This is a genomic window from Arcicella aquatica (genome assembly GCF_034928825.1).
Taxonomy (GTDB): Bacteria; Bacteroidota; Bacteroidia; order Cytophagales; family Spirosomataceae; genus Arcicella; species Arcicella aquatica.
Genome location: NZ_JAYFUL010000020.1, coordinates 57672 through 108001 on the forward strand (window position 1 = coordinate 57672; position 50330 = coordinate 108001).

The 50330-nt window shown below is 34.8% G+C and carries 42 protein-coding genes and 1 tRNA gene (1 of these 43 only partly in view); 31 read left to right on the plus strand and 12 right to left on the minus strand.

Going from position 1 to position 50330, the window contains the following annotated elements; genetic code table 11:
* A protein-coding gene (locus VB264_RS13245; RefSeq protein ID WP_323250073.1) for an ABC transporter ATP-binding protein crosses the window boundary here: on the plus strand, positions 1 to 404 show its 3' portion. The gene continues 340 nt to the left of window position 1, outside the view; the window shows 404 of its 744 coding nt (coding positions 341–744); its start codon lies off the left edge, out of view; the stop codon is at positions 402 to 404.
* Between the two features lie 458 nt (positions 405 to 862).
* Here the strand turns inward: VB264_RS13245 and VB264_RS13250 are convergent, their stop codons facing one another.
* The gene (locus tag VB264_RS13250) at positions 863 to 1975 is read right to left on the minus strand and encodes a hypothetical protein (RefSeq protein ID WP_323250075.1); all 1113 of its coding nucleotides are present in this window, start codon (positions 1973 to 1975) and stop codon (positions 863 to 865) included.
* 135 nt (positions 1976 to 2110) lie between these two features.
* Between VB264_RS13250 and VB264_RS13255 the strand changes: the two genes are divergently transcribed.
* Both VB264_RS13255 and VB264_RS13260 read left to right on the plus strand, forming a co-directional pair.
* A complete protein-coding gene (locus VB264_RS13255; protein WP_323250077.1) occupies positions 2111 to 3346 on the plus strand; it encodes a M16 family metallopeptidase in 1236 nt (411 codons plus the stop codon).
* 150 nt (positions 3347 to 3496) lie between these two features.
* Positions 3497 to 4078 (plus strand): peptidylprolyl isomerase, encoded by a 582-nt coding sequence (locus VB264_RS13260; protein WP_323250078.1) that lies wholly within the window; start codon positions 3497 to 3499, stop codon positions 4076 to 4078.
* A gap of 217 nt (positions 4079 to 4295) precedes the next feature.
* Here the strand turns inward: VB264_RS13260 and VB264_RS13265 are convergent, their stop codons facing one another.
* A complete protein-coding gene (locus VB264_RS13265) occupies positions 4296 to 4835 on the minus strand; it encodes an NUDIX hydrolase (protein ID WP_323250080.1) in 540 nt (179 codons plus the stop codon).
* A 152-nt stretch (positions 4836 to 4987) separates the two neighbouring features.
* Here VB264_RS13265 and VB264_RS13270 point away from each other — a divergent pair, with 152 nt between their 5' ends.
* Complete coding sequence (locus tag VB264_RS13270) at positions 4988 to 5863, plus strand: DUF2911 domain-containing protein (RefSeq protein ID WP_323250082.1); 876 nt, start codon at positions 4988 to 4990, stop codon at positions 5861 to 5863.
* Positions 5864 to 5958: 95 nt separating this feature from the next.
* Here the strand turns inward: VB264_RS13270 and VB264_RS13275 are convergent, their stop codons facing one another.
* The gene (locus VB264_RS13275; protein WP_323250084.1) at positions 5959 to 7503 is read right to left on the minus strand and encodes a bifunctional metallophosphatase/5'-nucleotidase; all 1545 of its coding nucleotides are present in this window, start codon (positions 7501 to 7503) and stop codon (positions 5959 to 5961) included.
* Positions 7504 to 7769: 266 nt separating this feature from the next.
* Positions 7770 to 9488 (minus strand): sodium:solute symporter, encoded by a 1719-nt coding sequence (locus VB264_RS13280; protein WP_323250086.1) that lies wholly within the window; start codon positions 9486 to 9488, stop codon positions 7770 to 7772.
* A 607-nt stretch (positions 9489 to 10095) separates the two neighbouring features.
* Between VB264_RS13280 and VB264_RS13285 the strand changes: the two genes are divergently transcribed.
* Both VB264_RS13285 and VB264_RS13290 read left to right on the plus strand, forming a co-directional pair.
* Positions 10096 to 10177: transfer RNA gene (locus VB264_RS13285), tRNA-Leu, on the plus strand.
* 153 nt (positions 10178 to 10330) lie between these two features.
* Positions 10331 to 11653 (plus strand): trigger factor, encoded by a 1323-nt coding sequence (locus VB264_RS13290; RefSeq protein ID WP_323250088.1) that lies wholly within the window; start codon positions 10331 to 10333, stop codon positions 11651 to 11653.
* Between the two features lie 182 nt (positions 11654 to 11835).
* On the opposite strand, the gene VB264_RS13295 is transcribed toward VB264_RS13290, so the two are convergent.
* Positions 11836 to 12207 carry a helix-turn-helix domain-containing protein gene (locus tag VB264_RS13295; RefSeq protein WP_323250090.1) on the minus strand — a complete coding sequence of 124 codons (372 nt, stop codon included), beginning with the start codon at positions 12205 to 12207 and terminating at the stop codon, positions 11836 to 11838.
* Positions 12208 to 12464: 257 nt separating this feature from the next.
* Between VB264_RS13295 and VB264_RS13300 the strand changes: the two genes are divergently transcribed.
* The 11 genes from VB264_RS13300 (at position 12465) to VB264_RS13350 (ending at position 22293) form a co-directional block, all read left to right on the plus strand.
* On the plus strand, positions 12465 to 13178 hold the full coding sequence (locus VB264_RS13300) for an ATP-dependent Clp protease proteolytic subunit (RefSeq protein ID WP_309912480.1): 714 nt from the start codon (positions 12465 to 12467) through the stop codon (positions 13176 to 13178).
* A 143-nt stretch (positions 13179 to 13321) separates the two neighbouring features.
* Positions 13322 to 14584 carry an ATP-dependent Clp protease ATP-binding subunit ClpX gene (gene clpX, locus VB264_RS13305; protein ID WP_323250092.1) on the plus strand — a complete coding sequence of 421 codons (1263 nt, stop codon included), beginning with the start codon at positions 13322 to 13324 and terminating at the stop codon, positions 14582 to 14584.
* Positions 14585 to 14692: 108 nt separating this feature from the next.
* Positions 14693 to 15253, plus strand: a complete 561-nt coding sequence (locus VB264_RS13310; protein ID WP_323250094.1) for a hypothetical protein — start codon at positions 14693 to 14695, stop codon at positions 15251 to 15253.
* Positions 15254 to 15348: 95 nt separating this feature from the next.
* Positions 15349 to 16425: a hypothetical protein gene (locus VB264_RS13315; protein WP_323250096.1), complete on the plus strand. Its 1077-nt coding sequence runs from the start codon at positions 15349 to 15351 to the stop codon at positions 16423 to 16425.
* 1 nt (position 16426) lies between these two features.
* Positions 16427 to 17848, plus strand: a complete 1422-nt coding sequence (locus VB264_RS13320; protein WP_309912488.1) for a hypothetical protein — start codon at positions 16427 to 16429, stop codon at positions 17846 to 17848.
* Between the two features lie 165 nt (positions 17849 to 18013).
* Positions 18014 to 18433: a GNAT family N-acetyltransferase gene (locus tag VB264_RS13325; RefSeq protein WP_323250098.1), complete on the plus strand. Its 420-nt coding sequence runs from the start codon at positions 18014 to 18016 to the stop codon at positions 18431 to 18433.
* 39 nt (positions 18434 to 18472) lie between these two features.
* Positions 18473 to 19324, plus strand: coding sequence for a DUF5694 domain-containing protein (locus tag VB264_RS13330; protein WP_323250099.1), 852 nt, complete (start codon positions 18473 to 18475; stop codon positions 19322 to 19324).
* Positions 19325 to 19523: 199 nt separating this feature from the next.
* Positions 19524 to 19901, plus strand: coding sequence for a PH domain-containing protein (locus VB264_RS13335; RefSeq protein WP_309912494.1), 378 nt, complete (start codon positions 19524 to 19526; stop codon positions 19899 to 19901).
* A 125-nt stretch (positions 19902 to 20026) separates the two neighbouring features.
* Positions 20027 to 20569 carry a DUF1599 domain-containing protein gene (locus tag VB264_RS13340; protein WP_323250100.1) on the plus strand — a complete coding sequence of 181 codons (543 nt, stop codon included), beginning with the start codon at positions 20027 to 20029 and terminating at the stop codon, positions 20567 to 20569.
* A 70-nt stretch (positions 20570 to 20639) separates the two neighbouring features.
* The gene (locus VB264_RS13345; RefSeq protein ID WP_323250101.1) at positions 20640 to 21740 is read left to right on the plus strand and encodes a BT_3928 family protein; all 1101 of its coding nucleotides are present in this window, start codon (positions 20640 to 20642) and stop codon (positions 21738 to 21740) included.
* Positions 21741 to 21774: 34 nt separating this feature from the next.
* Positions 21775 to 22293 (plus strand): shikimate kinase, encoded by a 519-nt coding sequence (locus VB264_RS13350; RefSeq protein ID WP_309912499.1) that lies wholly within the window; start codon positions 21775 to 21777, stop codon positions 22291 to 22293.
* Positions 22294 to 22381: 88 nt separating this feature from the next.
* On the opposite strand, the gene VB264_RS13355 is transcribed toward VB264_RS13350, so the two are convergent.
* The 3 genes from VB264_RS13355 to aat form a co-directional block, all read right to left on the minus strand.
* The gene (locus tag VB264_RS13355; protein ID WP_309912501.1) at positions 22382 to 22813 is read right to left on the minus strand and encodes a hypothetical protein; all 432 of its coding nucleotides are present in this window, start codon (positions 22811 to 22813) and stop codon (positions 22382 to 22384) included.
* Between the two features lie 788 nt (positions 22814 to 23601).
* On the minus strand, positions 23602 to 24636 hold the full coding sequence (proB, locus tag VB264_RS13360) for a glutamate 5-kinase (RefSeq protein ID WP_323250104.1): 1035 nt from the start codon (positions 24634 to 24636) through the stop codon (positions 23602 to 23604).
* A gap of 132 nt (positions 24637 to 24768) precedes the next feature.
* Entirely contained in the window at positions 24769 to 25410 is a 642-nt protein-coding gene (gene aat / locus VB264_RS13365; protein WP_323250106.1) for a leucyl/phenylalanyl-tRNA--protein transferase, read from the minus strand.
* A 644-nt stretch (positions 25411 to 26054) separates the two neighbouring features.
* Between aat and VB264_RS13370 the strand changes: the two genes are divergently transcribed.
* The 11 genes from VB264_RS13370 to VB264_RS13420 all read left to right on the plus strand — a co-directional run bounded on the left by VB264_RS13370 (position 26055) and on the right by VB264_RS13420 (position 34214).
* Entirely contained in the window at positions 26055 to 26801 is a 747-nt protein-coding gene (locus tag VB264_RS13370) for a GNAT family N-acetyltransferase (protein WP_323250107.1), read from the plus strand.
* Between the two features lie 130 nt (positions 26802 to 26931).
* Positions 26932 to 28128 carry an argininosuccinate synthase gene (gene argG, locus VB264_RS13375; RefSeq protein ID WP_323250109.1) on the plus strand — a complete coding sequence of 399 codons (1197 nt, stop codon included), beginning with the start codon at positions 26932 to 26934 and terminating at the stop codon, positions 28126 to 28128.
* 145 nt (positions 28129 to 28273) lie between these two features.
* On the plus strand, positions 28274 to 28489 hold the full coding sequence (locus VB264_RS13380) for a DUF2281 domain-containing protein (protein ID WP_323250110.1): 216 nt from the start codon (positions 28274 to 28276) through the stop codon (positions 28487 to 28489).
* On the plus strand, positions 28489 to 28890 hold the full coding sequence (locus tag VB264_RS13385) for a type II toxin-antitoxin system VapC family toxin (protein ID WP_323250112.1): 402 nt from the start codon (positions 28489 to 28491) through the stop codon (positions 28888 to 28890). The genes VB264_RS13380 and VB264_RS13385 overlap by 1 nt, the downstream gene beginning before the upstream one ends.
* A 37-nt stretch (positions 28891 to 28927) precedes the next feature.
* Complete coding sequence (locus tag VB264_RS13390; protein WP_323250114.1) at positions 28928 to 29632, plus strand: hypothetical protein; 705 nt, start codon at positions 28928 to 28930, stop codon at positions 29630 to 29632.
* A 5-nt stretch (positions 29633 to 29637) separates the two neighbouring features.
* Entirely contained in the window at positions 29638 to 30594 is a 957-nt protein-coding gene (gene argC, locus VB264_RS13395) for an N-acetyl-gamma-glutamyl-phosphate reductase (protein WP_407654655.1), read from the plus strand.
* A 150-nt stretch (positions 30595 to 30744) separates the two neighbouring features.
* Complete coding sequence (locus tag VB264_RS13400; protein ID WP_323250116.1) at positions 30745 to 31602, plus strand: hypothetical protein; 858 nt, start codon at positions 30745 to 30747, stop codon at positions 31600 to 31602.
* 78 nt (positions 31603 to 31680) lie between these two features.
* On the plus strand, positions 31681 to 31857 hold the full coding sequence (locus VB264_RS13405; RefSeq protein ID WP_323250117.1) for a hypothetical protein: 177 nt from the start codon (positions 31681 to 31683) through the stop codon (positions 31855 to 31857).
* A 2-nt stretch (positions 31858 to 31859) separates the two neighbouring features.
* Positions 31860 to 32114, plus strand: a complete 255-nt coding sequence (locus VB264_RS13410; protein WP_323250118.1) for a type II toxin-antitoxin system RelE family toxin — start codon at positions 31860 to 31862, stop codon at positions 32112 to 32114.
* Between the two features lie 31 nt (positions 32115 to 32145).
* Complete coding sequence (locus VB264_RS13415) at positions 32146 to 33279, plus strand: aspartate aminotransferase family protein (protein WP_323250141.1); 1134 nt, start codon at positions 32146 to 32148, stop codon at positions 33277 to 33279.
* A 128-nt stretch (positions 33280 to 33407) separates the two neighbouring features.
* Positions 33408 to 34214 carry a hypothetical protein gene (locus VB264_RS13420; RefSeq protein WP_323250120.1) on the plus strand — a complete coding sequence of 269 codons (807 nt, stop codon included), beginning with the start codon at positions 33408 to 33410 and terminating at the stop codon, positions 34212 to 34214.
* 131 nt (positions 34215 to 34345) lie between these two features.
* On the opposite strand, the gene VB264_RS13425 is transcribed toward VB264_RS13420, so the two are convergent.
* Complete coding sequence (locus VB264_RS13425) at positions 34346 to 35620, minus strand: hypothetical protein (protein WP_323250121.1); 1275 nt, start codon at positions 35618 to 35620, stop codon at positions 34346 to 34348.
* Between the two features lie 119 nt (positions 35621 to 35739).
* Between VB264_RS13425 and VB264_RS13430 the strand changes: the two genes are divergently transcribed.
* A complete protein-coding gene (locus VB264_RS13430) occupies positions 35740 to 36243 on the plus strand; it encodes a DUF2911 domain-containing protein (RefSeq protein WP_323250123.1) in 504 nt (167 codons plus the stop codon).
* 230 nt (positions 36244 to 36473) lie between these two features.
* Here VB264_RS13430 and VB264_RS13435 read toward each other — a convergent pair whose 3' ends face one another.
* Positions 36474 to 36701 carry a hypothetical protein gene (locus tag VB264_RS13435; RefSeq protein ID WP_323250124.1) on the minus strand — a complete coding sequence of 76 codons (228 nt, stop codon included), beginning with the start codon at positions 36699 to 36701 and terminating at the stop codon, positions 36474 to 36476.
* A 485-nt stretch (positions 36702 to 37186) separates the two neighbouring features.
* Between VB264_RS13435 and VB264_RS13440 the strand changes: the two genes are divergently transcribed.
* Both VB264_RS13440 and VB264_RS13445 read left to right on the plus strand, forming a co-directional pair.
* Positions 37187 to 39304 carry a peptidylprolyl isomerase gene (locus tag VB264_RS13440; protein WP_323250126.1) on the plus strand — a complete coding sequence of 706 codons (2118 nt, stop codon included), beginning with the start codon at positions 37187 to 37189 and terminating at the stop codon, positions 39302 to 39304.
* Between the two features lie 218 nt (positions 39305 to 39522).
* The gene (locus tag VB264_RS13445) at positions 39523 to 42783 is read left to right on the plus strand and encodes a DUF1553 domain-containing protein (RefSeq protein ID WP_323250128.1); all 3261 of its coding nucleotides are present in this window, start codon (positions 39523 to 39525) and stop codon (positions 42781 to 42783) included.
* A gap of 29 nt (positions 42784 to 42812) precedes the next feature.
* On the opposite strand, the gene tamL is transcribed toward VB264_RS13445, so the two are convergent.
* Positions 42813 to 45188, minus strand: coding sequence for a translocation and assembly module lipoprotein TamL (gene tamL / locus VB264_RS13450; RefSeq protein ID WP_323250130.1), 2376 nt, complete (start codon positions 45186 to 45188; stop codon positions 42813 to 42815).
* 23 nt (positions 45189 to 45211) lie between these two features.
* Positions 45212 to 50164 carry a translocation/assembly module TamB domain-containing protein gene (locus VB264_RS13455; RefSeq protein ID WP_323250132.1) on the minus strand — a complete coding sequence of 1651 codons (4953 nt, stop codon included), beginning with the start codon at positions 50162 to 50164 and terminating at the stop codon, positions 45212 to 45214.
* Positions 50165 to 50330: the final 166 nt, after the last annotated feature.

Sequence of the window (50330 nt, forward strand, 5' to 3'; positions counted from 1 at the left end):
AAATAGAAAGGGCTCAGCTTTGTTTAAAGCGTGTAGAATTGGAAAATGCTGGCTCAAGAATGCCTTCGGAGGTTTCGGGGGGTATGAAGAAAAGGGTTGGTATTGCCAGAGCCATTGTGATGAATCCGAAATATTTATTTTGTGATGAACCCAATTCGGGCTTAGACCCATTAACATCCGTAAAAATTGATGACTTGATTAAGGAAATCACGGATGAATTTAATATTACCACCATTGTAATTACACATGATATGAATTCGGTCATTGGTATTGGCGAAAAAATCATGTTTCTCTATAAAGGTGAAAAATTCTGGGAAGGTGATAGTAAAAACATTCGCACATCATCAGTCCCTGAGTTGAATGAGTTTATTTTTGCTAATAAGCTTTTGCAGGAGGGGAGATAGTTTTCTGGAGAATTTAGGACTGTAGGACTTCAAGACTAAAAGACGCTAGATGAAAGACATTAGACGCAAGACTTTAGGACTTGAAGACTAAAAGATGCTAGATGGAAGACACTAGATACAAGACTTTAGGAATTGAGGAGGTAGGACTTGAAGACTAAAAGAGGCTAGAGATGAGATTTGGGGATAAAAATCAAAAAAGATATTGGTATTAGTAGCGGTAACCCTTGCGGTTACCGTTTTTGTTTGGTAAATCCATCAGATCAAAAACGGCAACCGCAAGGGTTGCCGCTACTTGACTAATCTATAGATGTCTTGTTTATCTAAAATCGAAAAATTAGTATCTGTTATCTCTTACACAGGTATATTTTCACATTCCGTAGGAAACTCTAGTATCTTCCATCTAGCATCTTTTAGTCTTCAAGTCCTAAAGTCCTATCTCCTCAATTCCCCAGAAAAAATCAATCCAAAATAGCCTCTGCCTCTGCCAATGTTGCCTTGTATTCTGCTAATTTAGAAGCCTTTTTAGCATATTCTTTCATTTTAGTTGGTTGTCCTGAGCGCTTAGCAATACGTGCCAAAGCCATATAAGCTAGTGCATGATAATCCTTTGTAAAACGTTCGTCATAAGGCATTTTTAGCCCTTTCAGCAAATAAGCCTCCGCAAGTTTATCGTCCTTTTTATCTTTTTCAGCAATCAATCCTTTGAAAATTGTTCCCGCACATTGATACATTAAGCCCTTTTGCTTTAAAATTTTGTCCGAAATAGTATCCGCATCGTCGTACTTTCCAAGAGCTGTCAGGAAGTCCATTCGTTGCATTTGAAAAAGTAAATTGTCAGGATATTTTTCAGACAATATACTATTGTAATACAACGCTTTGGCTGGATTGGCTTCATATTTCATATAGACATACCCTGCATAAAAAGCGGCTTCTGTTTTTACAAAGATTGTCTTCTTGGTAGCCAAATCTAATTGTTGTAAGCCTAATTTTTTATTACCATCCTTAAACATCCAAATAACAGATTTAATCACAGGATGCGTTTCTGGGTATTCAATGCGATAATAATTATAAATGCCTGACGAATAAAGAAACTCAGGTTGTTTATCGGTCAGTGCCAATCCTTTCTTTAAATGAGAATATGCTTTTTTAGCCACGCCTACGGCTTTCATAAATTCCTGATTGTCGGCATCGAAAGCCGCTAAATAGCCTAGTGTGGCTAATTCAAAGAAATTAGCTTCTACGTCCTCATCATTTTTGTCCAGCATTGCCTCTGCCAAAGCCCTACTTTGATTAAGGTATGTCAAATATATTTTTTGCTGATTGGGAAAATCTTTCAAAGGGAAATACTGTAATTCGGTTTGAATAGCCATTAAGGTATAAAACACTGGATGTTGCGGGTATTTAGCTTTTAACTTTTGGAAAATATCGGCTGATTCTTTGAAATCATACGAGTACATTTTATCCAACCCTTGAGAAATTAATTGGCGAGTACTAGCATCGTTTAATATTTGAGCATTACTTTTAAAAAAAATGCAAAACGAAAATGTTACAAAAATGAATACTTTTTTCATATTGGAAGTTTAAATAAATAAAGCGGAATGAGTTTTTTGCTGATTGTCACACATTACAAGTGGTAAATACTTACTTTTGTCGTGATATTTTTTAAATATTTGTTAATATAGACGTTTATTTGTTACATAACATACATGATTTCATACGATTATTTTATACTTGACAACGGACTCAAAGTCTATGTTCACCAAGATTATTCCACCCCTATAGCTGCTGTTAACATTATTTATAATGTTGGCTCTCGTGATGAAGAAGAACACAAAACTGGTTTTGCTCATTTGTTTGAACATCTGATGTTTGGTGGTTCAAAAAATATTCCTTCTTATGATACTCCCCTTCAGAAAGTAGGAGGTGAAAACAATGCTTTTACCTCACCAGATATTACTAATTATTATATTACGCTACCAGCAGTCAACATTGAGACGGCTTTTTGGTTGGAGTCTGACAGAATGCTGTCTTTGTCTTTTGACCAAAAGGTTTTAGACGTACAACAAAAAGTAGTGATTGAAGAGTTCAAGCAAAGATACTTAAATCAGCCTTATGGTGATGTTTGGTTGAAACTTCGCCCTTTAGCCTACCAAGTCCACCCTTACAAATGGGCTACGATTGGGAAAGAAATTGCTCATATCGAGGACGCGGTAATGGATGATGTCCGTAATTTTTTCTACAAACATTATTTGCCCAACAATGCTATTTTAGTAGTGGCTGGGCCAATCAGTGTTGAGGAGGTAAAACAATTAGCCAAAAAATGGTTTGAACCTATTCCTGCTGGTAATGTTACTCCTAGAAATTTACCGAAAGAGCCTATTCAGACTAGTGCTAGATTTTTGGAAGTAGAAGCAAAAGTACCGTTAGATGCTATCTATAAAATTTACCATACCCAAGGACGACATGACGTTGGTTATAATGCTGTGGATTTGACTAGCGATATTCTAGGAAGAAGTAAATCATCAAGATTATATGATAAATTAGTAAAGGAGCAATCTATTTTTAATTCTATCAATGCGTATGTTTCTTCGTCACTAGACCCAGGCTTGATGGTTTTACAAGGAAACCTCAACAAAGGCATTAGTATTGAAGAAGGTGACGCCGCCATTCAGGATGTATTGGATGATTTCTTGAAGAATCCTGTTGCAGAGGAGGAATTGACCAAAGTGAAAAATCAAGCAGAATCTACGTTGGTTTTCTCGGAAGTAGAATTACTAAATCGTGCTATGAATTTAGCCTTTGCCGCCAATGCTGGAAATGTAGAATACGCTAACGAGGAATCAAGTAAAATACAAGCAGTAACGGTTAATGATATTAGCAATCAAGCAAAAAGTATTTTAACGAAAGAAAACTGCTCGACGATGTATTACCGTGCTAGCTAAGGTTGTGTGCTAATGCTTTCGGTCTTCGGAATTCAGCTTTCGGATTTTTATACTCTGTGCAATTGAGCAATAATTTTCAGTGAACAACCATACAGATGACGGTTACATAGATAACAAATAACGATTAAACCGATAACAGCTATAAAAACGATGAAACGTATCATCTTCTTCTTATTTTGTATTTCTTTATTTTCTTGCAAAAAAGATTTGCGTTTGTACGACCAAGACCCAAAGACTTTTTTGACACAATATGGTAAAGAAAATCCAGAAGATAAAGTAAAAGTACATACTGTTGGTGGAGATTTTATCATAAAACTCCATGCTGAAACACCTTTGCATCGTGCTAATTTTATTAGAAATGTAAAGGCGGGTTATTACGTTGATAGGATGTTCTATAGAAATATTTATCGAATGGGCATACAAGGCGGAGGCGAATATATGGATCAATTAGATTTTTTAGTTCCGCCAGAATATCGCCCAGCATTTACCCATAAACGTGGTGCTGTGGCAATGGCTCGATATGACGAAGGCAACCCCGACAGGGCCTCCTCTCCTACTGAGTTTTATATCATTACTAATGAAGCAGAAGCTCGACAGCTTAACGGTAACTACGTAGTTTTTGGAGAAGTAATTCAAGGCATGGATGTAGTTGATGCGATTCAAGCTGGAAAGGAATACTACGAACGCCCAGCCATTCCTGTGTTTTTTAGGATTGATATATTAGAAGAATAGGTATCGGCTTTCGGTCTTCAGCAATCGGCTTTCAGTTTTTGGTATCAGAAGTTAGTTTGCCGACCATCAACAATATAAAATCCTAAGACCGAAAGCTGATATCCAACAATCATTTTAACCTAAAAGCCGACGACCATCAATAGCATAAAATCTGATGACCGAAAGCTGATATCCGACGACCATTATACACTAAAAGCCGAAGACCGACGGCTATTTATTATAGCTTAAAGCTTTTCTCTACCATTCTCATAATCGAATCACTATCGTTTAGGTCTGCAACTTTCGAAAGCTGAATCCATTTCAAGTCCGTTGACTCAGAAGAAACGATTAATTGTTGATTCATGTCAGCCTCTAACAGAAACCTTACATCAAAATGTAAATGTACTGGTATTCCCTTTCGTTCAGGAATCACGTGAATATCAATATCAAAAATATCATTACTCAATACCCCAATATTTTTCAATCCTGTCTCCTCCTCTGCTTCCTTTAAAGCAACATTCAATACATCTGAGTCACCATCGCAATGTCCCCCCGTTTGAAACCACTGATTAAGCTTTTTATGATGGGTTAGCAATGTATATTGACGAGACTTATCCAGAATCCAAGCAGAGCCCGTTACATGGCCAATCATCAAAGAACGCTCGAAACACATAGGATGTGATTTTACAAAAGAGGTGATTTCTTGATGAAATTTTGTCTCTGTTGCATTAAATGGTCGATGCTTTTCAAGCAATTGTAGCAATTGATTTCTGTGCATAGTATTGTATGATTATGGTAATGTTTCAGAGGTCAAAGGTCTAAAAAATATCTTTTAAAAAAAGCCATTGAGCGAAAAATTAAATTGTTGGTTTATTCCTTCGTTACTTTTATGTAAAAATCTCAATTCAGCATTAATCAAAAAAAATTACCATGAAAAAACTATTTTTAGGCCTTATCCTAGGGCTTTCCCTTACTGCCAATGCACAAATACGCCTGCCTCAACCTAGCCCTGCGGCATCTGTTGCTCAAACCATCGGAACGACTGATATTAGCATTAAATATTCTCGTCCAAGCATCAAAGGACGTGAGATTTTTGGCGGAGTAGTAGCCTATGACAAAGTTTGGCGTACTGGGGCAAATGCTGCCACTCAAATTACATTATCCAACGAAATTACTCTTGGTGGAAAAAAAGTCGCTGCAGGTTCGTATGCAATTTTCTCTATCCCTACCAAAGGAGATTGGACATTGATTTTAAACAAAGACATCACTGCTACAGAGCAAACGTATTCACCTGAAAAAGATGCTTTGCGTACTGTTGTAAAAGCAGTTGCGAATGCAAAAACAGAATCTTTCACGATAGACTTTAGCGATGTTACGGATAGTACTGCTAATTTAAACATCTATTGGGCAGATAAAAAAGCATCTGCTCCTATCGCTATCGAAACTTCTAAAATGGCTGAACTAGCTATTAACAAAGCAATTACTGATAATGCCAATTCGATGCGTACTGCGGCTGAGTTCTTTTTAGGAAAAGGTAAATTGAGCCAAGCCCTAACAGCGGTAAATGCATCAATTGCAGGTGGCGAAACTTTCCGTAATGTATGGGTAAAAGCACAGATTTTAAGCAAATCTGAAAACTATGCCGAGGCTTTCCCATTAGCCCAAAAAGCTTTGGCATTGGGTAATGCAGATACTTCTGGTTCTTTCAGTTTCTTTAAAGATGCTATCGAAAAAGGCATTTTAGATTATAGAGCTAAATTACCAGTAGCAGCACCTGTGACGACTAAGAAGAAGAAGGCGATGTAGCATCTCATCAGTAGCACGACTTTCCAAGTCGTGAGGGAGGACAACCTTTAGGACTTTTACCTCACACGACTTGAAAAGTCGTGCTACTGATAATATTACTTTTTCAAATACGCAATCAATACTTTTCTAATATCATTACGAATATCGTTTACATCTTTTTCATCTGACTCTACGATGCCTTTTACTCCTGGATTTTGGGCAGTCAAGTAGCCAAAATTGGTTTCCTTACCTTCTATCAAAAACTTTGGCATCATTACATGGTAATCTTGGTTAATATCTAATAGTTTTCCATTAATCAACCATTGTTTTTTGTTCTCATCATAGCTGATTTTATCCCATTGCAAAAATCCTCCATTGCCTTTATTCTGTAAACCTGTTGCTAATATTTTGTCAAGTAAGCTTCCTGTTAGATTCACTTCAACTATTTTTCCACCAAAAGGTAATACCCTCATAATATCTAGTTGTGTGATTTTCCCAATTAATTGGTCATCTATTCTGACAGAACCACTATTGAAAACGGTACAATCTACAGGTTTTGTTGCCGCTGCCGACATAGCTTTGGCAATTAAATCTCCCAAATTAGTATGTCCATTTCGCATGGTGCTTTCTCTGCCGTCTAAGGGCGTTGAGATTTCTGTTACTACATCATTTTTATCTAACCCTGCTTTTTTCATGGCAACATCCATGATTTCCTCCCATTTTTTGACTACCAATGCTACTTCTGCATCATCTTTTATTTGCTCGTTGATTTTACGAAGCTCGCTATTAATCTCTAAAGATTTGGTTTGAGTATAAAAAGACAGGTTGTGGACATACGCCGTTTTAGCATTGGCATCCGCTTTAGCAATGATAACGTTACCTTCTTTAAACAACATATTATCATGGTCATGTCCGCCCATCAGAAGTTTTACATCAGGTAAAAGCTTTGCCAATTTTGCATCATCTACTTTGTTGATATGCGTAATACCAACTACAAAATCACATTGAGGTTTCAATACTTCATAAGCCTGTTTAGCCGATTCAAAGAAATCATCATAATGCACATAATCCTTTTGATTGGAGGGTAATACCACCGAAAACATACCCATTTTTACTACTTTGCCAGCAGTATTTTTGAAAGTAAGAATAGTAGTTTTAGGGAAGGGAATTTTTGTACCATTTACATTTTTTGTAAAAGGGGTTAACGTGCCTTTATTATTCTGGAAGGCATTTGATGCCAGCCAATTAAACTGTGATTCATCGATTCTTCTCTGCAAATCTGCTTCATCAATATCAAATTCATGATTGCCCAGACCAACCCAATCAAAACCAACAGCATTCATAGCCTCTACCATTTGGCGACCTTTGATGCTTTTCCCTTCGTATTTAAAAGTGGCAATTAAAGAAGGGTTCAAGAAATCTCCAGCAAGGATGGTAACAGTATTAGGATTTTTCTGTATTAATTCTTTTCTCAATGTTCCCAAACGAGCCATCCCTCCTACTTTTCCCCCTTCTAATGGCGAAATTTCATACACATCATTCAAATGCAAGAATGTAATGTTAACTACATTTTCAGATGATTTACTAGATGAATGCTGAGAGGTTTTACAAGAAGTGAAGATACTGGTTGCCAGTAAAAACAGGAGTAATATTCTTTTCATGGTTTGATAGATTATGGAAATGAAGTAAAATGTTTATGCAAGATAGCAAACATTATAAAGCAGTGATTAATTACCTATATTTTTTCAAGACTCTTAAAAGTTAAAATAAAGATGTAATGATTGATTCGAATTAAGTAAAAAAATCCTTACTATTAGCAGGTGACTTAAGTCACCTGCTAATAGTAAGGATTGAATACCAGATACTTATGAACTTGTGAATAATCAATAATATTTAAATCATCTCTTAATGAAAGATTCATAACTCACTAACTCTCAACTCTTTTACTAAACTGGCTTATTATCCAAGCAAAGCCAACCACCAATACACAGCCAATCACATTGAGCCAAAGGAAAGCTGTTAAGTCTATCCACCAAGCATAAATAACGAAGACTTCTGCCAATAAAGCCGCCCAGAAAACAGCATCACCTCTGATAGATTTGATATAGAAAGCTACTAAAAATACACCCAAAATAGTGCCATAAAACCATGAACCTAAGATATTTACAGCCTCTATTAAACTCCCGATATTAGCCGTAAATTGGGCAACAATAATACAGACAATTCCCCAACCTAAAGTAACCAGTTTTGAAGCATTTACATAATGTTTCTCAGTATCCTGTGGATGAATCATTCTTTGGTAAATATCGACAATCGTACACGACGTTAGCGAACTAAAAGCGGAGGCCATAGCCCCCATAGATGCCAGTAAAATAACCGCTATTAATAAGCCTACCATTCCTTGAGGCATATACTTTGTTACGAAGGATAGAAAAATATAATTGGTATCGTTGATATTAGCATCTGGATTGGTTTTCAACATCAAATCTTTCACTTCTTTCCTTAGGTCGTTGGCTTTTTTGTCAGCTGCTAAAGCTTTTGATTTCAAGGTCTCAAGCTTTTGAGCATTTAGTGCTTTTATTTTTAAAGTACTTGTATTTTCATCTGTTTTGAGAACAGTATAAAGTTCTTCTACGACTTTTTTCTTCTCTACAAAAACCTTAGAATTTTCCTTCATTAAAGCCTTGTAGGCTGCTGTTTGCTCTACTTTGCCTAGTTCAGTTTTATTGAAAAATAGCGGTGCTTCATGAAACTGGTAAAATACAAAAACCAATGAACCAATCAGTAAAATCAAAAATTGCATCGGGATTTTAAAGATACCATTCATTAATAATCCCAAACGACTTTCGCCGATAGATTCTCCTGATAAATAACGACTTACTTGTGACTGGTCTGTACCAAAATAAGATAACTGTAAGAAAAATCCACCTATCAATCCCGACCATACGTTATACCGATTATTCAAGTCAAACTTCCAATCAATGGCATCAAGTTTATCCATTTTACCTGCTACTTTCAGCGTATCCACAAACCCCATTTCTGTAGGCAATAAATGTACTACCATATAGCCAGCCAAAAACATTCCTATCATTACTACCAACATTTGTTGCATTTGTGTATAGGAAATCGTTTTTGAACCTCCATACATACAATATATCGTTACTACAATACCTGTGACGATATTTGTCCAGTACAAATTCCAGCCTAAAATGGTTGATAAAATAATAGATGGTGCCGCAATGGTCACGCCCGTTGATAAGGCTCTGGGAATTAGAAAAAGAAAAGAAGCCATTACTCGGGTCTTGAGGTCGAAACGACCTTCCAGAAATTCATACGCTGTAAATACGTTTAGTTTTTTGAAGATGGGAATAAAAGTGATAGAGAGTACAATCATCGCTAGCGGCAACCCGAAATAAAACTGTACAAAGCGCATTCCGTCTATATAAGCTTGACCAGGGGCAGATAAAAAAGTAATGGCGCTGGCTTGGGTAGCCATGACCGAAAGCGTAACATGATACCAAGGCATCTGTCTATCTGCTAATAAATAGCCTTCAATATTCTTTTCTTGAATTCTTCCTTTCCATAATCCAAAGCCAATAATTGTTCCTAATGTTAAAAGTAATACCAGCCAGTCGATATTTTCCATGTTAAAATTTTATAATTAGCAGTTTAAAAGAGGGGCGAAACCGTTTTATCTTGAAAACAATTCGTACGAATGCTAAAACGACAAATTAAGCCGACAATTTCGACTTAATTGAAGTATTCGCTAAAGAGATAAAATAGGATAATCATCAGCACCAAATTACCGACAACTATCCAGTAAAGTTGTTCCCATGATTTGATAAAAGGCGGTAGTGATTTATCTTTTTCTTGCATGATTATATAATTGTATGGGTTTTGGTTGCTTGACTTCTTTATGAAAGGACACTTACAAAGGTCGTAATAATTTCATGAAAGCTTGAGAATTAAAATTAAGGACAAACAAAGGATATTGCAATTGATAATTGAAGCTTCGAATTAAAAACTTTATACCAATCTATTTTAATTTACGCTAACAAACAAAAGCTAAGTAGCTAAATACAAAAATGGGTAAAATGTATTATAAAATACTCATCCATACCCAACGAAATAAATACCTGAAATTCAGCAACTTAATTTTTACAGAAAAAAAATTTCACTTTTTTTTAATTTTTTTCTTCAAAAAGCTTGCAAAAAGAAAAACGGCTTCCTAATTTTGCACCTCCAAAACGCAAGCGGGCGTGGTGGAATTGGTAGACATACCAGACTTAGGATCTGGCGCCGCGAGGCATGGGGGTTCGAGTCCCTCCGCCCGTACTCATTCAAAGCCCTCTCAACCGTTACGGTTTTGAGGGCTTTTTTGATTTCGGATTGTTGATTTCGGAATGCGGATTTACGAAAGTCAGACAAACTGAGATTTAGCAAAATAAAAATTCCGAAATCCGCATTCCAAAATCCGAATTCATAAAGATGAACATTTCTCTCGAAAAAAGTACCCCAGTGAACGCCCGTTTGGTCGTATCTATTTCTGAAGCTGACTATAAGCCACAAGTCGATAAAAATCTTAAAGACTATCGTAAGCGTGCTAACATCAAAGGATTCCGTCCAGGAATGGTACCGATGCAAATGGTACAAAAGATGTTCGGTAAATCAGTTTTAATCGACGAAATCAATTCTGTTTTAGGCAAAGCTGTTCCTAACTATATCAAAGAAAATAATTTAAGTTTAGTGGGTGATCCTATGCCATTGAACGAATTGGAAAATCCAATCGATTGGGATACTCAAAAAGAATTTAGCTTTACTTACAACATTGGTTTAGCTGGAGAATTCACTCTTGACTTTGATAAAATCCCTACTATCAATACTTACGAAATCGAAGCTACTGAAAAAGAAGTGGAAGAAACTATCGAGAATTTGAAACAAAATTCTGGAGAGCAAATTCACCCAGATACAGTAGAAGAAGGTGATATGCTTTTTGGTGTTTTCACTCAAGGAGAATGGACTGAAAAATCTGCTATTCCTTTCAAAGCTATCAAAGAAGAAGCTAAAGCTACTTTTATCGGTGCTGCTAAAGGAGACACTTTAACATTCGACCTTCAAGCTACTTTTGTTGATGAAAAATCAATCGAATTGGCTACTGGCAACAAATCTGGTTTAGTAGGTGAAGTAACTTTCACGATTGAAGATATCACTCGTAATGGTGTTGCTGAATTAAATCAAGCATTTTTTGATAAAGTATTAGGCGAAGGCAAAGTAAGTTCTGAAGAAGAATTCCGTAAAGAGATTCTAGAAATTATCAAAACTAACTACAAGCGTGAAGCTGAATATTTATTGAGAATTGATGCTGAAAAAGCTTTATTAGAAAACATTGCTATCGAATTGCCAGAAGATTTCTTACGTGATTGGCTAATCCAAGTAAACGAAGGAAAATTCACTCCAGAGCAAATTGACCAAGACTTCGAAAATGTTAAGAAAGACATTCGTTTGAACTTAATCAAAAACGAAGTGGCTACTCAAAACGAAATCAAAGTAGAATATCCAGAAGTGCTTGAAAGAACGAAAGAAATGATTCGTGGTCAATTCGGAATGTATGCGTCTGCCGACAATAGCATGGACGAAATGATTGAGCGTATTGCTAATGGATACTTAACTGATAAAAATAAGCAAGACAACTTCATGAGAATGTTCAATGAAGTATATGCAGCCAAAGTTTCTGACGTGATTTTAGCAAACGTTAAGACTGAAAGTAAAAATATTAGTGTAGATGAGTTCAAACAAGTTGTAGGAGCGTAATAAGTTTTGAGTGATGAGTTGTGAGTCTTGAACTTAAAATAATCAACTTAATCAACTATAAATCAACAAAAAATCCCGTAAGGTCAACCTCTGCGGGATTTTTTGTTGATTTATAGTTTCAGATATCGAATAGTAGTTTCATAAATTTAACTCAATTACTCACAACTCATCACTCACAACTCCTAGAAGCCTATTTTTTCTCGCTGTTGCTGATTTTGAATAAGTCTATAAGCTTCTACCAAAACACGTTCCTCAAACTTGCCTCTCCAGTAGTCTGATTCTCTTTTTAGTCTTTCTATTTCTAGTTGTAGTTTTTCCATTTCATTTTCTGAATTGAGCATTATTTTGGGTGTGATTACCTCTTCCCCAAAAAGCTCTAATACATTAATGTCTAGCAAACTGGCTATTTTTTGTGCCCTGCTAATGGTCAATTCAGTTTTACTGCGTTCGATGTCACCAAAGGCAGTTGTCGAAATTTGTAAAAGTTCTGCCATGTTCTCCTGAGAGTATCCTTTTAGCAGACGGGCTTGTCGTATTTTTTCTCCAATTTTCATAATTATCACCTTTTCTGATAAATTCTCTGTAAAACTGATTAGGATTATTTCATAGTTTTTGCATCTTTGCTGTCGAAGATTTTTTGAATAACACCAAAAATACTTCGATTAGTTTCAAAATTATAGAGAGAACTATTTGAGGGTTTTAAAAGTTATTAAAGGGCAATCTCATTAAATTCCTTAGCATGCAATTGCTAAAATGGTTTATTTGATTTAATTTAACAATCGACATATTTTCAATTTTATAAATTACCGTTATGTTTCCAAAAGAATTAAGTTCAGAAGAATTCAGAAAATACGCCGTACACCATAGAGGTTTGAACGGTTTGGCAGTAGACCAGTACATGAATCAGGCAAATAATATTGGCGGTACTAGTCGTCCATTCATTGAAGATATGACACAGTACATCATTGAAGAACGTCCGATGCGTTTTGCTCAAATTGATGTTTTTTCACGCTTAATCATGGATAGAATTATCTTCATGGGTGTACCTGTGGATGATTATATGGCCAATATCATTGTTGCTCAGATGTTATTTATGGAATCTACGGATGCCAAAAAAGACATTATGATGTACATCAATTCACCAGGTGGCTCTGTATATGCAGGTTTAGGTATCTATGATACGATGCATTATATCCGTCCAGACGTTTCTACTATTTGTACTTCATTGGCGGCGTCGATGGGTGCAGTATTGTTGGCGGGTGGTACGGCAGGTAAGCGTTCGGCTTTACCCCATGCACGTATCATGATTCACCAACCTTCAGGTGGTGCTCAGGGACAATCACGTGATATTGAAATCACTGCCCGTGAAATCGTTAAAATCCGTAAAGAATTATACGAAATCTTAGCACAACACTCAGGAAAATCATTTGAAGAAATAGAAAGAGATTCAGACCGTGACTACTGGATGCGTGCAGAAGAAGCAAAAGAATACGGTTTAATTGACGAAGTATTGACAAGAGTATAAAATTTTCTTGATACAATAAGTAAATTAAATGAGCGTATAACTAAAAATGCTTATTACTTCCATAGAAGTAGTAAGCATTTTTTATTTTTAAATCTGTAATTTTGCCAAGGAAATAATGAAGGCACAATTTTGTGTGTAAAGATATGAGACAACAGCAAGCCCATTGCGTTCTTTGCGGACGTAAGCAAAACGAAGTAAAATTGTTGGAAGGTATGGATGGCCACGTTTGTAACGAATGTGTAACACTAGCCTATGAAGTAGTTCAGCAAGAATTAAGTACTGAAAAGAATAAAAAAGGTAAAAACAATAAAGCTGTAACTCCAAAATTCAATCTGGTAAAGCCAATTGAAATGAAGAAATATATTGACCAGTACGTAATTGGGCAATATGAAGCTAAGAAACACCTTTGTGTAGCCGTTTACAATCACTATAAGCGTTTGATGCAACATGATGTAAAGACAACATTTGATGATATTCAGATTGAAAAATCAAACATCATCATGGTGGGCGAAACAGGGACAGGTAAAACATATATGGCAAAAACCATTGCTAGAATGTTGGAAGTACCTTTTTGTATTGCTGATGCTACGGTAATTACTGAGGCAGGATATGTGGGCGAAGACGTAGAAAGTATCTTAACACGTTTATTACAAGCTGCCGACTACGATGTAGAGAAAGCTGAAATGGGCATTGTGTTTATCGATGAAATTGATAAAATCGCTCGTAAATCTGATAATCCTTCTATCACTCGTGATGTATCAGGCGAAGGTGTACAACAGGCCTTATTGAAGTTATTAGAAGGGGCTGTAGTAAACTGTCCGCCACAAGGAGGCAGAAAGCACCCAGACCAAAAGATGATAGCAGTAAATACTGAGAATATTCTTTTTATTTGTGGTGGTGCTTTCGATGGTATCAAACGTCATATTTCAAAACGTTTGAATACTCGTCCCATCGGTTTTAGTTCAGACGATACGTTCTTGGATATGTTTGAAGAAGAAAATGTAATGAAATTTGTTACTTCGCAAGATTTAAAATCATTCGGTTTGATTCCTGAGCTATTAGGACGTTTGCCTGTAGTAACTTATTTAGATCCATTAGACCACCAAACGCTGTTATCTATCTTGACAGAGCCTAAAAATGCCATTACTAAACAATACCATAAATTATTCGAAATGGAAGGTATTGACTTACAATTCGAACCACCAGCGTTAGAATATATCGTTAGTCAGGCAATGGAATACAAATTAGGAGCAAGAGGGTTACGTTCAATCTGCGAATCAATCATTACGGATGCGATGTTTGAACTACCGTCTCAAGACGAAATCAAAGAATTTAAAATTTCGCTGGCTTATGCCCGTGAAAAATTTGAGCGAACCGTTTTTCATCAAATGAAAAAAGCCGCTTAACTCATATTTACTACCCCAACAAAAAGCCCAAATGATAATTTTGGGCTTTTTATTTAGCAATTAATTTAATTATTCAACGTTTCTTTACAAACACTAAAACCTAATAATATGCAAACAATTAAACTAACTTTCATAAGCATTCTTGCTTTAATGGTAGGAGTATCATGTACTTCTCAGAAAACAATCATTTCTCAAAACCAGTACGAGACACAAAAGGCCGTAGAGGTGGCGAAAGTAGAAGAAATGCCAAGTTCAACGTTGATGATTGAAGCAGCCCATGAAAAGCCAAGTCCTGTGTTATATGCATCAGCATCAGAGGTTATTCACATTGAGGAAGCAAACAATGAAACAGCCGTTGAATTAAAAAAAGAAAAAATCAACGCCATGTTAGACAAAGTAGTTTTACAAAAAAGTGAAAGTAAGACTATCGCTACTACTCGCAAGGCTAATTTTGTAGAGAAACTTATTATTAAAAAAATAGAGAAGAAAATGAAAAAAAGTGGAGTACAATCTGCTGATTTTCATAGCTGGAATCCAAACTTAAAAATCGGTGTCATTCTTTTAGGCGTTGGTATCGTATTAGCCATCTTTGGGCTAGGCGTCGTAGGTGGTATATCAGCCTTCATTGGATTGCTATTTGTCATTTTAGGCTTACTGCAAGAGGTATAAGTGGTTCAAATCTGCCATTCTTCATAATTTCTTTGTCGAATAAAATATTTATTTACAATTTCGGTTTTTATTGAAACCAATTATTCACGACGCTTATGTCTATTTTCGACAAGTTGAAAAATGTTTTCCGTGGCAATAACCCTACCATTGAAAATACAAATATAGAAATACCCATCACAGAAGAGATAATATCAAATGACGATACGTTGGTGCAAATAAATAATATTGCACCAACGTTTTCTAGTCCTGTCAATGACCAACCCGACTGGCTTATCAATGAAGATATTCTAAGAGATGAAGGCGTTATCTTTGGGTTGTCGGGTTCCAACCCAGACGAAAAAATCTCCATCATCCGTCACTACTTTTCTCAGCAAACAGCCGAAACGGAAAAAGTAATGGCTCAACACCAAGAAGAAATTGGTGAGTTGAATTATTGGATTAATGAAAAGGAAAGTTTAGTTAAAGATATTGAACAGCAAATTCAATCCCTCAAAAATCAGGAATTTACTGAACAACATCATTTATTAAGAACAGTAGTTGGTTTAGTACTAGCGATAGGTATTGCTGTAGGCAATTATTTCTTAATCAAAGAATCACTACAAGGACAATTCCAAGAAACTACCTTTATTGCTTTAGGCGTATTTGGAGCGGGAATGTTTAACCTTTTCGGGCGCATTTCATTCCTCCATGACGAAAGTAAAATAAGCACTTGGAAAAGACTATTAGAAGAAATAGGCATGCCTTTGGCAGCATCTTTCTTTGTATTTGCCCAAATTTATGCTACAAAACCTCTCCTTCAAGCATGGGCTTTGTTCGCTTTTATATTCTTTTTATTTATGTTTTCGGGCAAACTGTTCTTAGGAAATCTAACCATTTTCAAGGATGATTTTACCATCTTCCAAAAGCGAAACCAACTTTACAAAGATAAAATCAAGAAAGTAGCGGAGTGGGAAACAGACATTGAGAAACATAAAGCCGAAATCGAGAAATATAGACAAAGGAAACAAGATATTTTACCTGAGCTTACCAAACTAAGCACTATCAATTTGAAATTAAATGCCCAAAGAGATATGCTGATTAAAGTATTTGAAAGTGAGTATCATTTGGCTCAGAATTATAAAAATAGGTTGAACAACAATCAAGTGACAACAATTTTAGGAGAAGAAGAATAACATGGAAAATACAGAACAAAATAACAATCGTATGCCCGTAAATACTACGCCTTCGCATACTGAAATGTACGATTTTCAACATGGCTATCATGGAGGACTAGAATCTGTTGATAGAAATACTTATGAAGGTTTTTTGTCTTCACAAGTAAATTTCGAATGGTTAAGCCGTCAGCTTAATGAAAAAAAACAAGAACTTTCTGATTTAGAAAAAGTTACTGAACACATTAAAGCTCGCTACAAAGAAGCCTATGATGCTCTTCAAGAAAGAATGTTAAAGGTAAATCTTGCAGGGAAAAATCGTGACCGTCTTGAAAATCAATTAGCTGAAAATCAAGAAACTTCCTCTACCCTACTTGAAAAAAGAAAAATCAATTCGCATCAATACTCATTGTTTGCAGGTATTATTTACTTTCTGGCTGGTGTATCGTTTGTGGCAGGGGATTTAATTATTTCACACGAAATCGTGGCTTATGCCCTCAATATTCGTAATAATGTTGAAGCTTGGTCATTTGCTGTTGGTTTAGCCATGTTATCTATCCTTTTGAAACCTGCTTATGAAAGATTGGTCGAGTCGCCTTATACGTCTGCATCTTCTTTAAATTCTAAAAAGGTATACGTTTGGTTCAAAAGTATTACGGTAGTTTTTGCAGTAGTTACTTTGTTTATTTTGGGTTGGTTTAGGTATGAGGCCTATAAAACCGACAAAATGAAAGAGGGCGTTAATAAATCTATCAAACAGTTACAAAATCAAAGCTTTGATCCTCTTAATCCAACGGCTCCACTACCAGTAGCGGTTACCCGACAAATTGATGAAAAATTAAGAATTTTTGACCAACTGAATGAAAAACTAGTAAACAGTCCTTGGGCTTTGGCTTCTTTTGTGCTTTCGGGTGTATTATTTGCTTTGGCTGGCGCAATTTGTTTAGGTATTGCATTCCCTGTTTTACAATGTTACTGGGCTAAATGGTTACAAATTGACCCTAAGTTAAAACGACTTAAGAAGGAGAAGAAACAATTGATTACTACTTTAGAAGGCGTTGAAAAAGAGTTGGCAGACAATATCACTCAAAAAAACATTTTTGAAAACGATTTGCAATTGCTCCCTTCTTTTGAATCGTTAGAGTTACAAAAGAAAAGTCTTTTAGAAGAAATTAAGGATATTGAAAGAGAAACTCGTTTAGCAGAAACAGATTCAAGGATTGGTGCATATAACGATGGTTTTGGAAAAGGTTCGATGGTAAGGGAAGTAATCAATGCTGATGAAGTAAATCAATTTGTAAGAGATAATTATTTCGATACGGCTACTTTAGCTAGTAAAGCAAAGGCTTCATCGGGTGATAAAGCGATGTTCTCTAAACGTCCCAACCTCCGCCCACATCAGCAATTACGTAAATTAATATCTGAAGACTTTCAGGAGGAATAAATTTTTGATTTGAAAATTTGAAAATGAAAGGATTTGGAAATTTGAAGATTTGAGAATTTGAAAATGTAAAGGCTTATTATATTGATGATTTAATAATTCATAACTCACTAACTCACTAAATCACAACTCACTAAATCACAATTCACTAACTCACTCAATAAATATATGATCATAAAGACAGCACACACTGAAGCAGAGGTTCGAAAATGTTGGTATGTAATTAGTTTACTTCGTCCACATCTCACCGAAGATGTATTTGTAGAAACAGTACTCGAAATGCTGAGTGAGGGCTATCAATTAGCTTATATCGAAAAAGATGATGAAGTAGTTTCTGCCATTGGTTTCAGATATTTACAAATGCTTTATAATGGTAAACAAATCTATATCGACGACCTCACTACTTCAGACAAAGTTCGTGGCGAAGGCTATGGAACGGCTTTATTGGACTATGTAATCGACCTTGCCAAAGACAAAAATTATGATTGCGTCACGTTAGATTCTGGTCCTACACGCCATACTGCACATCGTTTGTACTTGAACAAAGGTTTTAAGATTAGTAGTTATCATTTTGTAAAGAAACTATAAAAGTAATAAAACATATATAATATTTGCACATTTCAATAGATGAAAAAACTAAGCCTAATTACACTCGTAACAATTTGTTTTAATACATTAAACCTCTTCGGACAAAAAAGTGAAATCAAACAACCTTCTTCATTCTTCCCAAAAGAAAAAGCACAAGTATTAGTCGTCGGTACTTTCCATTTTGATTATCCCAATTTAGACGTCAATAAAATAAATGATGGCGATAAAATTGACGTATTAAAGGAACCCAAGAAATCTGAAATTACAGAATTGGTCAATTATATTAAAAAATTCAAGCCCACAAAGATTGCTATTGAAGCCACTCCAAAATGGAATGCTACAGAAAAACTCAGACAATATAAGGCAGGTAATTCAAGAAATGAAAGAGACGAACGCTATCAAATAGCATTGAGGGTTGCTAGTGAAATGAAAATGGATACTATTTATGGTATTGATGCTGGTTCTTTTGATGAAGATTTAGTAAAATTAGATTCAGTATATTTTCAAAAGTTATTCAAGGGTTTTGATTTCCAAAATGACGATAAGTTCAATGCAATGTATATGAAATGGTTTGATTATGAAGAAAAATTGCCAGTCACAACAAACCTATTGAAATATATCAAACACATTAATACCAGCGAATCTCATAAATTAGGTTATGGAGCATATCTGGTAGGTGATTTCAAACTAGATAATCAAAGAGGTGCCGATATCTTATCTATCTGGTGGTATAATAGAAACTTGAGAATATTCAGAAAATTGCAAGAGATAACCGAAAGTAGTAAAGATAGAATATTAGTAATCTTTGGAAATGGACATGCTGCTGTATTAAGGCAGTTACTAGAATCTTCCCCAGAATACAAGTTTATTGAATTTGATAGTTTGAAGTAATGGTCAACATTAAAAGCTGAAAAAGTAGAATACGCTATATAAAACTGAACAAGGCTAAAACTATCCCCAATAAACGCTATCATAAATCGATACAATTCACGTTATTAGTCTCGACTTCATTAATGTATTTCTATGGATTGATAGAAAAATTACTTTTAGTTTTGATAAATATTATTACAACCAATAAATAAACCTAAACATGGGAATTTTAAATGCATTGATGGGCAATTCATCAGAAGTTTCTGCTGATAAAATCGCTCACGAATTCGAGCCAATTTTGATTGAAGGAGAAGTGATTGTAAAATCATTTAAACTGATTAGAGATATGTTTGTTTTTACTAACAAGCGTTTGATTCTAGTTGACAAACAAGGGCTTACTGGTACTAAGACAGACTTTATGACGATTCCATACCATTCTATTAACTACTTTTCAAAACGCAGTGCTAGCTTACTAGACCTTGATGCCGAGATTTTGATTTGGATAAAAGGTTCGGCACAGCCTATCCAAAGAGAGTTTAGAAAAGGTGAAAACATTAACGATGTTTATAAGGCACTTAGCACTTATGTGTTAAAATAAGGTGTATATTTCATGATGATAATCCCGCAAAGTTGTAAAGAACTTTGCGGGATTATTTTTGTAAATTACCATTTACCATCTAAAAGCAATAATTTTGTAAGATTAGCACAAATTTAAACCATACAATGAATCAAACTGAAACTCAATACAGAGAGATTATTGCTATTTGCAAAACATTATTTCAACAAAAAAATAAAGATTATGGTACCTCATGGCGAATTTTAAGATTGCCTAGCTTGACCGACCAGATTTTTATCAAAGCTCAAAGAATCCGCTCAATCCAAGAAAAAGGAACACAAAAAATTGAGGACGGCATCGAGGGCGAGTTTATCGGAATTATAAATTATTGTATCATTGCTTTGATTCAAAAAGAATTGGGTGATTCTACTAAAATGGAGTTTACAGAACAAGAACTTAGCGATTTGTACGATATTCAAGTAGAGAAAACATTGGCTTTACAAAAAGATAAAAACCATGATTATGGCGAGGCTTGGAGAGATATGCGTGTAAGCTCAATGACGGATTTGATATTGATGAAAATCTTTAGGACAAAACAAATAGAAGATAATCAAGGCGTTACATTGGTATCAGAAGGCGTTGAAGCCAATTATCAAGACATGATGAACTATGCTATTTTTTGTATGATACATCTAAAGTTTGAAGTGTAATAAGAGCAGCTTTGGGTTAATTTAGTTTATCAATCACTAATTCACCATTCACTCAATCACAACTATATTCATGAAGTTAATTGCACATTTCTCTAGACTTTTTGTCGGAATAATATTTATTTTTTCTGGTCTGATTAAACTCAATGACCCTGTTGGTACCGAGATTAAATTAGAAGAATATTTTGATGTATTCGCCACAGACTTTCCTTTCATGGCAGGCTTTTGGGAGTTCTGGATTCCTTATGCCTTATATATTTCCGTTTTTTTATGTGCATTAGAATTAGTACTAGGCGTATGCCTATTAGTACAGTATAAACTCAAAACAGCTTCTTGGATATTATTAGCTACGGTTATTTTCTTTGGCTTCCTTACTTTTTATTCTGCCTATTTTAATAAGGTAACAGATTGTGGCTGTTTTGGTGAAACTATCAAGTTGAAACCGTGGACTTCTTTTATCAAAGACATGATTTTGCTGTTTTTTATCTTGATAATCCTGTGGCAACGCAAAATATTTGCTGATAAGAAAACAGGGATTATTGTGGGTATTTCGGTAGTATTTTCATTATTCCTAGGGATTTATGCTGTTAAATTTTTACCTCCTTATGATGGACTTCCTTATGCTGTTGGGCAAGATATTCCTAAAAACATGAAGCCTTCGGCTCCTTTACAGTTCAAATATATTTATGAAAAAGGCGGAGAAAGCTTGGAACTAGACCAAATGCCAACCGATACTACATATCATTTTAAGGAAATGATTACGCTGAATCAAGACGAGGCAAAAGCTAAAATAACTGACTATAATATTTGGAAAGATGGCGATTCTACTGATTATAAAGCTGAAAGTTTTGTCGGTAAAAAATTGATGGTGGTGATTCCTGTTATTAAAAAAGCAAATACTAATCACGTTAACGAAATTCGTGAATTAGCTAAAAGCTTGGAGGGGTCTGGCATACAAGTTTGGTTAATCAGTGCTTCTAGTGAAGAAGAAGTAAATAATTTCAGACATGAATTTCAGTTAGCCATTCCAAACTATAGTGCTGATACTAAGGTTCTAAAAACCATTGCAAGGGCTAATCCTACACTTTGGTTGTTGAAAGATGGTATCGTTAAAGGGAAGTGGTCGCATAATGCACTGCCCGATAAAAATGAAGTCATAAAATCTTTACAGTAAAATTTGCAAGCACCTTCAGGGAAGGATTTTAAGCATGAAAAATATTTTTTTAATAGGAATGCCCTCTTCAGGAAAGAGTACTCTAGGAAGACATCTTGCTAAAAGACTCGATTTTCAGTTCGTAGATATGGATGAATTAATCGAAAAACAAGAATTAATGACTATTCCAGAAATATTCAAATACAAAGGAGAAGATTATTTCAGACAGGTTGAAAGCAAAGTATTAAAAGCCATTCAAGCGGAACAAAAACTAGTCATTGCTACGGGTGGAGGAGTTCCGTGCTTTTTTGATAATATGGATTTTATCAAAGCCAACGGTACCAGTATTTTCTTGAATGTTCAGCCAGAAGACTTATTGAAGAGAATCCAGAAGTCGGATGTTAATCATCGCCCATTAATTAATAGAAATACTACAGAGGATACCCTCTTAAAAAGCCTTCAAGAACGCTGTGCTGCGCGTTTACCCTATTATCAACGTGCAGATATACAAATAGATGGGAACATCGATGTAGACCAGCTTCTATGGATTTTGGACGAAATGACACAAAAATAATTTTAGCTACAAAATAAAAGCGATTGAAGGATAACTATCCTCAATCGCTTTTTATTTAAACACTATCCCAATTTATATTAATACTCTTTTAATATGTAAAAGACGAAGGCAAGGACGGATGAATTACATCATAGTCTTGGTCAGGTCTTGGTTTTTTAAACAAAGCTCTGAAAGTGTTAGCCATATAAAAAATATCTTCTACTTTACTTTTAGCTATTCTCATCATGTATTGGTTTACACCATTACTAATAATGCTATTAAATACATTACGTAATAATACCAATTCCTCTTCGTGCTCACAGAAGTTTTTAACTACATACATTGTAAAGCCACGATCACGTTCGCTAGAGTTGTAGAGTATCAAATTAAAGTCCATTTCTTTGATAAATGAAACTACCTTATTCTTAGAAAAATCATAAAACATATTTTTTGAATCGACTAAAGAATCTAGGATTTCTACTTCATTATTTGTAATATATAGGTTTTCAGTAACCTGCTGAGTTTGCTCTTCTAATATCATGTTTTTAAGTATTTACGCTGTTTATTTATATACTTATTCTTAATTAATAGTTGAATTTTACTATTTCGTACAACATTTACAAGTATTTCTACTTATTTTTTTTCAAAGACTAGCACCCTCCTAAAAATCATAAAATTGACATTTCAGCAAAAAAGATGATTCCAACGAAATGAGGTTTAAAACAAAAATCAATCAAAAAAGTACAATTTTAAAAAAGTGATTATCAGGAATGGTATTTTATAAAAAGGAGGTTCTTTTTTTGAAAAAGATGATGATAGAAATGTATTTTTTGAAAAAAAACACTTTTTATGGTTAAAAACCGTCTTTTTTTAAGCTAAAGAGCTCAGGTTTAATATTTTAAGGTTTTATCAGAAAAAATGTGAGTTTTACAAAAACTAGCTATAAAAATTGACAATTAAGATTTTCGTCTTTTTTTTTTACCCTTTCGTCTCATTATCAAAATTTTGTCGTGAAAGGGACATAATTTTAACCCAGAACAATAGAAATATTATTCCTTGACGATAATAAAAATCATTGTTAAGAATCATTTCAATGATTAAGAGAAAAGGGTTTGTTTTTGATTGTTATTATTAGGCTATTAAAAGTATCAAAACAGACAAAGCCTTTTGATATCTTGAAAATATTCAATTCGACGAGACGCTCAGTACATGAGCATTTTATATATCTTAATTGAGAAGTTTAAAGAGGTTTCATAGCAAAGCCACTCCGATATTCGGGGTGGCTTTCTTTTTGTGGGCATTTATAAGAAGGGAATCTAAACTATCGTCTTATAGAATAACAATATCATCGGCGTTAGCCACTTCAAAATTCTGTGTTTTCAGATTAGCTGTTATTATTTCTGAGGATTCTCTGGCGCGAGCAATAGCAATTACATTTTTCTTTTCGTCTATAATTTCAAATACCTCTCCTTTTTCAAAAACACCTATTACTTTTTTGATTCCAACTGCCAACAGACTTTTCCTATTTTCAAGGGCCAAACTTGCTCCCGAATCTACCTGTACTTTACCTGCAATAAGACTTCCAGAAGCTAGCCATTTCTGACGAGCATTTAAACTTACTTTTTGTGATGCAAAGCTGGTTCCGTTTTTATTGACCAATGCCTTTAAAATTCCATCTTCTGGCTTCATGCCAAAAATGACAACTTTAGTACCCATGCTAGATGCCAAACGAGTATAGGTTAGTTTTGAAATCATACCTCCTAAGCCCAAAGAAGATTTATCATCATTGGCTAAGCCTAAGACTGAAGAATCTACTTTGGCGATGTATGGAATAATATTTTTTTCTGCATCTAGCAATCCTCCTACTGATGTACAAAGCAATAAAGTATCAGCCCCAAAACCCGTAGCGATTAAAGTAGCCAATTCATCATTGTCAGAAAACTTTAATTCTAAATTACTGACAACATCATTTTCATTGGCAATCGGGATTATGCCATTTTTCCAAAGTTCCTGATAGGTCTCTTTTAATTGAAGAAATTGATTCCTATGGGCAAAGTGGTGTCTTTCGCACAAACTTTGTGCTACCGTAATACCATACTTTGAAAAATATTGGGTGTATTTTGCTAACAATAGCGGATTACCGATGGCAGCAGCAGCTTTACGCTCGGCAATGGTTCCTTTATAATTCCCTATAAAACTTTTGCCTGCTCCTACTGCTCCAGAAGAAACCATAACAATCTGATATTCATGATGTAAGATAGAAACTTGGCGAGCTATTTCTTGCAAAATTTCCTCGTTCAATTCTCCAGACTTATGTGTAATTGAAGCCGTTCCGAATTTGATAACAATAATTGGTTTGGACATTTTAAATGTAAGCGGAAATCGCTTATGCTAAATGAGTAATTTATAAACTGAGGTAATACAACCACAAAATTACAACATTCTGAATCTTTAACAATTTAGGTAAGAAATTATAGCCAAAAAATATCTTTACTATTATGACTTGAATAAATGTTTCAAATTTACATTAGCAAAATCGCAATGCTTCTCTAAAGCTTTTTTTAGCGACTTCACATAATCAGCTCTTGAAATTTCAATCGCTCCGAAACGTCTGACATTATCATTGATAAATTGGGTATCCAGCAAAATAAATCCTTGTGTTTTTAGAATTTCAATTAAATAATGAAACGCTATTTTCGAGCCTTCAGGCTCTTTATAAAACATTGATTCTCCAAAGAAAACTCCTCCAATGGAAACGCCATACAACCCTCCTACGACACGGTTATCAATATACGTTTCCACAGAATGTGCCAAACCCATTTTATTTAAATCGCTGTATGCTTCAATAATTTCTTCCGAAATCCACGTCTCATCATCCCCTTTTCTAGGCATAGCACAATTGCGCATTACTCCTTCAAAATCAGCATTGATTCTAATTTCAAAATGTTTTTTATTCAGAATAGGCTTGAGGGATTTTGGTGGTTTATAGGTATCAATAGGAATAATTGCTCGGGGGTCTGGTGAATACCAATATAAAGTACCATCGGTATCTGCCATCGGAAAAATCCCGTTCATATACCCATAAATCAAATCATCGGCAGTTAGTTTACTCGTATTTATTTTGGGAGAAATAGACATTTTCCTTATTCTTTCTCTTTGTTAACGTTTATAGAATTATTTCTATTTAGTAAAAACTTAAACTCAAAAGTTAGTGTTATATTACTATCAAACTAATAACGCAATTTACTATATGATATTTCTTGTTATGTGATATCACTATTGATAATCAATTTTAATTAAATAAACTCAATAATCCAAATATAGATGATTATTTACACTCATGCTGATTCATAAAATAAAAGTAGATATCATCAGTAAAAATGTGAGCATCACCCTTATAAAAAGCACTAAAAAGCGATATTTTGGCTTTTTTCTATTAAGTTTATATAAAATTGAAAAAATATATTGCATCTTAAATTTAGTTTTGGTAAACTTTGCACGATTATTCGTTTTTACTCACTTTCAACTCGGATAACCCATCAACCAAAATGGTTTACGAAGTAAAATTCATATCATATTCGTATTCTCCTATGCCTATTTTTAGGCGTACGTTCTTCCGTAGGGTCTGATCCCTAACGTATTTCTATTTACCCATGTGGTAGAGTTTTTCGACATCCCATTTGTTTTTTTTAATCGATAATTCTTAGGCTTTCATTTCTGAGCCGAGGTTTATTATCACCTTGTTTTTCTAACTAAAAACAATTTCCAAGCTAAGTCTTAAAGTGGAAAAATTATCAGCTTCTGAGGTTTTAACTAACAATTATACTGTTCAGGTTGCTACAACTGAACACTTGCATCTTGCTGAGGCAATTTGCCATGAAATGGAAGAATCTGCAAAAGCTCGTGGTACGGGCATTGCAAAACGTTCTCCAGAATACCTTCGTGACAAAATCAAAGAAGGCAAAGCCATCGTTGCCACCGATTCGGAAGGCGATTTTATTGGTTTTTGTTACGTTGAAACGTGGGAACATGGAAAATTTGTAGCCAATTCTGGATTAATCGTAAAACCAGAATGGAGAAAATACGGCATAGCAAAAGCCGTAAAAGCAAGAGCTTTTGAGCTTTCGAGAACACGTTATCCTGATGCAAAAATCATAGGTATTACTACTTCGTTGGCAGTAATGAAAATAAATTCTGAATTGGGTTACGAACCAACTACTTTCAGTGAATTACCTGTAAACGATGCTTTCTGGAAAGGCTGTCAGTCGTGTGTAAATTACGACGTATTGAGCCGTACTGACCGTAAGCATTGCTTATGTACAGGAATGATTTTCGACCCTGAGTGGGAGCGTAAGAAAGCCTTGAAAGAACAAGAGGAGAATGAGACTGATACCCAAGTGGCAGAAGAGAATGCACATGAAAAATGGAATTTTCTGAAAGACGTAAAAGTATTAGAACGCCTAAAAAACATTAAAGAAAAAATGTTTTTGAAAATGGCTGAGAGAAGAGCATCAAGACAAGTGATGTAGTCAAAATTGTTAATTCGTGATATATATCACAATAAATTATATGTTTTCATAGGCCTAGCCTTTTCCCATTATAAATTTTATAAATTTAACTATTAGCATATCGCCTACAGCGTATTGCTTAGAGCAAAAAATGAGTAAACCAAAAGTAATTCTAGCATTTAGTGGAGGGCTTGATACCTCTTTTTGTGTAAAATATTTAGCAGACGATTGTGGTTATGAAGTACATTCAGCGCTTGTTGATACAGGCGGATTTTCTGCTGACGAGCTAAAAGACATTGAAGCAAAAGCTTATAGTTTGGGCGTAACAAGCCACGTAACATTAGATGTAGTTGAAAAATATTACAATGATTGTATTCGCTATATGGTGTACGGAAACGTATTGAAAAACAATACTTATCCCCTTTCAGTATCGGCAGAAAGAGTATTCCAAGCGACTGCTGTAGCGGAATATGCGAATAAAATCGGTGCAAAAGCGATTGCTCATGGAAGTACTGGTGCAGGCAATGACCAAGTGCGTTTTGATGTGGTTTTTCAAATCATGGTGCCCGACTGTAAAGTAATTACGCCAATCCGTGATATGAAATTATCGCGTGAAGCAGAAATTGATTATTTAAAAGCAAAAGGGGTAGTACGTGACTGGACAAAATCGGCGTATTCTATCAATAAAGGACTTTGGGGAACATCAGTAGGTGGTAAAGAAACGCTTACTTCTTACGGGTATTTACCTGAATCTGCTTGGCCAACACAAGTAACTGCGACGGGTGAAGAAACAGTAAAGTTACATTTCGAAAAAGGACAATTAGTAGGTATTAATGATGAAACATTAACACCTGTTGAGTCTATTCGTAAATTGACAGATATTGCTGCTCCTTATGGCGTAGGTCGTGATATCCACGTGGGTGATACAATTATTGGTATTAAAGGAAGAGTTGGCTTTGAAGCGGCTGCTCCTTTATTAATCATCAAAGCTCACCATTTATTAGAAAAACATACGCTTACTAAGCAACAATTGTACTGGAAACAAACTTTAGGAGAGACTTACGGAACAATGCTTCACGAAGGACAATTCTTAGAGCCCGTAATGCGTAATTTCGAGACTTTCTTAGCTGATACTCAATCTAATGTTTCTGGAACAGTACAGATTCATCTGGCTCCATATCGTTATCAATTATTAGGTATTGAATCTAAGTTCGATTTAATGTCTTCTATTTTCGGTTCGTATGGCGAAATGAACAATACTTGGACAGGTGATGATGTTAGAGGGTTCTCTAAAATTGTTTCTAACCAAACAATGATTCATAGAAAAGTTACAGAGGCGGGATTGTAAGAGTTGCGAGTGATGAGTTATGAGTTTATTAAAATATTGTTGCACAATACTTTTTTACATAAGCTACTTATAAGAGAATCAATTTATTTCGCTTACTTAATGTACTTCGTTTAGTATTTTCATTAAACCTAAATCAAGGAACAATATGCTCACAACCATCAAAGGAACTTATGAAAATGGGCAAATCACTTTAGCTGAAAAGCCCATTTCAAACCAGAAAGTGAACGTAATCGTTACATTTTTGGAGGAGGAGACAAGCACTCCTCCTTTAAATCCAAGAGTCCCTGGAAGTCTTAAAGGTAAAATTCACATCTCCGACGATTTTAACGAGCCATTAGAAGACCTAGAAGATTATATGTAATGGAATATTTAATTGATACACAAATACTTATTTGGTATCTTGAAGATGACAGAAGACTATCTCCCAAGATTCTTGAGATTTTGAGTAAACGAGAAAATATAATTTGGGTTAGTCAGATTTCATTTTTTGAAATCGCTATCAAAAAAACGCTCGGGAAGTTTGAAACATTTACTGTTTCGATTGAATACTTACTAAATCAAGTAAAGATGGATGGTTTTCAGATACTCAATCTTAAGAATACTCATATAACTTCTTACAAAGATATCCCTTTACTTGCTAATCATAAAGACCCTTTTGATAGGCTTCTATTGGCTACATCTTTGAGCGAAAAAATTACTATCATCTCTGCCGATGAAAAATTTAAAAACTACACCTCGATAATTAATCTTATCGAAGCATAGAAAGTAACTAAAATAGTTCTAAAAATAAAATATTACAATGACTAGCCATCTACATAAGCATCTTTTTTTTATTATTTTACTAATTATTACGAAGACTGCTTTCTCTCAAGAGATTAGCCTTGATTCATTAGCGAAGCAACATAAAAAAATTGCTATTTTGCCTGTAAGGGTAATTTACAATTATAAAAAAATGCCTGATGGATTAAGCATGAAAGATATTAGAAATAAAGAATATGAGGATGGTTTTTTACTTCAAAAAAAATTTAATGATTATTTGAGTTTAAAAAGGGAATCTGTTTCAGTTGATATACAATCATTCAATGAAACCAATGGACTTCTTGCTGAAAATGAAATAACGTTACAAGATATAAAAGATTTACCTAGTGATTTTATTTGTGAAGCCTTAAAAGTTGATGGAATAATTGAATATGAAATTAGGCTTAATACTCATTTAACAGATAATGAAAGATATGGTCTTCAAGCAATGGCTATAACAAGTATTATGCTAAACCCTATAAATGCAGTTGGATTATTAAGAGGTGTTAGAAAGCAACGTAACTATACCGACAATAGGGATGATAAAGCTGTATATTCTAAAATAAGGATTTCGGATGGAATTTCTGGAGAAATAATTAAGGAATTTTCACTTGCATTTGAAGTTGGCGTTTTTAATTCTTCAGAAAAAGTAATTGAAAATATGTTGTGGCAGAACTTTAAGAAGAGCCCTTACTATAAAAAATAAACTTAATGAAAGTAGGAATAATAGGTGGTGCAGGATATACAGGAGGAGAATTGTTAAGAATCTTGATTCATCACCCAGCAGTAGAAATCGTTTTTGTTAATTCAAAATCACAAGCAGGTAAGCCTGTTTATAGTACCCATACTGATTTATTAGGAGACACTGATTTACTCTTTTCAGACGACCTTCATACAGATATTGATGTGGCTTTTCTTTGCTCAGGACACGGAGAATCCAAAAAGTTCTTGGAAGCAAACCCTTCTTTTAAAAACATTAACATTGTTGATTTAAGCACAGACTATCGTGACCAGTCTGAAGGCTTTGTATATGGATTAGCGGAGTTACAAAGAGAAAAAATAAAGACGGCTAAACATATCGCCAATCCGGGCTGTTTTGCTACTTCAATCGAGTTGGCTTTGCTACCTTTAGCTGCTGCTGGCATTTTGACGGATGATATTCATATTTCTGCCATAACAGGTTCTACAGGGGCAGGACAAAGTCTTTCTACTACTAGTCATTTTTCTTGGAGAAGCAATAACATTTCTATTTACAAAGCTTTTACCCACCAACATTTACAAGAAATAGGGATGGTAGTAAATACTTTGCAAAATGGCTTTGACCAAAATTTCAACTTTATTCCTTACCGTGGAAACTTTACGCGTGGGATCATGGCGAATGTTTACACAAGCTTTGATGGGACTTTGGAAGATGCTAAGAAACTATACAAGAAATATTACGAAACTCATCCTTTTACACACATTAGTGATAAACCTGTGGATGTAAAACAAGTGGTAAATACGAATAAATGCCTTATTTCTTTGGAAGTGCACAATGGTAATTTATTGATTTCAAGTGTTATCGATAACTTAACAAAAGGAGCTTCTGGGCAAGCCGTTCAAAATATGAATTTGATGTTTGGATTAGATGAAAGAACTGGATTAGGCTTAAAATCTGTTGGGTTTTAATAGTGTAAATAACATATTATCCGCTGATTTACAACCTCCTACATCTTGAACTTAATTAGTATGCTTCTCGTTAATCATGCTAGTTGGTCTTTTTTCTGAAAATTATATTATTGTCCAAGAATCTTTACTTTATTGATAAAATATTTTAAAATGTATAAATTCCTTACTGTTTTTTTAATCACTATACCATTTATATTCACAAGTTCAGCGCAAGACAAAAAACCATATAGCCGTAAAGGTGAGTATTTTTTCTTCTGGGGATATAATCGTTCGGAATATGCTAATTCCGACATACGATTTAAAGGAATTGGCTATGACTTTACGTTGTACAATGCTACAGCTAAAGACTTACCAATTGCATTTAGTCCGGGTGTTTATTTTGATATTACTAAGTTATCAATTCCTCAATATAATATCCGTTATGGTTATTTTTTTAGTGACCACTGGAGTATTTCAATCGGCTCAGACCACATGAAATATGTAATGGATGATAACCAAACCTTGGAAGTATCAGGGCATATTTCAGCACAGGTATCAGACCCTGCCATTGTTGTAAACCCTGAATATGTCGGAGATTTCAATCATACCCCTAAATTGGTTCGACCAGAAGATTTTTTACATTATGAACATACGGATGGCTTTAATTATTTGCATGTAGAACTTGACCGCTACGACCGAATCTGGAAAGCAAAAAATAATATTCAAGGCGTAGATTGGTTAGTGGGCGTTGGTGCAGGAACGCTTATTCCAAGAACAGATTCACATTTGTTTAGTATTGGCCGAAACAACCACTTTAATTTTGCTGGTTATGGTGTTTCATTGAAAACTGGATTACGCTTTGATTTATCACGAAGGTTTTTCCTCCAGACAGACGTCAAAGGAGGCTTCACAAGACTTAATCACGTTCATACCACTGGAAGAGATTCTGATTCAGCCCAACAAAGCATTTGGTTTGGTGAATTTTATGGTGCTTTAGGCTATAAATTTGGTAAGAATAGGGTGAAATAGCTATTGAGATTAACACTAAGTATTGATCTAATATGTTCTTTTTTAGTATTTTTAGTGAATCAAATAAATTTCAAGAAAATGAAAGGAGTAAACTACATAACAAATGACAAAGGAGTGAAAACTGCTGTCATTATTGATATGAAACTTCATAAAAACCGTATTGAAGATTTAATAGATGGCCTCAGTGCTGAGACCAAACGTAATGAGCAAACGATTTCTTTGAGAGAAGCAATTCAACAAAGGCGAAGGAAATAGTTATGTATACTGTTGAAATTTCAAAATCTGCCTTCAAAGCTCTTTCTAAATTACCTAATTCAGTCGCAGAAAAGATAGAAAATGCTCTTTTAACTTTAGAGGAAAACCCAAGACCTCCACAATCAAAAAAGTTAGTGGGTTTTAAAGACCTTTATCGTTTACGAATAGGAAATTATCGAGCCATATATTCAATTAATGAAGAAATCATAACGATAGTTGTCTTAGATATTGGTCACAGAAAAGAAATCTATGATTAATAATTTATAGCAAAATCGACTTAAAAATATAATAATGAACTTATTCAATGTTTATCCACTTTACGACATCACTCCTGTAAAAGCAAAAGGTAGCTACCTTTGGGACAAAAATGGTGTTGAATACCTTGATCTTTACGGAGGACATGCTGTTATTTCTATTGGTCATGCACATCCATATTATGTTGAAAAACTGACTGAACAATTACAAAACATTGGTTTTTATTCAAACTCTGTCAATATTCCTATTCAAAGCGAATTAGCTGAAAAATTAGGTAAGCTTTCGGGTTGCGAAGAATACGATTTATTCCTTTGTAATTCTGGGGCAGAAGCCAACGAAAATGCGTTGAAAGTAGCGTCTTTCTTTAATGGCAGAAAAAAAGTAATTGCTTTTTCAAAGGCTTTTCATGGTAGAACGGCTGGTGCTGTTGCTGTAACAGATAATAAAGCCATTGTAGCCCCTATAAACTATGATGAGCACGTTACTTTCCTACCTTTCAATGATGCGGCAACGCTTACAGCAAACGTAACGGAAGAAACCTGTGCTGTAATTATTGAAGGTATTCAAGGGGTAGGTGGTATCAATGTTGCGTCTGATGAATTTCTAAAAGCTGCTCGTGAAGCTTGTGATAAAACTGGAGCGATTTTAATCTTGGATTCTGTACAATGTGGATACGGCCGTTCGGGTAAATTCTTTTCACATCAGTTCTCAGGCATCAAACCAGACTTAATCACCACTGCTAAAGGTATGGGTAATGGCTTCCCGATTGGTGGTGTATTTATTGCACCCAAATTCAAAGCTAAACATGGTATGTTAGGTACAACTTTCGGTGGAAATCACCTTGCTTGTGCGGCGGCTGTGGCAGTCTTGGATGTGATGAAAGAAGAAGCTTTGATAGAAAATGCTGCTAAAATGGGCGAATATCTATTTGAAAAACTTAGCAAACTGGAAGGTATCAAAGAATTACGTGGTCGTGGATTAATGATTGGTATTGAGTTTGAACAACCTGTTGATAAAATCAGAGATTCATTATTATTTGACCATCATATTTTCTGTGGGTACGCTGGCAAACATACTTTGCGTTTGTTACCAAGCCTAGCTATCACACAAAAAGAATGCGATACGTTTTTACAAGCCCTTGAAGAAGTCATTTCTGTAGCGGCATAAATCTAGGTAACTTAAAAGAGTGATAGAAGAAAGCTTGTAATTTCATTTATTACTCTTTTAATTATAAAGCATTTTATCCTCTTTAGTTTTTTTACACATCCGCAAAATAAATTCTATTCCATCCAACTATGAAATCATTTTTCCGAATTATTATCCTTTGTTTTATACTAAGTTTCTCAAATGGCTTTCAAAATCATTGTTTCTCACAAATAAATATCTTTTTAAGAACTGTAAAAGGGAATATTGACAATGAAGTTTTCCCTACTTATCCCTCTTGGTATATTAACGACCATTTAATTACAACTTTTGTGCCATATGCAAATAGTGCAGTTACTAGGAACGATTTTGCTTTTGGTGTTCAAGTCCCAATTGTAAAGAAATGGAAGCTATCCATACAAGCAGAGATGGAAATGCAAAAGAAAGAGTTTCAAAAACAGGTGGTAACTAGTAATGTTATTAATTTACCTAATGGAGGGGTGGAATATCAAGATGTTTTTGAAGATATTTTCTTTAAAGTAAAATATAGTGCGACCCAGTTTCCAATCTTGCTCAAGAAAGAAATTAAAGTAATTCCAAAACTAAATCTAAGCATTTTAGCAGGAATGTCAATAGGTTATAATATGACAAATATTGATTATATAACATTATATAATCAGGGAAAAGAAACAACTGATTATATTAGAACTACAAATGGTTTTCAAGTGTTGTATTATGAGATGAAAAATGGAATCACAAACGAGTTAGAATATTATGACAATAACTCTTCAAAAAAAACATTTATTGCTGGGCTAGGGGTTTCTTATGAACTATTTAATTTTAAATTAGGTATTGAATACCGATACACAACCCATAATATTCTAGTTGATCATACTCAGCCTTATCATTCAGCTAATTTTATATTAGGCTATAACTTGTTTAATACAAAGAATAAATAAGTTCAATTAAAAGATAGAGGGTCACCAATAAACATAACATTTTCATTAATGAGGTGTGAGGGTATTTCAAAAAAGTTAGCAAGCTCCAAATATTTTAGGGTGTTGTTTAGTTTTGGGATACCCTTATTCACTTACAAGATTCTAGATTTATTATTACCTATATAAAACTTGGCATTTCTAATCTCTCCTGCTCCTTTAAAAGATGCCCGTAGCCCAACAATCATTCCTAAACTTTGTTTAAAATCACCCTCAAAAGCCAACTTTTGGTTAATAAATATCTTAGCTTCACGGTTTTTCACTTCCATCTTAACATGTATCCAATCAGAAAAATCTACTCCAAAGCCAGATAAATCTAAGGTTTTTCCCTCGTATAGCTCATTGCCTAAAACAACATTCAATTCACCAACACATCCTTTGATTGAAAGTGGAATGACATGTGCGCCATTCATACACATTAAAATTATTTTCGTTTTATGACAAATGCCGTCTCCACGATTAAACGTATTTTTAATGTCTGTTTCAAAAACAAAATTATCACTAGGTATCTGTAAATCTTTTTGCACTTTAAAAATACTTACCCAAGGTATATTCTTTTCTAAATCAAATTTTTGCCCTGTCAAATCTTCTTCATCAATCGCTATCACATTTTCTTTGGTAGCTTGCTTTTTAGGTAAAAAAACAGGCATAGATTCTTTATCTATTGTCCTTAGCCAACCATCAGTTTCAATATATAAATCATGTTCTTTAACAATCGAATCATTGAGCACCAGTTTAGCTTTATAATAACCGGGTAAATAATAGGTATTCGCAAACTGATGCTTATTTTTATCGACTTTAACACGAAGCTTATTATCCCAACTTTGTTGTATCAATACACTATCAGCATTAGAATCTTTAGCATCATAATAAAACAATACAGTATTAGGCACGCCTAAAGTCACGGGCATACTACTAAACAATACTTTACCATAAGTAAGAGGCCTAGATTTATGTTGAAATGCCCAAATACCTAGTAATAGTCCCACCATAAAAAAGCCTATGACCCAAAAATATCCTTTTGAAATGCCTCTTCGGGAAGTATTAATAACAGTCTCAATTTTGTGAGGAATATCTTCATTGACATCTATCTTAGGTTGAAAGCCATTTGAAGTAAAAGCTCGCCAATTTTCATAATGAATAAATTGAGCTAAAGCATTCAGTGTCGTCAGATTCGGGGTACTATCATAACGGACTTTGCCCCACAATCTTTTTAAGGTACTATTACTCAGCGAAACTTTAGTCGCTTCAAATATTCTTTCGCTTAATACATCAAAATCTTGATTTTGCCAGTGTTCGCTATCACCCCACTCTAATTGTTTTTCAATTAGCTCTTTACATTTATCAATATAAAATTTTTCGTTAGTCATTACTAATCAGCGTGATACATTTTGAATAAACTTGAACAAGTGATGAACAAGTAGCTTCAAGAAGTTATAGTCAAATTTGATGCGATAAATTTACTTATTCACTCAAAAGTACAAAAAAAATGAAAAAGACTATTTTGTTATTGACCTTACTCTTATTGAGTATCCAATTTTTTGCACAAGATAAAGCTACACGCCCTAGCCCTCCTGCACAATTAACCACAAGCATCAACGGGAAGTCCATCGTTATTGATTATAGTCAACCTGCTGTAAATGGACGAGAAATATGGGGAAAACTAGTTCCGTATGGACAAGTATGGCGTGCGGGTGCTAACGAGACAACGGCTTTTACTACTTCAAAGGACATAGCAGTAGAAGGCAAAGCATTATCGGCTGGAAAATATGCCTTCTTTGTTATTCCAAATGAAAAAGAATGGATTATCATTTTTAACAAAACGATAAAGTGGGGTGCATTCAGTTACAAACAAGATGAGGATGTTTTACGCGTTACTGTACCCGTGAAGAAGGCTAAAAAGTTTTATGAAAGACTCACTTATGAAGTTTCCTCAAAAAAAGAAATATCATTACTTTGGGAAAATGTTAAAGTAAGCTTTAAAATAAAATAAATTATAGTTTCACACAGTAAGACGACATCAATATTTCAAGTCGTCTTAGAAGCTGTTTAAACTTTCCCTTTCGGATTAAACTAAGTCTTTTAGAATAGCTTGTTCCAAAATTTACTCAACGTAGCGATGCTATGCTTCGCAAATTTTGAAAAAATCAATTCAAAAATACAATACTTTCACCTAAGAAACGGAAAGTTTAAACAGCTTCTTACTATGTAAACAAAAAATCTTTATTCTGATAATACTTTTCCAATAATCTTACGCCAGACAAACACTTCGTATTGAGAATCGATATTGTTTGATGATTTCTTGTTAATATCATAAAGAGCCAATAGTCGCTCATAGGCTCTTTTATTAGTATTCGAACTATCTTTCCATCTAAAAACCTCACAATTTTCAGCATCAGTTGCTTCACCACTGAAATGCCTTGATAATGATATGTAATCAATCTTTTTCATAAAATGGATGAAAACGAAAAATAACAAACTGTTATAAACTATTGTAAGTTAATTAGATGCTATCTATATGAATAGACTTAGTATTAACTAATAAGTAACAAAATTTGAACAAAAATTATTAAAAGTATTATAAATACAATAAGTAAAAAAAAACAATGCCACTGTACAAAACCCTTTAGTATAACAGCAACAAACAAGATGATTATCAAACACTTACACCAATAACAATCAAATTACCTTTCCTAAACTCACCCCTTATTTAAGGACATATTAAGGCACAATACTAACATTTATGAATTGATAGAGCTTATCCAAAATAATTCAGATTTTGATATTAGCCAATAAAGTAATTATTTTGCGTTTCTTTTGGGTTCTATAGAGTCTATCAGAAGATTAGTATCACATTATAATTTCATTATCAAAAACCTTGTCTTTGATGCTTTGGAGCTGATAGATAGCGAAAATCAATAACTTAATATTTAAAAATGGCATTAATTACCAAAATCAGAGAAAAGTCGGGGATTGCGGCGGCGGCAATCGCCATCAGTTTAATTCTCTTCCTTGTCGGTGGAGACATTTTTCAAGGTCGTTCGAGTTTTTTCGGCTCTCCCAAAGATGTAGTTGGTGAAATCGGAGGAGAAAAAATCAAAAATCAAGATTTTCAAAAGAAAGTTGACGAAATTACGCAACAATACACACAGCAATCTGGTCGTGGTCCTGGAGAACAGGAATTAGCGATGATTCGTGACCAAGTTTGGAATCAGTACATCATGGATTTGGCCTATGGCAAAGAATATGAAGCATTAGGCTTAGCGGTTTCTCCTGCTGAATTGGTTGACATGGTACAAGGAACAAACATTCACCCATCTGTTCGTCAGCAATTCACTAATCCACAGACTGGTCAGTTCGATAAGGGTTACGTTATTCAATTCTTGAAAAATTTCAAATCTTTGCCTCCTGCTCAACAACAAGCTTGGGTAAATTTTGAGAAATCATTGAGCCAAGATCGTTTAAGAACGAAGTATGAAAACCTTTTAAGAATGTCAACATATACTACCAATGTTGAAGCTCAAAAAGACTATACTGCTCAAACTTCAAAAGTGGATGCGCGTTATTTATATGTACCTTTTTATTCAGTAGCGGACTCTACGATTAAAGTAACAGACTCTCAGTTAGAAGACTATTTGTCGTCTCACAAAGAATTGTTTAAAGGACAAACTACTCGTTCTATTGAATATGTTACTTTCCCAATTATTCCTTCAAAATTAGACACTGCTTCTTTCTACAACGATATCAAACGTTTGGCGAAAGAATTAGCGATTGCTAAAAACGATTCAGCTTTTGCAATGATGAATTCGGACATAAAAACTCCTTATTATTCTACTTTAGCTGAAATTCCAGAAGCAGTAAAAGGACAATTAGCTAACATGACCCCAGGAGGTATTTATGGTCCATTCAAAAATGGCTTAACATACTCTATTTACAAATACGGTGGTATTCAAAAAGATTCATTATTCACAGTTCGTGCTAGCCATATCTTAATCAATGCACCAAAAGATGCTTCTGATTCTGTAAAAGCGGCTGCTCGTAAACGTGCGGAAGGTATCTTAGCTCAAATTAAAGGTGGTGCAAGCTTTGAAGCAATGGCACAACAGTTTGGTACTGATGGAACTGCTCAACAAGGTGGAGATTTAGGTTACTTCAAAAACAATGGTGGAATGGTAAAACCTTTCGAGAACGCAGTTTTTGGTTTCTCTGGAACAGGTTTATTACCAAACATTGTTGAAACTGATTTCGGTTACCATATCGTAAAAGTAACAGAAGCTAAAACGAACACTCGTTATAAATTAGCGGCAATCAATCGTACGATTTCTCCAAGTCAATCTACTATGGACGAAGTTTTGCGTAAAGCTGATGCTTTTGCTGTAGCTAACACGACAAAAGCAGCATTTGAGGCAAGCTTGAAAAAAGACAAATCTTTATTGATGCTTCGTGGAGACAGAATTCCTGAAGGAGCTAGTAGTTTCAACAACTTACAGAATGCACGTGACATTGTTCGTTGGGCATTTAACGACGATACTAAAGTAGGTGATGTTTCAGAGGTATTCCAAAATGATAATCAATATATCGTTGCTTTAGTAACAGGAAGCACTGATAAGGATGAAGTAAAAGTTGATGATTTCAGAGAGGAATTAACTGCAAGAGTAAAAAGCGAATTGAAAGCAGAACAAATTGAGAAAAAGTTAGCTGGTATTTCAGGTACGTTAGAACAAATTGCTCAGAAATACGGTGCAGGTGCTTTAGTTGAAACAGCTACAGACATTACGTTAGCGCAAGGTGTATTAAGTAGTGCAGGTGCTGACCCTACTGCGATTGGTAAAGCATTTGGTTTGAAAGTTGGAAAAAGATCTAAGCCTTTCAAAGGTGAAGGTGGTGTTTTCATAATGGAAACTACCAAGTCTACTCCAGCACCAGCTATTGCAGACTTAACACTTTATAAGAATTCAGCAAAAATGATGGCTGCTCAAAGAACATCATTCTATATCAACGAAGCAATCAAAGAAAATGCTAAAGTTGTTGATAACAGAGCTAAATTCTTCTAGTAGTTATTAAAATATTCTTTAAAAAAAGCACTTCTTCGGAAGTGCTTTTTTTGTATCTAAACCTCAAAGAAAAATATCATCAAGCCTCTATAAAAGATACCCTATAGCACCTTATTAAATTCAAGTATTTCAAGATTATATTTACTTATACTTTTAAAAAAGAAAGTAAAGTTATGGTAATCACAACATTTAAAAATTCAGCAATATTTTTATCCTGCATGTTCCTACTGGCATGTGGTAGCACAGAAACACCTACTGAGCTAGCAGCTTTTGAAAGTAAACTTCCTGATAAAATTGATTATAATATTCATATCAAACCTATTCTATCAGATAGGTGCTTTAAATGTCATGGACCTGATAAAAACAAAGTAGAGGCAGGTTTGCAATTAACAAATTTTGAAGGGGCTACTGAAAAGCTAAAAAGTGGAAACAGGGCCGTTGTAGAAGGCAATATTGATAAAAGCGAGTTAATTAAAAGAATCCTTTCGCATGACCCTGATATGGTGATGCCTACTCCAAAATCTAATTTAACACTAACAGATGAAGAGAAAGCCCTATTGATAAAATGGGTAAAACAAGGGGCTGAATACAAAGAACACTGGGCTTTTACGGAAATTGAAAAACCTGAAGTTCCCACTGTAAAAGAGAATAAATGGGTTAAAAATCCTATCGATAATTTTATCCTACAAAAACTAGAAGAACAACACATCAAACCCTCTGAACAAGCTGAAAAAGCTACTTTGCTTCGTAGGGTATCTATGGATATTACGGGGCTACCTCCCACTGTTAAAGAATTAGATGCCTTTTTAAAAGATACTTCTCCGAATGCTTATGAAAAAGTAGTAGATAGGTTATTAAAGTCGCCACATTATGGCGAAAAAATGGGTGTTGAATGGCTAGATATTGCCCGCTATGCCGACTCGCACGGTTATCAAGACGATGGCATGAGAAATGCATTCCCTTGGCGTGACTGGGTAATTAATTCATTTAATAAAAACCTGTCTTATGACAAATTTGTCACTTGGCAATTAGCAGGTGATTTATTACCAAACCCTACACAAGAACAATTGATGGCTACGTGCTTCCTGAGGAATCACCCACAGACACAGGAAGGCGGTGTAGTTGATGAAGAATATCGAACAGAATATGTGATTGACAGAGTAAGTACTTTTGGTAAAGCATTTTTAGGCTTAACTGTTGAATGTGCCAGATGCCATGACCATAAATATGACCCAATAGCCCAAAAAGAATTTTATCAGTTATCTGCATTTTTTAATAACAACAACGAATCAGGCATTATTCCTTACAATGGTGAAGCTTCACCGACTGTAATGATTCCTACTGCTGATATTCAGGCTAAAATTGATTTTATTAAGAAGAAAATAGCTCCTTTTGAGGAGGCTATTAAACCTACCTATCCAATCTATCGTAAGAATTTTGACCAATGGGTTTTAGCTGCCCAAAAACAACCTTCAAAGTTTGCCACAAGCAATAAAGACCTTGTTGCTAATTTCTCTTTTGAACGTATCATTCCTAAAACCAATAAACGCTTTGATAACGCCCTTCAAAAGGAAGTAATAGAAGTAAACAATATTGCTTATCAAAATACGGCGGTAGATTCTATCGGTGGATGGATTGCTGGTGATATGGATAGAAGACCCAAGTTTATCAAAGGGAAAGTGGGAAATGGCATTTTATTTAGGGGTGATTGTGGCATTGATTTCCACAGGGCTTTGGATTTTGAAAGAGTACAGCCATTTTCTATAAGTCTCTGGATAAATCCTCTGAAAAAAGGTGAGCATGGGCCTATTTATAATTCTTCTAATGGCGAGTTTGAAGGACAAAGAGGATACAAGTGTTGGCTATTGTCAGATGGTTCTTTGCAAATAAGCTTTAGCTATGTTTGGCCAGCCAATTGTATCGACATCATTACGACTGATAAAGTGCTTTATAAACAATGGCAAAATATTACGCTTACGTATGACGGAAGCAGTAAAGCATCAGGGGTGAAAATTTATCAAAATGGTCAAGAAATGAAGACGACTGTATTGGTCGATAATTTAAAAAAGTCAATGAAATTTGGCGAACATCATACCAATTGGTCGAGTTTACCTTTTATGATGGGGAAAGAATTTCATGAAACAATGCAAAATTTTGCGGTAGATGAATTAAAAATTTATACGCGTCAATTATCTCCTATAGAAGTACTAGGTCTTGCCAAAAACAAAGAACAGGTTTCTGACATTTTGAAAACGCCTCGTAATGAATGGACGACGACACAAGAGCAACAGCTCTTTGATTATTACAGACTGAATTTTGACCCTTATTTCTCTGCCTATTCCAGAAACCTCCTCCAACTGAGAGAAAAAGAAAATATTTTGGCTACCGACATCAAGGAAGTAATGATAATGAGCGAACGAAAGATTCCTCGGAAAACCTTTATACTCAACCGAGGCTCTTACGATGCCCCTTCTACAGAAGTAACTCATGGCGTTATTAATAAATTGCTACCTTTTGACGATGATTTGCCCAAAAATAGATTAGGGTTAGCCCAATGGCTTTTAGATGAACGCCATCCGCTTTTTGCTAGGGTTGCGGTGAATCGTTTTTGGCAAAACTACTTTGGCTTTGGTCTTTGCAAAACTTCTGATGATTTTGGAAACCAAGGCGAAATGCCATCACACCCTGCTTTGTTAGATTGGCTGGCTACTACTTTCCGAGAGTCGGGCTGGAATATCAAAGCCATGCAAAAATTGATTGTAATGTCTGCTACTTATCAACAGTCTTCAAAAAAGCGTAAAGATTTAATGGAAATAGATTCCGAAAATCGGTTGCTCGCCAGAGGACCAAGTTATCGTTATGCACATGAGCAAATCAGAGATGCCGTTTTAGAAGGCAGTGGTTTGTTGGTGCATAAAATTGGTGGTCCAAGCGTATATCCTTATCAACCGAGTGGCATCTGGGAAGCATTGGCTACTAGAAATGCTACTTCATATCGTCAGCAACATGGAGATTCATTATATCGCAGGGGATTATATACTATTTGGAAACGCTCCTCTCCTCCTCCATCTTCTATTACATTTGATGCTCCAGAAAGATATTTTTGTGTGGTAAAACGACAAAAAACTTCAACGCCTTTGCAATCGCTAATAATGATGAATGACCCGCAATATAATGAAGCGGCTAGAAAATTAGCAGAAAGAATGATGCGTGAAGGTGGGCAAAGCCCAGAAACTAGAATTACGTTCGCGTATAAAGCCATGATTTCGAGGTATCCTCGTCCTACAGAGATAAATGTTTTAAAGGCACTCTATCAAGAAGAATTGGCTGATTTGAATAAAAAACCTGCCAGAATAAAGGAGCTTTTAAGCGTTGGTGAATCACCCATTGACCAAACCCTTAATCAAAAAGAATTAGCGGCTAATACTGTATTAGCCATGACGCTCATCAATTTTGATGGTACGCTCATTAAACGATAATTCACAAGAACGTACCCAATTGCCATTGGTTAGAATGGATAACCAATGGCAATATTTAATACTAAATTCTCTTTTCTCCAATCAGAGCTACCTAAATTAAAATCTTTCAAGACCCAACGCTCATTTTCTGGCAAATATGGTTTACGTACTGGTGTTGCTAAATCGAAACGAAGTACTAAATAGTTAAAGTCTAATCGTAAACCTATCCCCGTACCTATCGCTACTTGTTTATAAAAATCTTTACCAAATACGGCATCAGCGCCATAAATATCCGCATCATTCTGCATCCAGACATTTCCTGCATCAATAAAAATAGCTCCGTGGATGTATTGGTTAAATTTTGCTCTAAGCTCTGTGTTAAATTCTAATTTTATATCACCAGACTGCCCACCAATAGTTTGTTCTAATAGCGACCCTGTTCTTAAATAACTCCCTGGCCCGATAGTTCTTGCTGGAAAAGCACGAATACTGTTATTCCCACCTGCTACATATTGTTTTACAGTTGGTAAAAAGTATGAATTGCCGTAAGGTAAACCATAGCCTACTAAGAAACGATTGGCTATACGAAGTGACTGGTTGATACGATAACTATATCTAAAATCAGCATCAAATTTTGCATATTGTGGATAGGTTACTCCAAACAGCGTTGTTGATGAACCGTCTCCTGATGTTAGTTTAGATAATAAACTTGCTAAATTACCTGCCACTTCTACGCCCCCTGTAAATGAAAAGTTGTGGGTACTATTAGCTTTATTTTGAGGCATATACGAAAACGTATAAGCAGTACTTATAATGATTTTATTATCAAGAATCTCTTCGTACAAAATTGGATTTCTAAAATACTCCAAAGCAAAGTCTTCACTGAAATTAAAAGCTTTTACTAAATTGACCAAAATAGGGGTAAAAGCATGTTCTATCGCTGTACTTTGTTTCCATGCATAAGTAAGCGATGTTCTGAGCGACGTAAGGTCATACAATCCTCCTCTTTTTAGTTGTTCATAACCGACATTAATACTTGTTTTGGGTAAAGACTGATTTTTAGTTGGGTTGATAGTAACGAAGGGAATTGTAAACCTTGGTAAGGTCAAATTACTTTCTATCGAAAATCTAGTAGTATTCAACGCACCAAGTGTACTACTTGCTCCTCCTACTTGAAATTCAATCCCTGCATTGGCAGTAACTTTCAATAATTCCGCCCCTTTAAACGCATTTTTATTCACCCAAGATATACTTATATTAGAACCCGTATAGTTGTTGGATTTAGTAGTTCCATTCAAATCAACCACTACAGATTTTGCCTTTATAGGCGTTAAGTAATAAAACACGTCTAAAAGTGCTGAGTCAGACCGGGGGACTAATTCAAATGTGTTTTTTACAAATTTAAAGTTTCCATTCAAGTTAATTAATCTCGATAATGATACGTCTTGAACATTACTACTATATTTTACTCCACGACGAAAACCAATCGCATCAGCAAATATTTTTGGTTTGAATGATGCTGTTCTATCAAATACTTTTATACCATCAAAGTTTGTTTCTTGGTTTTTTAAGGTATCAGCTGTCGTAGATTCACCATAATCTGATAATACGTGTACTTCTCTAATCGAATAAAGTTTTCTGGCTACTTGTGAGGTAGAAGGCTTTATCTCAAAAGTTAGATTTACTTTATGAGTGGCAAACGAAGAGTCTGCTTTGATAATGATAAAGTCTGGTCTGAAATAATAAAATCCTCGTCTTTTCAATACTCTATCAATGCGTTCGCGTTCAGCCGTTATCACATCAAACTGGTAAGGCATTCCTGTTTTAATCATTGATCTTGCTTTGGTAGCGACAAAAGCCTTGCTGAAAACACTGCTATCTTTTACTGAAAAAACAACAGTATCAACGATGTATCTTTCATGTAAACTAACAGTATATTCGGCTGTAGCTTTTCTGTCTTTTTCAGTTAATGCCCCAAATGCTGACGACCTAAAGTACCCTTGATTATTTAATAATAATCCTATTTGTTTAGCATTAGCCCCTATTACACTTTTGCTTGCCAACACTGGAGGTTCGCCAAATTTTTTCCTAAAGAAACTCTTAAATCCTTTTTCACTTTTGGGTTCACCAAATAAATAGTAAAGCCAAACCTTGTATGGGAAACCCAAAATTGTGGCATTTGGCTTAGGCTTAACAAATGCTTCAAGCTGTGTTTGAACCGTTTTAGCTTCTTTCTTATTAATAACAGAATCCTTCTGAATCTTAATTTTTGCTCCCACATACAGGCTTTCGCCAGCAGGTATTTTTCTAGTAACCGAACAGCTTGAAAGGAATAATATTAAGCATATAATTGTGAAAAACAACATCCCTGTAAAGGATGATATTTTCCAAGGCTTTGAGGAATATATAAATGTTTTGTTGTTCATGTTGATTTCCTTATAGAGATAAGCTATTTACTTTTGGACTTATTAAAAATTTCATTAAAAGTGCCATATTCTATCGTTATTGTAAAACCAATACCTGTTTCAACTACAAAGCCATCTAAAACAGACTGAAATTGATTTTTACGAAAAGCCTTAAAGAGGTAACGTCCATCGTTTGTCAATTTATAGTTGACTAGAAGGTTATCAAATACTTCCGAAGACCCCCTACTGATATTAGTTTGATTTTCTAATTCAAAATTTCGCCCAACTTTAATCTGAATCTTATCGTTGAAAAATGCTTTAGAAAGTCCAAGACTTAAATCTGTTCTAGCACTTGACTTTCCGCCATAAAAATCTTGGGTTGACGATAAATTTACGTCTAAATCAACCCCTTTGATAAGGTCAGAAGCTAGCTGATCTAGTTGGTCTGACAGTAGCTTACTTACACTTTGGCGTGCTAAAGCTTCTGTACCACTACCACCACCACTACTTGAGAAAAAGTCGGATGATTTTTCAGAGAAAAATCTATTCAGAATCAATAAAGCAAATACTTGCTTGTTTACTTCATTGGCATCCAATTTATTCAAGCGAGCTTGAATATCGCTGATAACAGTAGAACTCACTAATTTCTGTGTTTCAGAAGGACGAATCTTGAAAGTAATATCAGGCTTCGTCAAACGTCCAGCCATCGTTAGTAATACATCAAATTGAACTTTTTGTCTGAAACGGGCAACATCTTCAGTCTCATTCGACATCAAGTCGAGCGGTGCTGTTTCAGTGGTATATATCGCAGTAATGTTTACATCCGCATTCATAGGGTCGCCAGACCAAATAATGCTACTACCTTTTTGGATGGTAAACTGACGTTTAAGTACCTCGAATGTCAACCCATAGCTTCCCTCAGTAAGGTCGTAAGAACCTAAAATAAAGGGTTGTCCATCTGGCCCTATACCAACATTCAACCGTGCATTACCTTTAACTTTTAAATTATCTCCATTCAGCTCATCTACTACAATCGTGAATTCAGATTTATCATCGGCTTCTATATTGAGTGACATCTCAGAGAAAAAATCATTTACTACTGACAATTGTGCAGTATCTTCTTTAGCGAGTGCTTCGTTATTATGGTCTACAAAAATAACCACACCTTCGCTTTCACTTTGCTCATCTAAACTGGTTGGTACTATCACAGAAATATTACTTTTTTCTCTGACTTTAATATCTCCTTCAATTTTAGCTGCCGACGAGATTCCTTGTATTGCCAAATGGGCATCTACAAAGCCTGTTCCATAGAAAAAGTCATTATCTTTTCTATTAGAGTTTAATACCATAAAGTTTTTGGTATCAACCGTCAAATCGTATTTTACATTAGGAATATCCGCTAACGATACTGTACCATCAATTTTCAAAGGCTGATTCAAGGTATCGCTCATCGTAAACTGCTTAAGGCGAATAGTAGTCCCTTCAAAAAATAATTGCTGTTTATCTACCAAAAACCTACTGCCAAGTTGCGAAACATTAAAACCGACATTATTAAAGCCTAAGTCACCTACTATCTGTGGATTAGTCGTCGAGCCTTTTATCGTAGCTTGCCCTTGCAACCATCCCTTTGCTTGTTTTAACTGACCAAAACTAAAGGCCTGTACTGTTTCAGCACCTAGCTTTCTGATTTCTAACCTCAAATCAAAAGGATTTTCATTGTTGAGGAAGTAATTTCCTGTTATTTGTAAGTCGTTATTGGCATTAACTAAGGTAGCTTTTGCCGTTATTTTTTCAGCCGTTTCATTGAATACATTGATGTCTAAATTACCGATAGAAGTCTTCTGGAAAAAGAAATCCGTCACTTTTACATCACCCGTAAATGATGGAGAAACCATATAATTGCTCAAGAGGATTTTTCCATCAATTTTCCCACTTGCCATAGTAGAATCGGGTACAAAAAGTGTGACAAAATTCTCAATCCTAAAGTTTTCAGCCGTCACATTGATTGGTCCATTCGGTTCGCTAGTGGTACTAGTCACTAGTAAGCGTTGTTTCTCTTGTTCTATTTGAAAATTATTAATCAATAATCCCGCTTTGCCATACTGTATAAAACCAGTAGAATCAACAGCCCAATCTTTGTAATTTAATTTTAAACCACCTTTTACTAAGCGAATTTTGTATTGATTATCGGCATTTTGAACCAATCCAGCCACTTCATTTCTATTCTGGTCGATAGAATCTTTGAAAATAGCTTTAAACGTTGCTGTATTGTTAGCGACAGTTCCATTCAAAAAAGTTTTTCTGAGCCTAAAAGCACTCATTTCTACCCCAGATAATCCAGCTTGATAGGTCAACGTTTGTACGTTAGCATATACGTTTGCTCTAAAATTTGACACTTTAATGGTATCATATTCCAGATTAGGTGAAACTAAGCTTATCTTCATTACCGTATCAGCCTTGTTATTAAGCATTGCCGATAAGCGAACAGTATCTAGTCTAGTCAAACCAGGTACAAATGCCTTGAAAAGAGGATGTTTTACCACTTTTGCCTCAATAGATACGTTATAAGGCTCAGTAATAGGCTTATAAGCAATATCAGGAATCGTGAAATAGCGATTGATATTCGTAAGGAAAATATCAGATAACTGTAAATAATTGAAATCTCCTTTTACGGTAGCCTTTAAAAAAGGTGCTTGAATATCAAATCTTTTTCCTGTTGGGGTATTCTGGGCGGTTAGAATCGTATTTTCTATTTTGATTGGCTTACCATCTTGGAAAAGCGTCGCTTCATTAATTGTAATTTTTCCACTTGGATTATTCGGGTCAGTCGATGGCATATCAACATCTATATTCCCATGAATACCGATATTATCAGCATAAAAACCAAGCGGTTTTAAGTTCAATTCTGAAATCGCTATGTTTCCTTGAATACCCGGAAATTCTTTCGATAAATCAACCTTTGAATCTATTCTTAGCGTAATATTTGGGTCTGTTATGTGGGCTTTTAACTGAGCAATTTGCTGTGCGATAGTACTCTCGAAAACTAAGTTTTTATAATTATATCCTTTTATTTCAGCCTCTTGAATACTACCTTCAATAGCCGTATTCATTGTTTTTAGGTCTAACCCCCTGCCTTTTACTTTCGCATTCAACGTTAGTTTACCTACGTTTTCTGTTTGTTTGATAAACTTACCTACTTCAAAAGCAGTCAAGCTCATCGTACCTTCGTATTGCTGATTTTTATCGGCTGTAATATTAACTAATTTACCATTAAAGGCAGCCGCTCCCATATCTGTTATTACTTTGGCATTAATTGCCAGATTCTGGATTTTGCCATTAATAGTCCCTATCAAATTTACCTTATTAGGCAATTCAATGCTATTAGGAATGGTATTAGCAGGTGCTAATTTTAGTATATCACTCTTAGTAAGCGAAACCTCTTTGATATTTAATTTTAAAGCAACTTTGTTTACATCTGGTAAACCAGTGATAGTTCCCTGCACGTTGGCTCTGCCCTGACCAAAGCCTGTCAATGAAAACTTACTAATGTTTAAATTATTGACATATCCTGTAGCCAATCCATCCACTTTCACTAAAGCTTTTTCATTACCTTTAAAAGGAGGCATTTTGGCAAATTCAGGCATTAATAATAGAATATCTTGAAAAGCAACTTGGCTATTTTTAAGGCTCAATTTAATTTTTGAAGCCCCTATATTTTTACTTAGCTGGTCAAAAGAAGCATAACTCAGCGATAGCTCGTCTCTGATAATGGTATTAGGCGTTTTGATATAGAGTTTTTTCAAAAATGCCTGACGATTAGTATAAGCAAAATCTGTCTGGAATCGTTGGAGTTCAAAGCCAGATTTTTCTTTGAATGAACTTGAATATAACCACCCAGAAATATTATCAGGTGAGAAATAGAAACGCTCTGCGTTCATTTTCAAGTTATTGATTTTTAAATTATTGGGGTCAAGTCCTTTCTTTAAAGCTACTTGATTTTGGTCTTGATATTCAATATTATTGTTATCGAAGATAATTTTATCTACCAATACTTTCCAATTACTAGGTGCTGTAGAGTCAGCCTTTACAGGAGTTTTGGCTTTTTTAGCTTTTTTCAGGAAACTCACTTTAGCATCTGTATTATATAGATTTACAGATTTTAAATGAACTTGCTCGCCTGCTAAATATACTTTATCCCCCTTCACATTCAAGGCACCCAATTTTACAGTATTGACTAAGCCTGCACTTTCTTCAACGATATTCCATTGAAAGTTTCTGGCATCAAATTCCCCAAAAGCTAAATCGAGGGTATCAGAAGCTGAAGTCGGTTCTGGTGGTGACTTTTTAGGTAAAGCCTGATATAATCGTAGCGATAAGTTTCCACCATTTAAGGCTAATTTATCTAAATGATATTGAGAATTAGTAGGATTTATGTCTTTGAAGGATGTCTCAACATTATCTAATCTAACCTTAGCATCTACTCCTGTAACATCATCCAAATAGGATACTCTTACTTTATTCAGCAAAATATTGGTTAAGTAATAATCGAAAGGGGTACTTTTAGTGGCTGTAGTATCTACAGTAACACTATTGTCTGTGCTTGCAAATGCTTTTAAAATATAGTTGAAATTGAAGGCTGTATCAGGAAGGGTACGTTTTATGTTGATGTTAATATTTTCTAATTCAAGTTTATTAATACTTACTTTATTGCTTAATAAGGCAAGCATATCAATATCTACATGTATTTTATTGCCATAAATTAAAGTATCATTTTTATCATCAGGCAGGTAAACTCCCTCAAGGGCAATCCAGTCGGGAAGACTGTAGCTAATTCTTTTGATAGTAAATGGTTTTTTGAGTTTTTTTTGTAGGTAATAAACTACTTTTTCAGTTAAAAATAGTTCACCGGCAGGTGTTCTGAAATATAAGAATAGACTTATCAGAACAAGTACTAAACTTAGTAAAATAATGCCCGCTATTTTTAAAAATTGTTTCATTACTATTATTTCATATGGTTTAAAGCTAATGCAAATAGGTAATTATTTACTCTACCCGATGTTTTTTATTAAATATTGATAATGAGATAGTTGTATTTGAATCCACCGAGTAAATATATTCAAAAGCTCTTCCCAGATTTTCAAAAATCCTTGATTGATGTTTCTA

Excerpts from the sequence above, each read along its gene's own strand:
- VB264_RS13250 (WP_323250075.1), bottom strand. The coding sequence starts at position 1,975 with ATGAAAAAAGTATTCATTTTTGTAACATTTTCGTTTTGCATTTTTTTT.
- VB264_RS13255 (WP_323250077.1), top strand. The coding sequence starts at position 2,111 with ATGATTTCATACGATTATTTTATACTTGACAACGGACTCAAAGTCTAT.
- VB264_RS13260 (WP_323250078.1), top strand. The coding sequence starts at position 3,497 with ATGAAACGTATCATCTTCTTCTTATTTTGTATTTCTTTATTTTCTTGC.
- VB264_RS13265 (WP_323250080.1), bottom strand. The coding sequence starts at position 4,835 with ATGCACAGAAATCAATTGCTACAATTGCTTGAAAAGCATCGACCATTT.
- VB264_RS13270 (WP_323250082.1), top strand. The coding sequence starts at position 4,988 with ATGAAAAAACTATTTTTAGGCCTTATCCTAGGGCTTTCCCTTACTGCC.
- VB264_RS13275 (WP_323250084.1), bottom strand. The coding sequence starts at position 7,503 with ATGAAAAGAATATTACTCCTGTTTTTACTGGCAACCAGTATCTTCACT.
- VB264_RS13280 (WP_323250086.1), bottom strand. The coding sequence starts at position 9,488 with ATGGAAAATATCGACTGGCTGGTATTACTTTTAACATTAGGAACAATT.
- VB264_RS13290 (WP_323250088.1), top strand. The coding sequence starts at position 10,331 with ATGAACATTTCTCTCGAAAAAAGTACCCCAGTGAACGCCCGTTTGGTC.
- VB264_RS13295 (WP_323250090.1), bottom strand. The coding sequence starts at position 12,207 with ATGAAAATTGGAGAAAAAATACGACAAGCCCGTCTGCTAAAAGGATAC.
- VB264_RS13300 (WP_309912480.1), top strand. The coding sequence starts at position 12,465 with ATGTTTCCAAAAGAATTAAGTTCAGAAGAATTCAGAAAATACGCCGTA.
- clpX (WP_323250092.1), top strand. The coding sequence starts at position 13,322 with ATGAGACAACAGCAAGCCCATTGCGTTCTTTGCGGACGTAAGCAAAAC.
- VB264_RS13310 (WP_323250094.1), top strand. The coding sequence starts at position 14,693 with ATGCAAACAATTAAACTAACTTTCATAAGCATTCTTGCTTTAATGGTA.
- VB264_RS13315 (WP_323250096.1), top strand. The coding sequence starts at position 15,349 with ATGTCTATTTTCGACAAGTTGAAAAATGTTTTCCGTGGCAATAACCCT.
- VB264_RS13320 (WP_309912488.1), top strand. The coding sequence starts at position 16,427 with ATGGAAAATACAGAACAAAATAACAATCGTATGCCCGTAAATACTACG.
- VB264_RS13325 (WP_323250098.1), top strand. The coding sequence starts at position 18,014 with ATGATCATAAAGACAGCACACACTGAAGCAGAGGTTCGAAAATGTTGG.
- VB264_RS13330 (WP_323250099.1), top strand. The coding sequence starts at position 18,473 with ATGAAAAAACTAAGCCTAATTACACTCGTAACAATTTGTTTTAATACA.
- VB264_RS13335 (WP_309912494.1), top strand. The coding sequence starts at position 19,524 with ATGGGAATTTTAAATGCATTGATGGGCAATTCATCAGAAGTTTCTGCT.
- VB264_RS13340 (WP_323250100.1), top strand. The coding sequence starts at position 20,027 with ATGAATCAAACTGAAACTCAATACAGAGAGATTATTGCTATTTGCAAA.
- VB264_RS13345 (WP_323250101.1), top strand. The coding sequence starts at position 20,640 with ATGAAGTTAATTGCACATTTCTCTAGACTTTTTGTCGGAATAATATTT.
- VB264_RS13350 (WP_309912499.1), top strand. The coding sequence starts at position 21,775 with ATGAAAAATATTTTTTTAATAGGAATGCCCTCTTCAGGAAAGAGTACT.
- VB264_RS13355 (WP_309912501.1), bottom strand. The coding sequence starts at position 22,813 with ATGATATTAGAAGAGCAAACTCAGCAGGTTACTGAAAACCTATATATT.
- proB (WP_323250104.1), bottom strand. The coding sequence starts at position 24,636 with ATGTCCAAACCAATTATTGTTATCAAATTCGGAACGGCTTCAATTACA.
- aat (WP_323250106.1), bottom strand. The coding sequence starts at position 25,410 with ATGTCTATTTCTCCCAAAATAAATACGAGTAAACTAACTGCCGATGAT.
- argG (WP_323250109.1), top strand. The coding sequence starts at position 26,932 with ATGAGTAAACCAAAAGTAATTCTAGCATTTAGTGGAGGGCTTGATACC.
- VB264_RS13380 (WP_323250110.1), top strand. The coding sequence starts at position 28,274 with ATGCTCACAACCATCAAAGGAACTTATGAAAATGGGCAAATCACTTTA.
- VB264_RS13385 (WP_323250112.1), top strand. The coding sequence starts at position 28,489 with ATGGAATATTTAATTGATACACAAATACTTATTTGGTATCTTGAAGAT.
- VB264_RS13390 (WP_323250114.1), top strand. The coding sequence starts at position 28,928 with ATGACTAGCCATCTACATAAGCATCTTTTTTTTATTATTTTACTAATT.
- argC (WP_407654655.1), top strand. The coding sequence starts at position 29,638 with ATGAAAGTAGGAATAATAGGTGGTGCAGGATATACAGGAGGAGAATTG.
- VB264_RS13400 (WP_323250116.1), top strand. The coding sequence starts at position 30,745 with ATGTATAAATTCCTTACTGTTTTTTTAATCACTATACCATTTATATTC.
- VB264_RS13405 (WP_323250117.1), top strand. The coding sequence starts at position 31,681 with ATGAAAGGAGTAAACTACATAACAAATGACAAAGGAGTGAAAACTGCT.
- VB264_RS13410 (WP_323250118.1), top strand. The coding sequence starts at position 31,860 with ATGTATACTGTTGAAATTTCAAAATCTGCCTTCAAAGCTCTTTCTAAA.
- VB264_RS13420 (WP_323250120.1), top strand. The coding sequence starts at position 33,408 with ATGAAATCATTTTTCCGAATTATTATCCTTTGTTTTATACTAAGTTTC.
- VB264_RS13425 (WP_323250121.1), bottom strand. The coding sequence starts at position 35,620 with ATGACTAACGAAAAATTTTATATTGATAAATGTAAAGAGCTAATTGAA.
- VB264_RS13430 (WP_323250123.1), top strand. The coding sequence starts at position 35,740 with ATGAAAAAGACTATTTTGTTATTGACCTTACTCTTATTGAGTATCCAA.
- VB264_RS13435 (WP_323250124.1), bottom strand. The coding sequence starts at position 36,701 with ATGAAAAAGATTGATTACATATCATTATCAAGGCATTTCAGTGGTGAA.
- VB264_RS13440 (WP_323250126.1), top strand. The coding sequence starts at position 37,187 with ATGGCATTAATTACCAAAATCAGAGAAAAGTCGGGGATTGCGGCGGCG.
- VB264_RS13445 (WP_323250128.1), top strand. The coding sequence starts at position 39,523 with ATGTTCCTACTGGCATGTGGTAGCACAGAAACACCTACTGAGCTAGCA.
- tamL (WP_323250130.1), bottom strand. The coding sequence starts at position 45,188 with ATGAACAACAAAACATTTATATATTCCTCAAAGCCTTGGAAAATATCA.
- VB264_RS13455 (WP_323250132.1), bottom strand. The coding sequence starts at position 50,164 with ATGAAACAATTTTTAAAAATAGCGGGCATTATTTTACTAAGTTTAGTA.